This is a genomic window from Mesorhizobium sp. M0898, assembly GCF_040319695.1.
Taxonomy (GTDB): Bacteria; Pseudomonadota; Alphaproteobacteria; order Rhizobiales; family Rhizobiaceae; genus Mesorhizobium.
Genome location: NZ_JAMYOE010000029.1, coordinates 1 through 57,671, shown reverse-complemented (window position 1 = coordinate 57,671; position 57,671 = coordinate 1). Strand labels below are relative to the sequence as shown.

Annotated in this window: 43 protein-coding genes and 1 tRNA gene (1 of these 44 running past the window's edge); 27 read left to right on the top strand and 17 right to left on the bottom strand. The window is 62.7% G+C overall.

The genetic code is table 11. The features are described from left to right. On the bottom strand, nucleotides 1–280 hold the 5' portion of the coding sequence (locus NKH90_RS24610) for an RbsD/FucU family protein (protein ID WP_352470949.1). Its footprint begins 167 nt before the window's first position; 280 of the gene's 447 nt are visible here — the first part of the coding sequence; it begins with the start codon at nucleotides 278–280; the stop codon falls past the left edge of the window. Between the two features lie 2 nt (nucleotides 281–282). Beyond that, on the bottom strand, nucleotides 283–1,512 hold the full coding sequence (locus NKH90_RS24605) for an ROK family transcriptional regulator (RefSeq protein WP_352470950.1): 1,230 nt from the start codon (nucleotides 1,510–1,512) through the stop codon (nucleotides 283–285). Nucleotides 1,513–1,779: 267 nt separating this feature from the next. On the opposite strand from NKH90_RS24605, the gene NKH90_RS24600 reads away from it, so the two are divergent. The 10 genes from NKH90_RS24600 (at nucleotide 1,780) to bglA (ending at nucleotide 17,795) form a co-directional block, all read left to right on the top strand. Then, nucleotides 1,780–2,757 carry a sugar ABC transporter substrate-binding protein gene (locus NKH90_RS24600; protein ID WP_502893787.1) on the top strand — a complete coding sequence of 326 codons (978 nt, stop codon included), beginning with the start codon at nucleotides 1,780–1,782 and terminating at the stop codon, nucleotides 2,755–2,757. Between the two features lie 154 nt (nucleotides 2,758–2,911). After that, on the top strand, nucleotides 2,912–3,973 hold the full coding sequence (locus NKH90_RS24595; protein WP_352503463.1) for an ABC transporter permease: 1,062 nt from the start codon (nucleotides 2,912–2,914) through the stop codon (nucleotides 3,971–3,973). A 2-nt stretch (nucleotides 3,974–3,975) separates the two neighbouring features. Continuing rightward, entirely contained in the window at nucleotides 3,976–4,758 is a 783-nt protein-coding gene (locus NKH90_RS24590; protein WP_352470952.1) for an ATP-binding cassette domain-containing protein, read from the top strand. Nucleotides 4,759–4,933: 175 nt separating this feature from the next. Then, nucleotides 4,934–7,402 (top strand): glycogen/starch/alpha-glucan phosphorylase, encoded by a 2,469-nt coding sequence (locus tag NKH90_RS24585; protein ID WP_352821499.1) that lies wholly within the window; start codon nucleotides 4,934–4,936, stop codon nucleotides 7,400–7,402. A gap of 146 nt (nucleotides 7,403–7,548) precedes the next feature. Beyond that, nucleotides 7,549–9,762, top strand: coding sequence for a 1,4-alpha-glucan branching protein GlgB (gene glgB, locus NKH90_RS24580; protein WP_352821497.1), 2,214 nt, complete (start codon nucleotides 7,549–7,551; stop codon nucleotides 9,760–9,762). A gap of 35 nt (nucleotides 9,763–9,797) precedes the next feature. Then, nucleotides 9,798–11,063 (top strand): glucose-1-phosphate adenylyltransferase, encoded by a 1,266-nt coding sequence (gene glgC, locus NKH90_RS24575; protein WP_352490794.1) that lies wholly within the window; start codon nucleotides 9,798–9,800, stop codon nucleotides 11,061–11,063. Nucleotides 11,064–11,066: 3 nt separating this feature from the next. Then, the gene (gene glgA / locus NKH90_RS24570) at nucleotides 11,067–12,512 is read left to right on the top strand and encodes a glycogen synthase GlgA (protein ID WP_352470956.1); all 1,446 of its coding nucleotides are present in this window, start codon (nucleotides 11,067–11,069) and stop codon (nucleotides 12,510–12,512) included. A 3-nt stretch (nucleotides 12,513–12,515) separates the two neighbouring features. Beyond that, the gene (locus NKH90_RS24565; RefSeq protein WP_352821493.1) at nucleotides 12,516–14,144 is read left to right on the top strand and encodes an alpha-D-glucose phosphate-specific phosphoglucomutase; all 1,629 of its coding nucleotides are present in this window, start codon (nucleotides 12,516–12,518) and stop codon (nucleotides 14,142–14,144) included. Then, complete coding sequence (glgX, locus tag NKH90_RS24560; RefSeq protein WP_352821491.1) at nucleotides 14,144–16,177, top strand: glycogen debranching protein GlgX; 2,034 nt, start codon at nucleotides 14,144–14,146, stop codon at nucleotides 16,175–16,177. Before NKH90_RS24565 ends, glgX begins: the two co-directional genes overlap by 1 nt. After that, nucleotides 16,167–17,795: a beta-galactosidase BglA gene (bglA, locus tag NKH90_RS24555; RefSeq protein WP_352770563.1), complete on the top strand. Its 1,629-nt coding sequence runs from the start codon at nucleotides 16,167–16,169 to the stop codon at nucleotides 17,793–17,795. The genes glgX and bglA overlap by 11 nt, the downstream gene beginning before the upstream one ends. 15 nt (nucleotides 17,796–17,810) lie before the next feature. Here bglA and NKH90_RS24550 read toward each other — a convergent pair whose 3' ends face one another. Together NKH90_RS24550 and NKH90_RS24545 are read right to left on the bottom strand one after the other, a co-directional pair. Next, a complete protein-coding gene (locus NKH90_RS24550; protein WP_352770566.1) occupies nucleotides 17,811–19,595 on the bottom strand; it encodes a pilus assembly protein TadG-related protein in 1,785 nt (594 codons plus the stop codon). A 1-nt stretch (nucleotide 19,596) separates the two neighbouring features. After that, entirely contained in the window at nucleotides 19,597–20,076 is a 480-nt protein-coding gene (locus tag NKH90_RS24545) for a TadE family protein (RefSeq protein ID WP_084641571.1), read from the bottom strand. A gap of 381 nt (nucleotides 20,077–20,457) precedes the next feature. On the opposite strand from NKH90_RS24545, the gene NKH90_RS24540 reads away from it, so the two are divergent. The 4 genes from NKH90_RS24540 to NKH90_RS24525 all read left to right on the top strand — a co-directional run bounded on the left by NKH90_RS24540 (nucleotide 20,458) and on the right by NKH90_RS24525 (nucleotide 25,872). Beyond that, a complete protein-coding gene (locus NKH90_RS24540; RefSeq protein ID WP_352821488.1) occupies nucleotides 20,458–22,050 on the top strand; it encodes a peptide ABC transporter substrate-binding protein in 1,593 nt (530 codons plus the stop codon). A gap of 166 nt (nucleotides 22,051–22,216) precedes the next feature. Beyond that, a complete protein-coding gene (locus NKH90_RS24535) occupies nucleotides 22,217–23,140 on the top strand; it encodes an ABC transporter permease subunit (protein WP_352821485.1) in 924 nt (307 codons plus the stop codon). Next, nucleotides 23,133–24,251, top strand: a complete 1,119-nt coding sequence (locus NKH90_RS24530) for an ABC transporter permease (protein ID WP_352614908.1) — start codon at nucleotides 23,133–23,135, stop codon at nucleotides 24,249–24,251. The genes NKH90_RS24535 and NKH90_RS24530 overlap by 8 nt, the downstream gene beginning before the upstream one ends. Nucleotide 24,252: 1 nt before the next feature. Further along, complete coding sequence (locus NKH90_RS24525; protein WP_352821482.1) at nucleotides 24,253–25,872, top strand: ABC transporter ATP-binding protein; 1,620 nt, start codon at nucleotides 24,253–24,255, stop codon at nucleotides 25,870–25,872. Here NKH90_RS24525 and NKH90_RS24520 read toward each other — a convergent pair. Both NKH90_RS24520 and NKH90_RS24515 read right to left on the bottom strand, forming a co-directional pair. After that, the gene (locus tag NKH90_RS24520) at nucleotides 25,847–26,872 is read right to left on the bottom strand and encodes a site-specific integrase (RefSeq protein WP_352821479.1); all 1,026 of its coding nucleotides are present in this window, start codon (nucleotides 26,870–26,872) and stop codon (nucleotides 25,847–25,849) included. The genes NKH90_RS24525 and NKH90_RS24520 overlap by 26 nt on opposite strands. Nucleotides 26,873–27,373: 501 nt before the next feature. After that, a tRNA-Pro gene (locus NKH90_RS24515) sits at nucleotides 27,374–27,450 on the bottom strand. 205 nt (nucleotides 27,451–27,655) lie between these two features. Here NKH90_RS24515 and NKH90_RS24510 point away from each other — a divergent pair. Further along, nucleotides 27,656–29,170, top strand: coding sequence for a phosphomannomutase/phosphoglucomutase (locus NKH90_RS24510; protein ID WP_502898874.1), 1,515 nt, complete (start codon nucleotides 27,656–27,658; stop codon nucleotides 29,168–29,170). 17 nt (nucleotides 29,171–29,187) lie between these two features. Continuing rightward, complete coding sequence (locus tag NKH90_RS24505; RefSeq protein WP_352821473.1) at nucleotides 29,188–31,458, top strand: AGE family epimerase/isomerase; 2,271 nt, start codon at nucleotides 29,188–29,190, stop codon at nucleotides 31,456–31,458. Here the strand turns inward: NKH90_RS24505 and betB are convergent. From betB to betI, 5 genes are read right to left on the bottom strand one after another with little or no spacing between them, the layout of a single operon-like run. Next, nucleotides 31,422–32,885: a betaine-aldehyde dehydrogenase gene (betB, locus tag NKH90_RS24500; RefSeq protein ID WP_352821470.1), complete on the bottom strand. Its 1,464-nt coding sequence runs from the start codon at nucleotides 32,883–32,885 to the stop codon at nucleotides 31,422–31,424. The genes NKH90_RS24505 and betB overlap by 37 nt on opposite strands. Nucleotides 32,886–32,944: 59 nt before the next feature. Further along, nucleotides 32,945–34,597, bottom strand: a complete 1,653-nt coding sequence (gene betA, locus NKH90_RS24495; RefSeq protein WP_352821467.1) for a choline dehydrogenase — start codon at nucleotides 34,595–34,597, stop codon at nucleotides 32,945–32,947. A 3-nt stretch (nucleotides 34,598–34,600) separates the two neighbouring features. Further along, complete coding sequence (locus NKH90_RS24490; RefSeq protein ID WP_502898873.1) at nucleotides 34,601–35,608, bottom strand: pyridoxal-phosphate dependent enzyme; 1,008 nt, start codon at nucleotides 35,606–35,608, stop codon at nucleotides 34,601–34,603. Continuing rightward, nucleotides 35,608–37,137, bottom strand: coding sequence for a choline-sulfatase (gene betC, locus NKH90_RS24485; RefSeq protein WP_352821463.1), 1,530 nt, complete (start codon nucleotides 37,135–37,137; stop codon nucleotides 35,608–35,610). The genes NKH90_RS24490 and betC overlap by 1 nt, the downstream gene beginning before the upstream one ends. Next, complete coding sequence (gene betI / locus NKH90_RS24480) at nucleotides 37,134–37,724, bottom strand: choline-binding transcriptional repressor BetI (protein WP_352770589.1); 591 nt, start codon at nucleotides 37,722–37,724, stop codon at nucleotides 37,134–37,136. The genes betC and betI overlap by 4 nt, the downstream gene beginning before the upstream one ends. A 224-nt stretch (nucleotides 37,725–37,948) precedes the next feature. Between betI and NKH90_RS24475 the strand changes: the two genes are divergently transcribed. Then, nucleotides 37,949–39,115 carry an acetyl-CoA acetyltransferase gene (locus tag NKH90_RS24475; protein ID WP_352821461.1) on the top strand — a complete coding sequence of 389 codons (1,167 nt, stop codon included), beginning with the start codon at nucleotides 37,949–37,951 and terminating at the stop codon, nucleotides 39,113–39,115. Between the two features lie 26 nt (nucleotides 39,116–39,141). Continuing rightward, nucleotides 39,142–40,146, top strand: a complete 1,005-nt coding sequence (locus NKH90_RS24470; RefSeq protein WP_352821459.1) for an asparaginase — start codon at nucleotides 39,142–39,144, stop codon at nucleotides 40,144–40,146. On the opposite strand, the gene NKH90_RS24465 is transcribed toward NKH90_RS24470, so the two are convergent. Then, nucleotides 40,139–41,515 (bottom strand): TIGR03808 family TAT-translocated repetitive protein, encoded by a 1,377-nt coding sequence (locus tag NKH90_RS24465; RefSeq protein WP_352821456.1) that lies wholly within the window; start codon nucleotides 41,513–41,515, stop codon nucleotides 40,139–40,141. The two genes, NKH90_RS24470 and NKH90_RS24465, sit on opposite strands and share 8 nt — an antisense overlap. Before the next feature lie 131 nt (nucleotides 41,516–41,646). Between NKH90_RS24465 and NKH90_RS24460 the strand changes: the two genes are divergently transcribed. Next, nucleotides 41,647–42,120: a GreA/GreB family elongation factor gene (locus tag NKH90_RS24460; RefSeq protein WP_352501759.1), complete on the top strand. Its 474-nt coding sequence runs from the start codon at nucleotides 41,647–41,649 to the stop codon at nucleotides 42,118–42,120. On the opposite strand, the gene NKH90_RS24455 is transcribed toward NKH90_RS24460, so the two are convergent. The 4 genes from NKH90_RS24455 to NKH90_RS24440 form a co-directional block, all read right to left on the bottom strand. Next, nucleotides 42,117–42,503, bottom strand: coding sequence for a type II toxin-antitoxin system death-on-curing family toxin (locus tag NKH90_RS24455; RefSeq protein ID WP_352501760.1), 387 nt, complete (start codon nucleotides 42,501–42,503; stop codon nucleotides 42,117–42,119). The genes NKH90_RS24460 and NKH90_RS24455 overlap by 4 nt on opposite strands. Beyond that, a complete protein-coding gene (locus NKH90_RS24450; RefSeq protein ID WP_352770601.1) occupies nucleotides 42,500–42,730 on the bottom strand; it encodes an AbrB/MazE/SpoVT family DNA-binding domain-containing protein in 231 nt (76 codons plus the stop codon). The genes NKH90_RS24455 and NKH90_RS24450 overlap by 4 nt, the downstream gene beginning before the upstream one ends. Before the next feature lie 70 nt (nucleotides 42,731–42,800). Next, nucleotides 42,801–44,921, bottom strand: a complete 2,121-nt coding sequence (gene scpA / locus NKH90_RS24445) for a methylmalonyl-CoA mutase (RefSeq protein WP_352821453.1) — start codon at nucleotides 44,919–44,921, stop codon at nucleotides 42,801–42,803. Further along, nucleotides 44,918–46,360, bottom strand: a complete 1,443-nt coding sequence (locus NKH90_RS24440; RefSeq protein WP_352501763.1) for a methylmalonyl-CoA mutase subunit beta — start codon at nucleotides 46,358–46,360, stop codon at nucleotides 44,918–44,920. The genes scpA and NKH90_RS24440 overlap by 4 nt, the downstream gene beginning before the upstream one ends. Before the next feature lie 275 nt (nucleotides 46,361–46,635). Between NKH90_RS24440 and NKH90_RS24435 the strand changes: the two genes are divergently transcribed. After that, nucleotides 46,636–48,174 (top strand): helicase HerA-like C-terminal domain-containing protein, encoded by a 1,539-nt coding sequence (locus tag NKH90_RS24435; RefSeq protein ID WP_352821451.1) that lies wholly within the window; start codon nucleotides 46,636–46,638, stop codon nucleotides 48,172–48,174. Nucleotides 48,175–48,327: 153 nt separating this feature from the next. Here the strand turns inward: NKH90_RS24435 and NKH90_RS24430 are convergent, their stop codons facing one another. Further along, entirely contained in the window at nucleotides 48,328–51,189 is a 2,862-nt protein-coding gene (locus NKH90_RS24430) for an ATP-binding protein (RefSeq protein ID WP_352821448.1), read from the bottom strand. A 206-nt stretch (nucleotides 51,190–51,395) separates the two neighbouring features. Here NKH90_RS24430 and NKH90_RS24425 point away from each other — a divergent pair, with 206 nt between their 5' ends. From NKH90_RS24425 to NKH90_RS24395, 7 genes are all read left to right on the top strand, one after another. Further along, a complete protein-coding gene (locus NKH90_RS24425) occupies nucleotides 51,396–52,715 on the top strand; it encodes an epoxide hydrolase family protein (RefSeq protein ID WP_502898872.1) in 1,320 nt (439 codons plus the stop codon). 131 nt (nucleotides 52,716–52,846) lie between these two features. Beyond that, nucleotides 52,847–53,383 (top strand): hypothetical protein, encoded by a 537-nt coding sequence (locus NKH90_RS24420; RefSeq protein WP_352821530.1) that lies wholly within the window; start codon nucleotides 52,847–52,849, stop codon nucleotides 53,381–53,383. Between the two features lie 47 nt (nucleotides 53,384–53,430). After that, the gene (locus NKH90_RS24415; protein ID WP_352821443.1) at nucleotides 53,431–54,078 is read left to right on the top strand and encodes a cysteine hydrolase family protein; all 648 of its coding nucleotides are present in this window, start codon (nucleotides 53,431–53,433) and stop codon (nucleotides 54,076–54,078) included. Nucleotides 54,079–54,299: 221 nt separating this feature from the next. Next, nucleotides 54,300–54,956, top strand: a complete 657-nt coding sequence (locus tag NKH90_RS24410) for a VOC family protein (RefSeq protein ID WP_502896488.1) — start codon at nucleotides 54,300–54,302, stop codon at nucleotides 54,954–54,956. Between the two features lie 91 nt (nucleotides 54,957–55,047). After that, nucleotides 55,048–55,800, top strand: coding sequence for an SDR family oxidoreductase (locus tag NKH90_RS24405; RefSeq protein WP_352821440.1), 753 nt, complete (start codon nucleotides 55,048–55,050; stop codon nucleotides 55,798–55,800). 46 nt (nucleotides 55,801–55,846) lie between these two features. Continuing rightward, nucleotides 55,847–56,908, top strand: coding sequence for an alpha/beta fold hydrolase (locus tag NKH90_RS24400; RefSeq protein WP_352470986.1), 1,062 nt, complete (start codon nucleotides 55,847–55,849; stop codon nucleotides 56,906–56,908). A 55-nt stretch (nucleotides 56,909–56,963) separates the two neighbouring features. After that, on the top strand, nucleotides 56,964–57,383 hold the full coding sequence (locus tag NKH90_RS24395; protein WP_352743187.1) for an Ohr family peroxiredoxin: 420 nt from the start codon (nucleotides 56,964–56,966) through the stop codon (nucleotides 57,381–57,383). Nucleotides 57,384–57,671 lie beyond the last annotated feature (288 nt).

Below are 57,671 nucleotides of genomic sequence, written 5' to 3'. Positions count from 1 at the left end.
AGATCGCTTCCATCTCATAGTGAACCGGATCGGCGAGCAGGGGATCGCCTTTGGCCGAGGCGCGAAACAGCGCCTGCGGCACGGCGTCGTCGACCGGCAATACGCTCAATACCGCATCGAGCACGGGGACGAGATGATGACCGTCGGCGCGGACCAGCCGCTGTGCCTGCTGCTCGGCCGGGTAGTTGCCGTCGACCAAGGCGATCTCGTCGCCATGGCCCATGGCGCGCAATATCGCCAGAAGCTCGGGGCCGAGCAGCGCCGGGATGCCGATCAGCATGCTCAGAAGCTCCGGGAAATCGTGGTCGAGCCGATGAGGAAGCGCTCCGACAGCGGCAGGCTGGCGCCACCCAGCGCCCGCGCATGGATGCCGACGGTTCCCTCGCGAACGGCCGGCAGCCTCAGGCCTTCGCCGTCGATCCGGCCGATGGCCTGGATAACGGCATCGACAAGCCGCCTGCGCACGGCAAGCGGCATCCATCCGTCGATCACCGCGGCATCGAAGTCAATGACGGAGGAGGCCGAAACGATGGCATAGGCAAGCGCCTGCGAGGCGCTGGCGATCCAGTCGTCAAGCTCGGCGCCGATCTCGCCCCAGTCCCCCGGTGATGTCCACAGATGCGAGGCCTCGATGCCGCGCGCGTTGAGCGCCTTTTCCAGCATGGCGATCGACGCCACGTCGATCAACTGCGTCGGCTTGCCGTCCGGCCCTGGCACCGGCATCGAGCCCAGCGCGCCGGCATTGCCGGTTGGGCCACCAAACAACCGGCCGTTCAGCACGATGCCGCCGCCGGCAAAGGCACCGATATAGAAATAGACGAAATCGCGTGCCGCACCCGCCGCGTGGCCGAACACGAGCTCGGCGCCGCAGGCCGAGGTGGCGTCGTTCTGCAGATAGACTGGAAATTCGCATTGCGCCTGGATATCGGCGCGGATGTCGCGATGGCGCCATTCGTCCATGATTTCACGCGGCGCGCCGGCGGTGTCGGCCCAGTTCCACAATTCGAACGGCATGGCGATGCCAAGCCCGGCAATGCGTTTATCCTGCGCCGGGGTGAGTTCGCCGCGCATCTTCTTCATGCCGCTTGTGACGAATTCCACCGTTTCGCGCGGCGCCGGATAGCGGTAGGAATGCTGCAGCATCGAGCGCACACTGCCGAGGAAATCGATCAGCACCAATTCGGCGCTGCGGCGGCCGATCTTCAGGCCGATGAAATAGGCGCCGTCGGGATTGAGCGCCATGGGTATCGAGGGCTGGCCGATCTTGCCGCGCAACGGCGCCTGGCGGACGAGCAGGTCGTCCTCCTCCAGCTCGCGCATGATGACCGACACTGTCTGCGCCGAAAGGCCGGTCATACGTGCGATGTCGGATTTGGCCAGGCTGCCGTGCTGGCGCACCAGCGACAGCACCAGCCGCTCATTGTGGTCCCGCATGCCGCTTTGATTGGTGCCGCGGTGCAGGCGGCTTTCGGCCGCATCGGGCGAGCCGTGCCTCGTAATGCCGGTCTCCACCCTGTTCCTCCCGTCGTTTCCCCTCAATGCTTTTGGTCTAGAGTGAGTGAACAATCCTGCGTTGTCAATAATAAATAAGAGTGATTTAATTATTGACAGTGCTGCCGGACTGGTGTCTCTTGAGGTCGGCGCCGACACTGGGAGATTTCGTCGGACGCGCTGCAGATGCCGGTTGGCCGGCATCCTAAATGGTTCCATGGGAGGAAAATCGTGACCACGTCAAAACTGTTGAAATCCACCGTGTTTGCCGCGGCCGGACTGAGCCTGATGGCCTTTGCGTCGACGGCATCGGCCGCCGGGGTCGGCGCCTGCTTGATCACCAAGACCGACACCAATCCCTTCTTCGTCAAGATGAAGGAAGGTGCGGCGGCCAAGGCCAAGGAGCTTGGCGTCGATCTCAAGACTTACGCCGGCAAGATCGACGGCGACAGCGAGAGCCAGGTGGCTGCAATCGAGAGCTGTATCGCCGACGGGGCCAAGGGTATCCTCATCACCGCGTCCGACACCAAGGGTATCGTGCCGACCGTGAAGAAAGCGCGGGACGCCGGGCTGTTGGTGATCGCGCTCGACACCCCGCTTGATCCGATCGATGCGGCTGACGCGACCTTCGCGACCGACAATCTGGAAGCCGGCAAGCTGATCGGCGCATGGGCCGCCGCGACGCTTGGCGATAAGGCCAAGGATGCCAAGATCGGCTTCCTCGACCTGACGCCGTCGCAGCCCACGGTGGATGTGCTGCGCGACCAGGGTTTCATGATGGGCTACGGCATAGACGTGAAGGACCCCAACAAGATCGGCGACGAGGACGATCCGCGCATCGTTGGCCACGACGTGACGAACGGCAATGAAGAGGGTGGTCGCAAGGCGATGGAGAACCTTCTGCAGAAGGATAACACCATCAACGTCATCCACACCATCAACGAGCCCGCAGCTGTCGGCGCCTACCAGGCGCTGAAGGCCGTCGGTCTCGAAAGCCAGGTGCTGATCGTCTCGGTCGACGGTGGCTGCCCCGGCGTGAAATCGGTGACCGAAGGCGTGATCGGCGCTACCTCGCAGCAATATCCGCTGCAAATGGCGGCGCTCGGCATCGAGGCGATCGCCACTTTCGCCAAGGACGGGACGAAGCCGAAGCCGACCGAAGGCAAGAACTTCTTCGATACCGGCGTCAATCTTGTCACCGACAAGCCCGCCAACGGTGTGAAGTCCATCGACACCAAGGAAGGCCTCGCCAAGTGCTGGGGTTGAGCCTGGCCTGACCGGCAACAGATCGCGATCGGCCGGGGCTTGATCCCCGGCCGCTCCGGGTGGACGATGTGCCGATCTAAACGCAAATAGTGCCGGCGGCAGACCGGAAGGCGTGGATGGCGTCGGCGGTTGGCCGAAGCCCAGGGGAGGAAACATGGCTCAAGCACAAGAATTCGAAAAAGTTCTATCGAGCAGCGACACAAGCGTCGCCGCGTTCGACGACCATAAATCGGCCGTCAAGCGTGCCCAGCATTTCCTGCATTCCACGCCGGCAGCAGTGCCGCTTATCGTGTTGGTTCTGGCTATCATTATTTTTGGTATCACCATCGGCGGGCGTTTTTTTTCATCCTATACGCTGACGCTGATCCTTCAGCAGATCGCCATTGTCGGCATTCTGGGCGCCGCACAGACGCTGGTGATCCTGACTGCCGGCATCGACCTGTCGATTGGCGTGATCATGGTGATTTCGGCTGTGATCATGGGCAATTGCGCGGTCAGCTACGGTATGCCGGCCGTGCTCGCGGTGGCGATCGGGCTTCTCGCCGGTGGCGCGTGCGGCCTGCTCAACGGTGTGCTGGTCGCCTACATGAAGCTGCCCCCCTTCATCGTGACGCTCGGCACCTGGAACATTGTCATGGCCACCAACTTCATCTATTCGGCCAATGAGACGATCCGCGACACCGACGTCGACGTCCAGGCGCCTCTGCTGCACCTGTTTGCCCTGAGCTTTAAGGTCGGCACGGCCGTGCTGACGCTTGGCGTCATTGCCATGGTCGTTCTCGTGTTGGTCCTCTGGTACGTGCTCAACCACACCGCATGGGGCCGCCATGTCTACGCGGTCGGCGACGATCAGGAGGCTGCGAAACTGTCGGGCATCCAGACGAAGAAGGTGCTGATGACCGTCTATGCCCTTGCCGGGCTGATCGCCGCCTTCGCAGCTTGGGTCTCCATCGGCCGCAATGGCTCGATCTCTCCTTCCGCCGCTGTCACCGACTACAATCTTCAGGCCATCACCGCGACGGTGATCGGCGGTATTTCTCTGTTCGGCGGGCGCGGCTCGATCCTCGGCACGCTGTTCGGCGCCATGATCGTCGGCGTCGTCTCGATGGGCCTCAACATGCTGGGCGCCGATCCGCAGTGGAAGGTGCTGCTCACCGGCGTGCTGATCATCGGCGCCGTGGCCATCGATCAATGGATCAGAAAGGTTTCGGCATAGCCATGACCCAGGAACCCATCCTCATCGCGCGCGGTCTGGTCAAGCGCTATGGCCGCGTCACCGCCCTCGACAACGCCGATTTCGACCTCTATCCGGGCGAAATCCTTGCCGTCATTGGCGACAACGGCGCCGGCAAGTCGTCGCTTATCAAGGCGATTTCCGGCGCGGTCGTGCCCGACGAAGGTGAGATACGACTTGAAGGCAAGCCCGTTGCGTTCAAGTCGCCGATGGAGGCACGGGAGGCCGGCATCGAAACAGTCTATCAGAACCTGGCTCTGTCGCCGGCGCTGTCCATCGCCGACAACATGTTCCTCGGCCGGGAGATCCGCAAGCCGGGGTTCCTCGGCGAATGGCTGCGCATGCTCGACCGCCCGGCGATGGAAAAGCGCGCCCGCGACAAGCTCACGGAGCTTGGCCTGATGACCATCCAGAACATCAGCCAGGCCGTGGAAACGCTTTCCGGCGGCCAGCGTCAGGGCGTGGCGGTGGCGCGCGCCGCCGCCTTTGGCAGCCGGGTGGTGATCATGGATGAGCCGACGGCGGCGCTTGGCGTCAAAGAGAGCCGCCGCGTCCTCGAACTGATCCTCGACGTGAAGAAGCGAGGCCTGCCGATCGTGCTGATTTCACACAACATGCCGCATGTCTTCGAGGTGGCGGACCGCATCCACATTCACCGGCTCGGCCGTCGCCTGTGCGTCATCGATCCGAAGCAGTATACGATGTCCGACGCGGTCGCCTTCATGACGGGCGCCAAGGTGCCGCCGGAAGCGGCGCTGGCGGCTTGAGCAAGAACTTGAGGCCCATCGCCAAGGGTCCCAAACGCGCTGTTTCCAAATGCCAAATTGCCGCAGGGCAACCCGGCTTGCGATCACCTGAATCGATTGAACATCCGGTGGGATGCACTAGCATTGGCAGAGATGGTGAAAGCCGCATGATCCTGGCAACGTCACGAGAGGCAGCATGACGCGCGCGATGACAACCGAAGCTCCTCTGCCCACGCTCAAAAACCCGGATCCCAAGACGCTCGCCGAGGAAGTCTTGCAAGCCCTCAAATACAGGCTCGGCAAGGGCACCAACGTTGCAACCCAGTACGATTGGCTCACCGCCTCGATCAAGGTTGTACGCGACCGCATAGTCGATCACTGGATGCAGGCGACCCAAGAGGCCTACGCCCAGCAGGAAAAGCGCGTCTATTACCTGTCGCTGGAATTCCTCATCGGCCGCCTGATGCGCGATGCCTTCTCCAATCTCGGCCTGATGGACAATATGCGCGAGGCGCTGTCGTCGCTTGGCGTCGACCTCGACATCATTGCAGCGCTCGAACCGGACGCTGCCCTTGGCAATGGCGGTCTTGGCCGGCTCGCCGCCTGCTTCATGGAAAGCATGGCGACCGTCAATATCCCCACGCATGGCTACGGCATCCGCTACGCCAACGGCATGTTTCGGCAGGAGATCCATGACGGCTGGCAGGTGGAGCTGCCCGAGACGTGGCTCGATCACGGCAATCCCTGGGAGTTCGAGCGCCGCGAACGCTCCTTCGAGGTCGGTTTCGGCGGCTCGGTGGAATCGATCACCTCGAAGGACGGCAGGCTCGAGCGGCACGTCTGGAAGCCGACCGAACATGTTCTGGCCGTTGCCTACGATACGCCGGTGGTTGGCTGGCGGGCCAACCGCGTCAACACGCTGCGTCTGTGGTCCGGCATGCCGGTCGACCCGATCCTGCTCGACAAGTTCAATGCCGGCGATCACATCGGTGCGCTCGCCGAAAGCAACAAGGCCGATGCGTTGTCGCGCGTCCTTTACCCGGCCGATTCCCACAAGGCCGGCCAGGAGTTGCGGCTCAGGCAGGAGTATTTCTTCTCCACCGCCTCGCTGCAGGACATCGTCCAGCGTCATCTCAGCCAGTATGGCGACCTGCAATCGCTGCCCGACAAGGCGGCGATCCATCTTAACGACACCCATCCGGCCATCGCCGTCCCCGAGTTGATGCGCCTGTTGATGGATGTCCATGGCATGGATTTCGACCAGGCCTGGAGCATCACCAAGCGCACTTTCGGCTACACCAACCACACGCTCCTTCCCGAAGCGCTGGAAAGCTGGCCCGTGCCGCTGTTCGAGCGGCTGTTGCCGCGCCACATGCAGATCGTCTACGCCATCAACGCCGAGGTGCTGCTCGAGGCGCGCGCCTCCGACCAGTTCTCGGACGAGCAGATCAGCCGCATCTCGCTGATCCAGGAAAATGGCGATCGGCGCGTGCGTATGGGCAATCTGGCCTTTGTCGGCTCGCACTCCATCAACGGCGTCTCGGCACTGCATACGGAATTGATGAAGGAGACGGTGTTTGCCGACCTCCACAGGCTCTACCCGGATCGCATCAACAACAAGACCAACGGGATCACACCACGGCGCTGGCTGATACAGTGCAATCCCGGCCTCACTGCACTCACCCGAGAGGCGATTGGCGACGGCTTCCTCGACGACATCGACGAGATAAAGCGGCTTGATCCTTTCGCTGAGGACGCAGCCTTCCGCGACAAGTTCGCCGCCGTCAAACGGGCGAACAAGATGAGGCTTGCCAAGCTCGTTGCCGACCGGCTCGGCATCAAGGTCGACCCATCGGCGCTGTTCGACATCCAGGTCAAGCGCATCCACGAATACAAGCGCCAGCTCTTGAACATTCTCGAGGCGGTCGCGCTTTACGACCAGATCCGCTCGCATCCGGAGCGCGACTGGATGCCTCGCGTCAAATTCTTCGGCGGCAAGGCGGCGCCCAGCTATCACAACGCCAAGCTGATCATCAAACTTGCCAATGACGTCGCCCGGGTCATCAACCGCGACCCGGCGGTGCGCGGCTTGCTGAAAGTGGTATTCGTGCCGAACTACAATGTCAGCCTGGCCGAGATCATGATGCCGGCCGCCGATCTTTCGGAGCAGATATCGACCGCCGGCATGGAAGCGTCCGGCACCGGCAACATGAAGTTCGCGCTGAACGGCGCGCTGACCATCGGCACGCTCGACGGCGCCAATGTCGAGATCAAGGAATGCGTGGGCGACGATAATATCTTCATCTTCGGCCTGACCACCGATGAGGTCGCCGAGCGGCGCAACAATGGTTACGATCCGCGCGCTGTGATCGAGGGATCGCCTGAATTGGCGCAGGCGCTGGCCGCGGTTTCATCCGGAGTCTTTTCACCTGACGATCCGGACCGTTATCGCGACCTGATCAACGGTCTTTACCAGAGCGACTGGTTCATGGTCGCCGCGGATTTCGATGCCTACGCCGCCACCCAGCGCGACGTCGATGCCGTCTGGCGCAACAGCCCGGACTGGTACGCCAGAGCCATCCGCAATGTCGCGCGCGTCGGCTGGTTCTCGTCCGACCGCACGATCCGCCAATATGCGAAAGACATCTGGCACGTGCCCGCCTGATGTGATTGCATGAGACTACGAACAATGTGGCCCTAGTGGAGTGATTTGACCCTCGCATCCCTTGGAGGGTAAGGCGGCATGGCGAATGTCGAATTCAAAACTCCACTAGAAACATACACTTGGTGCCCGGGGAGGGTCACTGCCTGATGAGCAAGCCGCGCGCGACCGTTGCGACAAACGGGCCGGACGGACTGGCGCCAGCCGGCGATGTCGCGGCGATTGTCGCCGGCACCCACGGCGATCCGTTTGCCGTGCTTGGCGTGCATGAGGCGGGAAAGGGCTTTGTCGCCCGCTGCTTCGTCCCTTATGCCGAGTTCGTCACCGCCTATACGCTGACCGGCAAGAAGGCCGGCGAGCTGTCGAGACGCGACGACAGCGGTTTCTTCCAAGGCAAACTGTCGCTGCGCAAACGCCAGCCGCTGCGCTATCACGCCAGGAATTCCGGCGGTGACTGGTGGCTGACCGATCCATATTCCTTCGGTCCCGTGCTCGGCCCGCTGGACGATTATTACATCGCCGAAGGGTCGCATCTCAGGCTGTTCGACAAGCTCGGCGCCCATCTCATCGACCATGAAGGTGCATCGGGTGTGCATTTTGCGGTGTGGGCGCCCAATGCAAGGCGCGTCTCGGTGGTCGGCGACTTCAACGAGTGGGATGGCCGCAGGCATACCATGCGCGTCCGCCGCGATACCGGCATCTGGGAGCTGTTCATTCCCGACATTGGCGCTGGCCGCCCATATAAGTATGAAATCATCGGGCCGGATGGCGTGAGATTGCCGCTCAAAGCCGATCCGTTCGCCTTCAAGTCCGAACTGCGCCCGGCCACCGCCTCGGTGACGGCGCTGCCGCCGGCGCACGAATGGGGCGACGAGGCGCACCGGAACTACTGGCGCAATGCCGACCACAGGCGCGAAGCCGTATCGATCTACGAGGTCCATGCCGGGTCATGGCGGCTTCACGACGACGGCAGCTTCTTGTCGTGGGACGAGCTCGCCGACAGGCTGATCCCTTACGTGGTCGAGACCGGTTTTACCCACATCGAATTCATGCCGATCTCCGAACACCCTTATGACCCGTCCTGGGGCTACCAGACGACGGGTCTTTATGCGCCGACTGCCCGCTTTGGCGATCCGGACGGTTTTGCCCGCTTCGTCGACGGCGCCCACCGCGCCGGGATCGGCGTCATCCTCGACTGGGTGCCGGCGCATTTCCCGGTTGACGAACACGGTCTGGCAAAGTTCGACGGTACCGCGCTCTACGAACATGCCGATCCGCGCAAGGGCTTCCATCCCGACTGGAACACAGCGATCTACAATTTCGGCCGTCGCGAAGTGATTTCGTTCCTGGTCAACAATGCGCTGTTCTGGGCCGAGAAATATCACGTCGACGGACTGCGCGTCGATGCGGTCGCCTCGATGCTTTATCTCGATTATTCGCGCAAGGCCGGTGAATGGATTCCCAACGAGAAGGGCGGGCGAGAGAACCTCGAAGCGGTCAGCTTCCTGCAGCGGATGAACAAGGAGGTCTACGGCCACCATCCAGGTGTGATGACCATCGCCGAGGAATCGACCTCGTGGCCGAAAGTCTCGCAGCCGGTGCATGAAGGCGGACTGGGCTTCGGTTTCAAGTGGAACATGGGTTTCATGCATGACACTTTGGAGTATTTCTCCAAGGAGCCGATCTTCCGCAAGCATCACCACAACGACATCACCTTCGGCCTGGTCTACGCTTTCAGCGAGAATTTTGTGCTGCCGCTGTCCCATGACGAGGTGGTGCACGGCAAAGGCACGCTGCTCAACAAGATGGCCGGCGACGACTGGCAGAAATTCGCGACGCTGCGGGCCTACTACGCCTTCATGTGGGGTTATCCTGGCAAGAAGCTGTTGTTCATGGGCCAGGAGTTCGCACAGCGCCGCGAGTGGAGCGAGGCGCGCGCGCTCGACTGGAACCTGCTCGATTTCCGGTTCCACCGTGGCGTCTGGCAGACGGTGCGCGATCTCAACTATCTCTACCGCTCGCGCCCCGCGCTGCATGCCCGCGACTGCGAGCCGGAGGGCTTTTCCTGGCTGATCGTCGACGACAGCGCGAACTCGGTCTTTGCCTGGCTGCGCAGCGCGCCTGGCGGCAACCCGGTCGCCGTCATTTCCAACTTCACGCCGGTGCCGCGCGACAATTACCGCGTGCCGTTGCCGCAGGCCGGAACATGGCGCGAGATCATCAACACCGATGCCACGGATTATGGCGGTTCCGGCAAGGGCAATAGCGGCGTCGTCGAGGCTCGGGCGGAAGGGGGAGGGATTTCGGCGACGATGCTTTTGCCGCCGCTGTCGACGATCATGCTCGAATTCGTCCCGGACTGAGCTATGTCTGGAGCATCTAACCTGGGAGGATAGGAATGGCTGAAATAAAACGAACACAGCCGCTGGCACGCGACGCCATGGCTTATGTGCTGGCAGGCGGCCGTGGTAGCCGGCTCAAGGAACTGACCGACCGCCGCGCCAAGCCGGCGGTCTATTTTGGCGGCAAGACCCGCATCATCGATTTCGCGCTCTCCAATGCGCTCAATTCCGGTATCCGCCGCCTCGGCGTCGCCACCCAGTACAAGGCGCATTCGCTGATCCGCCATCTGCAGCGCGGCTGGAACTTCCTGCGGCCCGAGCGCAACGAGAGTTTCGACATCCTGCCTGCCAGCCAGCGTGTATCGGAAACGCAATGGTATGAGGGCACGGCCGACGCCGTTTACCAGAACATCGACATCATCGAGGCCTACGGGCCGGAATACATGGTCATCCTGGCCGGCGACCACATCTACAAGATGGACTACGAAATGATGCTGCGCCAGCATGTCGAGGCCGGCGCCGACGTCACCGTCGGCTGCCTCGAAGTGCCACGCATGGAAGCCACCGGCTTCGGCGTCATGCATGTCGATCCCAAGGACACCATCATCTCCTTCATCGAAAAGCCCGCCGATCCGCCGGGCATTCCCGACAAACCGGATTTCGCGCTGGCCTCGATGGGCATCTATGTGTTCAAGACCAAATTCCTGATGGAGCAATTGCGTCGCGATGCGGCGGAGCCCGGCTCGAGCCGGGACTTCGGCAAGGACATCATCCCCTACATCGTCGAGCACGGAAAGGCGATCGCCCATCGTTTTGCCAAATCCTGCGTGCGCTCGACCGCCGAGAACGAGGCCTATTGGCGCGACGTCGGCACGGTCGACGCCTATTGGGAGGCCAATATCGACCTGACCGACATCACGCCGGAACTCGACCTTTACGACCGCGATTGGCCGATCTGGACCTATGCCGAGTTGAAGCCGCCGGCAAAATTCGTGCATGACGAGGATGGCCGCCGCGGGTCGGCCGTGTCGTCTCTCGTGTCGGGCGATTGCATCGTTTCGGGCGCTTCGCTGAAGCGAAGCCTGATCTTCACCGGCGCGCGCATCAATTCCTATTCGACGCTGGAGGAGGTCGTCATGCTGCCGGACGTCCATGTCGGCCGCAACGCCAGGTTGAAGCGCGTGGTCATCGATCACGGCGTCAGGATCCCGGAGGGTCTGGTGGTCGGCGAGGATCCCGTCCTCGACGCCAAGCGTTTCCGCGTTTCGGAAAAAGGCATCTGCCTCGTCACGCAGGACATGATCAACAGGCTGGGATCGTAGTGCATGCAGGTTCTGTCGGTGGCGCCCGAGATCTTTCCGCTGGTCAAGACGGGCGGGCTCGCCGACGTGACCGGCGCCTTGCCCGTGGCATTGGCCGGCAAGGGCGTCACCATGCGCACGCTCGTCCCCGGCTATCCTCAGGTGATGGGCGCCTTCAGGAAAAAGAAGCCGGTTCAGCAATATCCATTGCTGCAGGGCGGCAAGGCTTCGGTGTATGCCGCCCAGATCGCCGGGCTCGACCTGTTCGTGCTTGACGCGCCGCATCTTTTCGACCGTCCCGGCGGCCCATACGGCAACGCGACAGGCGCCGACTGGCCGGACAATTGGCGGCGGTTCGCGGCCTTGAGCCAGGTAGGCGGTGATATTGCCGGCGGCGCGATCTCGGGCTACCTGCCCGATATCGTCCATGCCCATGACTGGCAGTCGGCAATGACGCTTGCCTACATGCGCTACGGCAAGGCGGTCGGCACGCCGTCGATGATCACCGTGCACAACCTAGCCTTCCAAGGCCAGTTCGGCGCCGGCATTTTTGGCGAGCTTGGCCTGCCGGCGGCGGCGATGGCGCTCGACGGCGTCGAATATTACGGCGGCGTCGGCTTCCTCAAGGCCGGCCTGCAGGCGGCGTGGGCGATCACCACGGTCAGCCCGACCTATGCGCAGGAAATCCGCTTGCCCGAATTCGGCATGGGCCTCGACGGCCTGATCAACATGCGCTCCGTCGATCTCCATGGCATCGTCAACGGCATCGATACCGAGATCTGGAACCCGGAAACCGACAAGCATCTGGTCTCCAACTACACCGCAAAGACGCTCAAGGCGCGAATGCCCAACAAGGCCGCGGTCGAGGACCGTTTCAGCCTCGATCGCGATGATAGCCCGATCGTCTGCGTCGTCAGCCGGCTGACCTGGCAAAAGGGCATGGACATACTGGCTGCGGCCATCGACGGCATCGTTGCAAGAGGTGCACGGCTGGCGATCCTCGGCTCCGGCGACGCTGGGCTGGAAGGCGCGTTGCTTGCCGCCGCAGCCCGCCATCGCGGCCGCATCGGCGTCGTCGTCGGCTATGACGAGGGACTCTCCCACACCATGCAGGGCGGCTGCGACGCAATCATTATCCCATCGCGCTTCGAACCTTGCGGGCTGACACAGCTTTACGGCCTGCGCTATGGCTGCGTGCCGGTCGTCGCGCGCACCGGCGGCCTTGCCGACACGATCATCGATGCCAACGAAGCCGCCATCTCTGCCGGCGTGGCGACCGGTTTCCAGTTTGCGCCCGCCAATGCCGGCGCCTTGCTGCACGCCGTCCGCCGCCTTGTCGAGGCGCATGCCAATCCCGCAGTGTGGACGTCGATGCAGCGGCAAGGCATGAAGGCCGACGTTTCGTGGGACAAAAGCGCCGAAAAATATGTCCAACACTATCGCTTGCTGCTTTCGAAAAGGGCTGCCTGACTGATGATCCGCACCGTCGCCACCAAACCCTATCCCGACCAGAAGCCCGGCACGTCCGGGCTGCGTAAAAAGGTCCCCGTGTTCCAGCAGGAGCACTATGCCGAGAACTTCATCCAGTCGATCTTCGACGCGCTGGACGGGTTCGAGGGCAAAACCCTGGTGATCGGCGGCGACGGCCGCTTCTATAACCGCGAGGTCATCCAGAAGGCCATCGCCATGGCCGCGGCAAACGGCTTCGGCAAGGTGATGGTCGGGCAGGGCGGCATCTTGTCGACGCCGGCCGCTTCGCATGTCATCCGCAAATACAAGACCTTTGGCGGCATCATCCTGTCGGCCAGCCACAATCCGGGTGGCCCGCATGAGGATTTCGGCATCAAGTACAATGCCGGCAATGGCGGCCCGGCGCCGGAAAAGCTGACCGATGCGATCTTCGAAAAAACCAAGGCGATTTCAAGCTTCAAGATCGCCGATATCGGGCAGGTCGACATCGACACGATCGGCACGGTCAAGACGGGGGACATGACCGTCGAAATCATCGATCCTGTCGCCGACTATGCCGAACTGATGGAAAGCCTGTTCGATTTCGACGCATTGCGGGCGCTGTTCAGGTCGGGCTTCCGCATGCGCTTCGACGCCATGCATGCGGTGACCGGCCCCTACGCCAAGGAGATCCTCGAAAACCGGCTCGGCGCGCCCAACGGCACCGCCCGCAATTTCATTCCGCTGCCGGATTTCGGCGGCCATCATCCCGATCCCAATCTGGTGCACGCAAAACACCTATACGACGAGATGATGGGGCCGGATGCGCCAGACTTTGGCGCCGCCTCGGATGGCGACGGCGACCGCAACCTGATTATCGGCAAGGGAATTTTCATCACCCCGTCGGATTCGGTGGCGATGCTCGCCGCCAACGCCCATCTGGCGCCGGGCTACAAGGCGGGGCTGAAAGGCATCGCCCGCTCGATGCCGACCAGCGGTGCTGCCGATCGGGTCGCCGAAAAGCTCGGCATCGGCATCTACGAGACGCCGACCGGCTGGAAATTTTTCGGCAATCTGCTCGATGCCGGCATGGCAACGATCTGTGGCGAGGAGAGTGCGGGGACCGGCTCCAACCATGTCCGCGAAAAGGACGGCCTGTGGGCTGTGCTTTTATGGCTCAACATCCTTGCCGTTCGCGGCGAAAGCGCCAAGCAGATCGTCACCCAGCATTGGGCGGCCTATGGCCGTAACTATTATTCGCGCCACGACTACGAGGAGGTCGAGACCGATCGTGCCAACGCGCTTGTCGGCGAGTTGCGCGCCAAGCTCGGCTCGCTGCCTGGCACTAGCGTGCGCGGCATGACGATCGCCAGCGCCGATGATTTCGCCTATCACGATCCGGTCGACGGCTCGGTCAGCGAGAACCAGGGCATCAGGGTGCTGTTCGAAGGCGGCTCACGCGTCGTCTTCCGCCTGTCCGGCACCGGCACCTCGGGCGCGACGCTGCGGCTTTATGTCGAGCGCTACGAGCCGGACAAGAACCGCCACGATCTCGACACCCAGGAGGCGCTTGCCGATCTGATCGCGGCGGCCGACGACATTGCCGGGATTCGCAGCCATACCGGCCGCGCCAAGCCGAGCGTCATCACCTGATGTCGTCGGGACTATCCGCCGGCTATCGTCCGCGATTTGGCGGGCTTGCCGGGGAGGGCGGTATCCGCTTCGCCGCATGGTCCTCGTCGGCTCGGCGCATCTGGGTCTCGATTTTCGACGAACACGGCAACCGCGAAGTCGACCGGCTGGAACTCCAGTCGGAAGACGAGGGCGTCCATGCACTTTTTGTTACCGGTCTCGCCGCCGGGACCCGATACGGGTTCCGCGCCGATGGCGACTACGCGCCGGAACACGGTCTCTGGTTCGATCCCGACAAGCTGCTGGCCGATCCCTATGCCGTCGAGATCGACAGGCCCTATGCCTATGACGGCCGGCTCGCCGCGCGCCGGGGCGAGGGGGCCGACACGGCGCCGCTGATGCCGAAAGCCATCGCCGGCGCCTTGCCGGAATCCTTGCCCGCCTTGCCGCCGCTGTTTCGGCCCGGCGGCCTTATCTACGAAGTGCCGGTACGCGCCTTCACAAAGCTGCATCCCGACATTCCCGAGAAGCAACGCGGCACCATTGCAGCGCTCGCTCACCCCCTCGTTGTCGAGCATCTGCAAAAACTCGGCGTGGCAGCCATTGAGTTGATGCCGGTGACTGCATCGATCGACGAACGGCATTTACCGCCGCTCGGTCTGCGCAACGCCTGGGGTTATAATCCCGTGACCTTCATGGCGCTCGATCCGCGACTGGCGCCCGGCGGTCTGGCCGAGTTGCGCGGAACGGTCGCCGCGCTGCGCGAGGCCGGCATCGGCACCATTCTCGACCTGGTGTTCAACCACACCGGCGAAAGCGACCGGCTCGGCCCGACATTGTCGCTGCGCGGGCTCGACAGTCGCGCCTACTACCGGCACGAGGCCGACGGCGCTCTGGTCAATGACACCGGAACCGGCAATACGCTCGCCTGCGAGCATCCGGTCGTCCGGGAAATGGTCCTCCACACGCTTCGCCACTTTGTCCAGCGCGCCGGTGTCGACGGATTCCGCTTCGACCTGGCGCCGATCCTCGGCCGCGTCGACGGCGTCTTCGACTCCGATGCGCCGCTGCTGAACGCCATTCGCAACGACCCTGTTCTTGGCGACCGGGTGCTGATCGCCGAGCCTTGGGATATCGGACCGGATGGCTATCAGCTCGGCAATTTTCCGCCGCCCTTCCTCGAATGGAACGACAAATACCGCGACGATATCCGCCGCTTCTGGCGCGGCGACGGCGGCATGATCGGTGCCCTGGCGACGCGGCTTGCCGGTTCGTCCGACGTCTTTGCCAAAGCAGGCCAGACAACGAGCCGCAGCATCAACTTCATCGCCGCGCATGACGGCATGACGCTGGCCGATATCGTCGCCTATGGGCACAAGCACAACGAGGCCAATGGCGAACAGAACCGCGATGGTCACGACGACAACCTGTCCTGGAACGATGGCGTCGAGGGCGAGACCAGCGACCAGTCAATCGTTACGGCCCGTTTCGATGACCAGCGCGCGCTGCTGGCGACGCTCTTTGCCTCGCGCGGCACGATCATGCTGACGGCCGGCGACGAGTTCGGCCGCACGCAGCGCGGCAACAACAACGCCTACGCGCAGGACAATGACATCACCTGGCTCGACTGGGCCGGGCGCGACCTGGCGCTCGAACACCATACGGCTCTGCTCGCCAGGATGCGTCGTGTCGTGCCGGCGCTCTTGGACACAATGTTCCTGACCGGAGAACCGCCTGCGGGCTCGGAAATCCCAGACGTAGCCTGGCTGACGGAAACCGGCGTGCCGTTCGACGAGGCAGCCTGGGACGATGCCAGGCGGCACCGGCTGGTCATGGTTCTCGGTAGCGGTGAGAACAGTCGCCTTGCGGTGGTCATCAATGGCGACCGCCGGGCCTGCATGTTCACGCTGCCGGAACGGGCGGGTTTTCATTGGCGCCCAGCTATCGAACCGGATAGTAGCGATATCTCGCGGCCGGTGCCTGGGCGAACAGTCCTGTTCATGATCGAAAGCAGGACAGCGCGTGCGGGCGCAGGGGAGAGCCATGATGGCTGACAATGCCGAATGGTGGCGCGGCTGCGTCATCTACCAGATCTACCCGCGCTCCTTCCAGGACACGACAGGCGACGGCAGCGGCGATCTCAGCGGCATCACCTCGAGGCTGGCCCATGTCGCATCGCTCGGTGCCGACGCCGTTTGGCTGTCGCCTTTTTTCAAGTCGCCAATGGCCGATATGGGTTACGACGTTTCGGATTACTGCGCCGTCGATCCGATGTTCGGCACATTAGAGGATTTCGACGCACTGATTGCGGAGGCGCACCGGCTCGGCCTGAAGGTGATCATCGATCAGGTCTTGTCGCATTCGTCGGATCGGCACGAATGGTTCGTCGAAAGCCGCACGAGCCACGACAACCCCAAGGCCGACTGGTACGTCTGGGCCGATGCGAAGCCCGACGGCACCGCCCCCAACAACTGGCTGTCGCTTTTCGGCGGCCCGGCCTGGGAATGGGACGCAACGCGTAGGCAATATTACCTGCACAATTTCCTCGCCTTGCAGCCGGACCTGAATTTCCACAACCCACAGGTGCAGGACGCCTTGCTGGAAACGGTGCGGTTCTGGCTCGAGCGCGGCGTCGACGGTTTCCGGCTGGATACGGTCAACTATTACGTCCACGACCGCTGGCTGCGCAGCAACCCGCCTTTGGCGGAAAGCGTCGCCGGCACCAATACGGCAACCAGCCCCTATCTCTATCAGGAGCATCTGTTCGACAAGAGCCAGCCGGAAAACCTTGCTTTCCTCAGGCGCTTCCGGGCCTTGCTTGACGAATATGAAGGCCGCGCCGCTGTCGGCGAGATTGGCGACGAAACGCGTTCCTTGCAGACACTCGCCGCCTATACCGGCGGTGGCGACAAGCTCCAAATGTCCTACACGTTCGACCTGCTCGGCCCGCAATTCTCGGCGTCGCATGTGCGTGGCTGTGTCGAGGCCTTCGAGAGTAAGGTATTCGACGGCTGGGTTTGCTGGGCGTTCTCCAACCACGATGTCGTGCGCCATGTCAGTCGATGGAAAAGGCCGGGCGGCGATCCGGACAGGGTGGCGAAATTCTCGATCGTGCTGCTTTCCTGCCTGCGCGGATCGATCTGCCTCTACCAGGGCGAAGAACTCGGGCTGGAGGAGGCCGAACTGGCGTTCGAGGATTTGCGCGATCCTTTCGGCATCCGCTTCTGGCCGGGGATCAAGGGGCGGGATGGGTGCCGAACGCCGATGGTCTGGGAGACTGGCGCCGACAATGCCGGCTTTTCGACGGGCAAGCCGTGGCTTCCGGTCCCGGCAAGCCATCGCGACCGGGCGGTCGACGTCCAGGACGGCGAGCAAACCTCCGTCCTGGCGAGCTACCGGGCGATGCTGGCCTTGCGCAAGCAGCATCCGGCGCTGGTTCGAGGCTCGATCCGGTTCCTCGATGCCGAAGGCGACGTCCTTGCCTTCATTCGCGAAGGCGGTGACGAAAAGCTGCTCAGTGTCTTCAATTTCGCCGACGAGCCGGCCGGCTGGCAATTGCCACCGGATCTGGAAGCGATAGAGCCGAGAGATCTTGGCGGTGCTGCCGGCGTCTTGCAGGAAAGAACTCTGTCGCTGCCGCCGCTGGGCTGCTTCCTCGGCCGGATTGGCTGAGCTCTATTCATCATCTCATTGAACAAGCACGGAGCGCCCGCAAGTCGCGCCGACAACCCGCACATCGGCCTCGCCGACATGCACGCCGACAGCTGCAAGCACGTTATAGACCAGTTCGTCGACCGGCGCCGTCACGCCGTTCAGAACCGTTACCACCGCCGGCTTAACCGTTCCGAGCAGGGCCGTCACGTCCAGCCCGAGGCCCAGTGCATTGACCGAGAGCGAGAGGCCGCTGACCAGCGATGTCGTGAGTGATTGCGTCAGGTTTTTTGTGGCAACAGTTTTTATCGTCTTGTTGGCGATATCGGTGCTGTCGAACGTCAATGTGGTCGGATCGTTGTTGGTGATGGCAAGTGATGAAGAACCCTTCACATCGAGCAGATTGAGGGTAAGCAGCAGAAGCTTCACGCTCACCTGGGCAATCGTGGCATCGGAGAACGATTGCGGATTGCTGAAATCGGCGAAGGCCGATGGGTTGTTGTCGGCGTCGCTGGTGGCAAGGTGCAGCGAGGCCACGCCAGGCTGCGCGGCGATCGAAACCTTGATGCTATCCGGCCGGCCCGTCGGGCAGCTGATGTCGGTTAGCTTGGCTTCCGCATAGGCGACTTCGACATGCAGAGGCAGGTTGACGGACAGCAGGCTGATGCCGCCGCCGAGATTGGAATTGCCGATGCCCACTGTGGTGACCAGCTTGATGCGCGTCTGCGCGGTGCGCACCACGGTGCCTTTTTCCCCGACGGCCAGCCAGGGTGAGTATTGCATCGGTTCACCGATGGCGATGGCGAGCGTGGTGGAGGTAAGTCCCGGAATAGTGGCGCCGAGATCGACCTGGACCTGGTTTGAGCCATTGGCCAGCGAGGCGGCGGCACCCAGCATGCCCATCGCGCTTGCGTCGACGGAAAAGCCGGGAGACTTTTGTCCGAGGCCGAGCCTGCCGATCGAGCCAAGATCGATAAGATGACTGAGGGGTATCTTGACCGTGTTGGTGGCCCTCGACGCGATCGTCTGCAGCACAAGTTTGCTGGCGCTACCCGATCCGGACGCATTGGCCATGGCGGTCGCGATCTGGCCTACCGTCGCTTTTGACGCCAGAACGTCGGAATAGCTGACACCTGTCAGTTGCAACTGTACGGCAAGGGCATCGACGAACGAAAGCACGTTGACATCGGCCGAGATCAGCGCGTTGTAGTCCATGACGCTGAGCGAAATGTTGGCGCCCAGCAACTTGCTGAGAAGCGCGTTGAGGATGCCGCCATTGACGCTGAGGAGCCTGGACCCGACCGAGAACATCGCTTGCGGGGTCACGCTGGCAATGGCTTCGGTGCCGACAACCGGAGTAGGGATGAGCGAACTGGCGAAATACCGGGCGGGGATTTTTCGCAGAGTGACGCGAACGGCGTTGTAAGGCGTTTTGCCGGCTTCGAAGCGCTTGTCGACACCAACGGAGGACGCCGCTGAGTATCGGCCGCCGGTGACCGACACGACGGTTTTGCCAACCGTGGGAACGATTGTCTGACCTGCCTTTTGAACAATGATGCCGGGCATTCGGTTGTCACTGAGCGTGGTTACCGCCGCGGCTTCCATATTGTTGATGTTCGACGCCGCGGTGATCGCCGCCAGATCGGTCATCGCCTGGGCTTCCCTGCGCTCCGTGTAGATCGAACCTTCGTCGACAGCGAAGGCAGCCAGCCCCAGCGCGAATGGCGCTGTCAGCGCCGTCATGACGGCAAAGTTCGCCTTCTTGTCGCCAACCATCGAGCGAGCGATCCGCCCGATGCTCCTCAGCAAGAACTGCGACATTTCAAATGCCTCCAATCCTGATGGTAGATCTGCGCGACATCGTGGTTTGCGGCATCGCAAGGCTTGGTAATAGGTTCCAGATCGGCAGGTTGCTGGCATCGTACTGGATCGACACGACGAACTGATTTCCGTCGGCCGTGCTGTCCGTCGCCTGATAGGTCAGCTTGCCGGAATCGACAAACGGGTATCCACTGGCATTGTTTTTGACGAAACTCGCCACCAGCGCCTGGCGCTCGGTTTGATTCAATCCGGCAATTGCGGTGCGGGCGGCATCGGCGGCGATTTGCTGCAAGGAGTTGCTTGCACCAAAATAGATACCATATGCAACCATTCCGAGCAAAAGAAGGATAAAGATTGGGGAAAGCAGGGCGAACTCGACCGCGGAAGTTCCGGACTCTTCTCCAATTTTGCGTAGATTCGTCCGTATGTGGCGCAATATTTTACGCTTCAATGCGACAGTATTACTGTCTATCTTGTTCATTGCCCTTGCCCGTTGGAACCCAAGGTCGATGTGCCGATTCCATCGAAATTTGTAACCCTTGGTTGCCTAAGAACCAATTAATACATTCCGGTAAACTGAAAAGATCGGCCAGATTATTTCCCAGATCGGCGTTCTGGCCAGGAAACCCAGTCAAACTCATGGTTTCGACCATTGATTGGCCGCCCGCAAAACGACTGCCCCGGCCCCCTTACTTTGGGTGACCCCGAGAGTCTGTTGAAATAAAAAATCTCCACGTTACTGTTTGGCCACCAGCTGCCGGAAAGGGAACCGGCTGCGCGCTCGAAAGGAACCAGCCAATCGGTTTCGGGGCGTCAACACTTAGAGACGTGGCCGAAGGGCGACGTCGTTAGGGAGAACTCCATGCTGAAACATGTGCTGAAGGCGACGGTACTCGCCACGACCATGGTCTTGGCTGCCGGTACGTTCTACACGCCGGCTTTCGCCGAGACCGTCTACAACCGCGGAGCCGCCGCCGAAGCGGAGACGCTCGATCCGCACAAGACCTCGACGGTCTACGAAGCCGATATCATACGCGACCTGTTCCAGGGCCTCGTGATGCATGACCAGAAGACGAATCTCATTCCGGGCGCCGCTGAAAGCTGGACGGTGTCCGACGACGGCACTGTCTACACCTTCAAGCTGCGCAAGGACGGCCTCTGGTCGGATGGCAGCCCGGTGACGGCGGACGACTTCGTTTATTCGTTCCGTCGGCTGGAAGATCCGGCCACCGCTGCGGAATACGCTTCCATGCTCTATCCAGTGAAGGGTGCCGAGGAAGTCAACACCAAGAAGGGCAAGCCGGAGGATATGGGCGTCAAGGCGATTGACGCAAATACCCTCGAAGTCACGCTCAAGGCGCCAACGCCTTACTTCCTGGAGATGCTGACCCATCAGGCGACCTATCCAGTTAACAAGGCGTCTATCGAAAAGCTTGGCGCCGACTGGATCAAGGCAGGCAAGCTGGTCTCGAACGGGGCCTTTACAGCGGCAGAGTGGATTCCCAACGACCATCTGAAGCTGGTCAAGAATCCGAAATTCTGGGATGCCGCGAGCGTCAAGTTCGACGTGGTCAACTACATCCCGACCGAGGATCGCTCGTCCGCGATGAAGCGCTTCGAGGCCGGCGAATTCGACAGTTACGGTGACCTGCCGACCGAACAGCTCGCCGATCTCAAGACCAAATTCGGCGACCAGGTCCGTGTCGGGCCATATCTCGGCATCTACTATTACGCGATCAAGACCGACAAGGCGCCTTGGGACAACGTCGAACTGCGCAACGCTATCTCGATGGCGATCGATCGCGACTTCCTCGCTGAAAAAGTCTGGCAGAATTCGATGCTGCCCGGCTATTCGATGGTCCCTCCGGGTATCCAGGGCTACACGCCGGCACTGGCCAAATACGCCGACATGCCGCAGATCGACCGCGAGGACGCTGCCAAGAAGATCCTCGAGAAACTCGGCTATACACCCGAGCATCCGTTGAAGATGCAGATCCGCTACAACACCTCGGAAAACCACAAGAACACCGCTGTAGCCATCCAGGAACAGTTGAAGCCGCTTGGCGTCGAGGTCACGCTGCTCAACACCGACACCAAGACCCACTACTCCTTCCTCGAGCAGAAGGGCGACTACGATGTGGCGCGTGCCGCCTGGATCGCCGATTACAAGGACCCGGAAACCTTCCTCGGCATATCTCGCAAGGCCAGCGGCAACAATTATTCGAGCTATAACAGCCCGAAATTCGAGGCGGCCATGGACAAGGCCGCCGCCGCCGGCGGCAAGCCCGAACAGCGCATGAAGGAACTCGCCGAGGCCGAGCGCATCCTCGTCGACGACGTCGGCGAGATCCCGCTTCTCTACTACAGCTACCACGACATCGTTTCCTCGAAGCTGCACGGCTTCGACGACAATGTGATGGACATCCATCCGTCCCGCTTCATCAGCAAGGACTGATCCCTTAGCCAGGCCGCCGCGCGACTCAATGCGCGGCGGCGCCGGTTTGCCATCGCATCGGCCCGGGAACCGGATTCGATTTTCGACAATGTCGGTGCGAAAATTTGAAGGCTAGAGCGCAATCGTCCAGCCGGACGCGCGCTGCTCTGGATCAAGCGGGGCATCGATGCTGCGATTCGTTTTCCGGCGGCTCCTGACCGCCATCCCGACGCTGTTCGTCATCGTGACTATAGCGTTCTTCCTGATACGCGTCGCGCCGGGCGGCCCGTTCAACCAGGAGCGGGGCCTGAGCCCCGAGATCAGGGCCAATCTCGAAGCCCAGTTCGGGCTCAACGACCCGCTCTGGCTGCAGTACCTCCATTATTTAGGCAATCTTCTGCGCGGCAATTTCGGCCCCAGCTACAACATGCCGGATTTCACCGTCGGCGAGCTGTTCAGGGAAGGCCTGCCGATCTCGATCCAACTCGGCGCTTCGGCGCTCGTTCTGGCGCTGCTCCTCGGCAGCGTGCTCGGCACTGTTGCCGCGCTCAACCAGAACAAGCTTGCCGACTATTCGGTGATCGCGCTGGCGACCGCCGGCAGCACCATACCGACCTTTGTCATCGCCCCGGTAATCCAGCTTGTATTCGGATTGACCTGGAAGCTGCTGCCGATCGGTGGCTGGGGCGACGGAGCCCTCATCAACAAGATCGGCCCGGTGCTGACGCTCGCTCTGCCGCAGATTGCCATTGTTGCCCGCCTGATGCGCGGCTCGATGATCGAATCGCTGCACTCGCATCACATCCGCACCGCGCGCGCTCTCGGCCTGTCCGACTGGTCAGTCGTCGTCAAGCATGCACTGCGCGGCGCCATCCTGCCGATCGTCTCCTTCACCGGTCCGGCAGCTGCAGCCCTTCTCACCGGCTCGATCATCGTCGAGACCATCTTCTCTATCCCTGGCATCGGCCGCCATTTTGTCGTTGCCGCGCTCAACCGCGACTACACATTGGTGATGGGGACGGTGGTGGTCATCGCGCTCTTCACCATTGTCTTCAACCTGATCGTCGACGTCCTCTATGGGGTCGTCGATCCGAGGGTGCGCTATGACTGATATCGCAGTTGCCGCACCGGTCGTCGGCCGGTCCCTGTGGGGTGACGCCTGGGCGCGCCTCAAGGCCAATCGCGCGGCCATGTTCAGCCTCTATTATCTTGCCTTCATCGCCGTCATCAGCGTGTTTGGGCCCTCTTTCGTGCCGCACCAATACACCACCATCTATGCCGACTATGTCCGTACGCCGCCGAGCTTCTCCGCCTATCCGAAGGCCGACATGATCGAAGGCGCTCTCGATGAGGCGATCAGGCGTATGCGCGTCGACATCAAGGAGTGGCGGCAGGAGGGCAGCCGTGTGTTCGTTACCGTCAAATCGTCCAAGCCGATCGACGACCGCAACATTCGCTACCTTGATCGTTCCGATACCTTTGATGACACAAAGATCGAGAGCAAATCGCCGGACGGTCTCGAAATGGTGATGAGTGCCTCAATCAAGCAGCAATATTTCCTGTTCGGCACCGACAATACCGGCCGCGATCTCCTGTCCAGAACGTTGATGGCCGGGCGCATATCGCTAGCCATCGGCCTGCTTGCCGGCATTGTGGCCGTGGTTATCGGCGTGCTCTACGGCGCCACCGCCGGCCTTGCCGGTGGCAGGGTCGATGAGGTGATGATGCGTGTCGTCGATGTGCTTTATTCTTTGCCGTTCATCTTCTTCGTCATCATGCTGGTGGTGTTTTTCGGCAGGAATTTCGTGCTGATGTTCCTGGCGGTCGGCGCGGTGCTGTGGCTCGACATGGCGCGCATCGTGCGCGGACAAGCGCTGTCGATCCGCCGGCAGGAATATGTCCAGGCGGCGGAGGCGATGGGCGTCGGCCAGCGCGGCATTCTGCTGCGCCATGTGATCCCCAATTTGCTCGGGCCGGTGGTGATCTACATGACGCTGCTGGTGCCGCAGGTCATTATCCTGGAGAGTTTTTTGTCGTTCCTCGGGCTCGGCGTCCAGGAGCCGATGACCAGCTGGGGCGTGCTGATCTCGGTTGGCGCCCAGAACATCGGCTCGGCCAACTGGCTGCTTCTGTTCCCGGCCTTCTTTCTCGTCTCCACGCTGTTCGCGCTGAATTTCGTCGGCGATGGGCTGCGCGACGCGCTCGACCCGAAGGATCGTTGAGATGGCTGCTTCCGATACCATCCTCAGCGTCAAGGACCTTCGCGTCCGCTTCCGCACCCTCGACGGTGTGGTGGAGGCGGTGAAGGGCATCAATATCCACGTCAAATCAGGCGAAACCGTCGCCGTCGTCGGCGAATCCGGTTCCGGCAAGAGCCAGACGATGATGGCGGCGATGAGCCTGCTCGCCTCGAACGGCGAAGCCAGCGGCACAGTCGATTATCGCGGCCGCAATCTTTTGACCTTGAGCAAACCCGAGCTCAACAAGATCCGCGGCCGCAAGATCAGCATGATCTTCCAGGAGCCGATGACGTCGCTAGACCCGCTCTATTCGATCGGCAACCAGCTGATCGAGCCGATCCGCAAGCATCGCGGACTTGGCGCCGCCGCCGCGCGCGAGGAGGCGCTCAAGCTGCTGCGGCTGGTCCATATTCCCGATCCGGAGCGGCGGATGAAATCCTATCCGCACGAGTTGTCGGGCGGTCAGCGCCAGCGCGTCATGATCGCCATGGCGCTGGCCAACGACCCCGACATACTGATCGCCGACGAGCCGACGACCGCGCTCGACGTCACCATCCAGGCGCAGATCCTCATGCTGCTCGCCGAATTGCAGCGCAAGCTCGGCATGGCGATCGTCTTCATCACCCACGATCTCGGCATCGTCCGGCGCTTTGCCGATCGGGTCTATGTGATGCGCTATGGCGAGGTGGTCGAGGAGGGCGAGGCGGAAGCGATCTTCGCCAACCCGCAGCACGGCTACACCAAGATGCTACTTGCCGCCGAGCCGACCGGCACCAAGGCGCCGCCGCCTCCGAATGCCCCTGTCCTGCTTGAAGGCAGGAACGTCGAGGTGACCTTCAAGATCGGCGGCGGATTTCTTGGCGGCGAGCCGCTGCTGCTGCGCGCCGTCGATCACATTTCGATACGGCTGAAGCGCAACCAGACGATCGGCATCGTCGGCGAATCCGGCTCGGGAAAATCGACGCTCGGCCGTGCCTTGCTGCGGCTCCTGCCCAGCGACGGTATCATCCGGCTTGGTGACCGCGACATTTCCCACGCCGACCGCCAGGCGATGCGGCCGCTGCGGCGCGAATTGCAGCTGGTTTTCCAGGATCCGTTCGGCTCGCTGTCGCCACGCATGACCGTCGGCCAGATCATCACCGAGGGGCTCCTGGTCCACGAGCCCAATCTGTCGGGCAGGCAGCGCGATCTCCGCGCGGTCGATGCCTTGCTCGAAGTCGGGCTCGACCCGAACACGCGCAACCGCTATCCGCATGAATTCTCCGGCGGTCAGCGGCAGCGCATCGCCATTGCGCGCGCCATGATACTCAAGCCTAAAGTGGTGGTGCTGGACGAGCCGACCTCGGCGCTGGACCGCTCCGTGCAGAAGCAGATCGTCGAATTGTTACGCAAGCTGCAGGCCGACCACGAACTGTCCTATCTGTTCATCAGCCACGATCTCGCCGTTGTGCGCGCCATGGCCGACTACATCATCGTCATGAAACAGGGCAAGATCGTCGAGGAGGGGCCGGCCGAGGCGATCTTCAGCAATCCGCAGGCAACCTACACACAGACACTGATGGCCGCGGCCATCGATGTCACGCGATTTCGCCTGAGCGCATAGCCTTGCTGGCGATGCGCCACATGTCGACGTCGCACAGCACAGGCCACATGGCGCGGGTATAGCGAAGCACATTCGGGGTGACATCGTCGCCGAGCCCGGCTTCCACGCGGCAGGTGCGGAACGCCTTCTCGATGCGCTTTGTCGGTTCGCCCAGGCTGTCATGGACGACCGGCCCGCAGTCGCAATCGATACGCTTCCAGCGGCGCATATGGGCGATCAGCCGTGACGGCAGTCGCGTCGGCGGACGCCATTTCTTGCTTTTTTTCGCGTGCTGATCTTTGCAGTAGAGCACGCCGCGGCCTAGGTCCGGCCAAGCTTCTGCGGCCTCGCCATCCCAATTGAGTTGCAGGATTGAACGATGTCGGCAGCCAGTGTAGAGCCCCACAATGATAAAGCGGCAGAGATGAGCGTACTGACCGTGCTTCCGGCGCAGCCGCAATGCCGCGCGCAGCAGTCCCGCTGCTTCCTCGCGCGTCAGCCAGCGCTCGCGCGCTGCTGGTTTGTCTGGCAAGGTGACGGACGGCTTCGGATCGAGACCGTATTCCTTGGCCCAAAAGTTGATCGCCGAGCGGAGGTCCTCAAGATCGCGACGCGGGCCTGATGTAAAGTCCTTGTCTCGCCACGCCGGGAGTAACGCACGGCGGGTCTCCATCGCCGCAGCGTTGAGCTTGGCGATTCGCTCACGCTCTACCCGATTGCGCTCGCGCGAACGGTGCTCGACATAGGCGCGGCAGCGATCTCCATTGATGTTGGCGACCGGCTCGGTGCCGAAGAATTCGTTCAGAAAACGCATCCTGGCGAGAAATTCCTTGCGACCGGCAATCTTGGCCTGGCGTGCTTCGGTATAGGCGGCGAGGATGTCACCGACAGTCAGGCGGCGGGCATCGGCCCTGGAGATCGGGCGCTGATATTTGCCTGCGGCGGCAGGCCCGAGTTGAGGGCGCAGCATACCTGAAGCGCTAGACACCGCTCCCGTGCGGGCATGATGATGGGTCGTCACAATGGTCCCCTTTTTTGCTCCGAAGTTGTTCGTCCTGCGGACGGGGATCACTAGAAGAGGCGACAAGACCGGCTTTGCAACAAGCAAAATGGGCGATAGTGCCGTGAGATGCAAAGACTTGCGAAAGGCGGCGCAGAATCGCGCCGGCTTGGCTTTCCCGCCGGACGACGAGTCTTGGTGCATTCCCGGAGGGTAGCTGACAGCCGCATCAAAATGGTGGCTCGGGCTATCCCATGTTCCGGTTGCAACTGAGGTGTAAATCTCACGCCGGCCTTCACGGGACGATTTGGCGTTTCGAAGCGGGGGAGGTTTCCGGTGCCTTGGAAATCTCGCTTTTTTCGGTGACGAACATGCGTTAGCAATAGCCGCGATCCGATGCCACTGCGGGCACCGCGTAGCCTCTCCTCGGCCAAACCTCTTTTTGTCGAATGTACAGGCGCAACTTGGAAGAGCCCCTACGAGCCCTGAGCCATTGCCTCCCGGGTTGGACAATGTTTTTTCTGGTCGGAGTGGCAGGATTTGAACCTGCGACCCCATCGTCCCGAACGATGTGCGCTACCAGGCTGCGCTACACTCCGTGACCAGACCGCGGGCTTATAGCCGCCGAGTTTGGTTACTGCAAGCGCCAATGGCAGCGCTTCTGTCGCATTTCTTTCGCTTTCGCCGCCACGTCATACAGGTTTCAGTTTCCTGTCGCACAAACACGGCTTAAAGGGCATCTGGGTAACCGTCCACTTGCCTCGAAGCACCTGATTCAGCCGCCTGGAGTTTGCAGCCTTGTCGATGAAGATCGTTAGCGATGCCAGACCAAACACATTCGAGTTCGAAACCTCGGCGCTCGTCATGCCGTCCGGGTTTCGCGAATATGATGCGCGCTGGTGGTTCGGCCATCCCGGCTCGAACGAAACGCCGGAACTCAATCTAATCGGTGTCCAGGCGCTCGGCATGGGGCTCGGCACGCTGATCCGTCGCCTGGGTGCCGGACCCGACATCGTCACCGGTCACGATTTCCGCTCCTATTCGCTTGCCATCAAGCTGGCGCTGGTTTCCGGGCTGATGGCGGCCGGCGCACGGGTCAAGGATGTCGGGCTTGCCCTGTCGCCGATGGCCTATTTCGCCCAGTTCGCGCTCGACACGCCGTCCGTCGCCATGGTCACTGCCTCACACAACGAGAATGGCTGGACCGGCGTCAAGATGGGCGCGGCGCGTCCGCTGACCTTCGGTCCGGAGGAGATGAGCGCGCTGAAGGCGATCGTGCTGTCAGGCGATTTCGACCTTGTCGGTGGTGGCTCCTACGCCTTCGTTGCGGATTTCCGCAAAACCTACCTTGACGATCTGACCGCGGGAAAGCGTATCTCCAGGAAGCTCAAGGTGGTGGCCGCCTGCGGCAACGGCACCGCCGGGGCTTTCGCTCCCGAGGCACTGGAAAGTATCGGCTGCGAGGTCATCCCGCTCGACGTCGAGCTCGATCATACGTTTCCCAATTACAATCCCAACCCCGAAGACATGCAGATGCTGCACGCCATTCGCGACAAGGTGCTGGAAACGGGCGCCGATGTCGGGCTAGGCTTCGACGGCGACGGCGATCGCTGCGGCGTGGTCGACAATGAAGGCAACGAGATCTTCGCCGACAAGGTCGGCGTCATGCTGGCGCGCGACATTTCGCACCTCTATCCCGGCTCGACTTTCGTCGTCGACGTCAAGTCGACCGGATTGTTCATGACTGACAAGGTGCTGCAGGAGAATGGCGCGGTCACCGACTATTGGAAGACCGGTCACTCCTATATCAAGCGGCGGGTGGCCGAACTCGGCGCCGTTGCTGGTTTTGAGAAATCGGGCCACTTCTTCTTCAATCCTCCGATCGGCCGCGGCTATGACGATGGCCTGGTCACGGCCATCGGCATATGCCAGATGCTGGATCGCAGCCCGCAAAGCAGCATGGCTGACCTCTATCGCGATCTGCCGCTGACCTTTGGCACGCCGACCATGTCGCCACACTGCGCCGACGAGCTCAAATACGGCGTCGTCGAGCGCGTCGTAGGCGACTTTCGCAAGATGAAGGACGAGGGCACGGTCTTCGCCGGCCAGAAGATCGGCGAACTGATCACCGTCAACGGCGTCAGGGTCGTGGCGGAGGATGGTACATGGGGGTTGGTGCGGGCATCATCGAACAAGCCGGAGCTTGTGGTGGTGGTGGAGAGCCCGGTATCGTCCGAGCGGCGCCGGCAGATGTTCGAAGCCGTCGATGCGGTGCTGCGCCGCAGCCCCGAAGTCGGCGCCTACAATCAGACTTTTTGAACGCGGGGCTTGTTTTCATGACCGAACGGATCGTCAGTTTTGTGATGAGCGGCGGCGTCGGCTCGCGGCTGTGGCCGTTGTCGCGCGAGGACAATCCCAAGCAGTTCCATGATTTCTCCGGCGACGGCTCGATGCTGGCCAAGACGCTGCGCCGGCTGACCGCGCGGCTGGAAGGCGAAACGCCGGTTTTTCTGATTGCCTCGGAAAGGCATGCCGACCGCGTTCATGCCGACATTGCCGGTCACGAGCTTTCCGGCGGCGGCCCGCTGTTCGAGCCGACCGGACGCAACACCGCCGCGGCCGTCGCCTTGGCAAGCCTGCGCACGCTGTCGGAATTCGGCGACAGCCTGGTGCTGGTGGTGCCGTCCGATCATGAGATCGCGACGCCACAGCAATTCTGGCGGAGCATCGAGGCCGGCACGGCGGCCGCGCGCCAAGGCAGGCTGGTTGTGTTCGGCATCAAGCCCGCCCAACCCGAGACCGGTTACGGCTACATCGAGGTGGCCGGCGAGCGCGATGGCATCTGCGATGTCTCGCGTTTCGTCGAAAAACCCGATCTCGCCACGGCGCAGAGCTATCTCAAGGCTGGCAATTTCTACTGGAACACCGGCATCTTCCTGTTTCGCGCAAGTGCCATGCGCGACGCGTTCATGGCCTTCCAGCCCGACATCTGGAGCGCCACAGAGGCTGCCTACCAGGCTGCGACATCGGATCTTTCCGGCCTCTACATGCCTCTGGATCTCTATGCCGCCATCCCATCGACATCGATCGACTATGCGATCATGGAGCGCGCCAGCGGCATCGCGATGGTGCCGGCCGGCTTTCGCTGGAACGATCTCGGCTCCTGGCAATCGCTGCTCGACGTCGGCCCCTCCGACACGCAGGGCAATGTCATCGTCGGCGATGTCGTCGCCATCGATTGCGAGAACTCTTATATCCGCAGCGACGGCCGCCTGCTGTCGGCCATAGGCCTGAAGGACGTCGCCATCGTGTCGACCGCCGACGCCACTTTCGTCGCCCCGGTCAGCCACAGCCAGAACGTCAAGAAGATCGTCGAGCAGCTCGAAAAAAGCGGCCGCCTTGAGACCAGGTTCACGCCCGCCGACGACCGCGTCATCGAAAGCGGCGCCTGGCAGCGCCGCGTGCACCATTGGCTGTTCGAGGAGACGGTGCCGTTGTGGTCGACGGTCGGCGTCGATGAGCGCCACGGCGGGTTCCACGAGGCGCTCGGCTTCGATGCCGCCCCGCTGATGAAACCCAAGCGCATGCGCACGCAGGCCAGGCAGATCTACGCCTTCGCCGTCGCCAAGGCGCGCGGCTGGAACGGCCCGGCCGATCGGCTGATCAGCCACGGCCTCGAATTCATGGCCAGGCACGGACGTACCGACAATGGCGGCTGGGTACGCACGCTCAACGTCGACGGCACCGTCGCCGACGCCGCCGAGGATGCCTATGACCATTCCTGCGTGCTCCTGGCGCTGGCGCATGCCCATATGTGCGGCAATCCCGATGCGTTGCGGCTTGGCCAGGAGACGTTTGCGTTCATCGACGCGCATCTCGAGGACGAACGCCTGACCGGCTTCCGCGAGACCTCGAGCGGCGAGGGCGAGCGCCGCTCCAACCCGCACATGCATCTGCTCGAGGCATTCCTGGCCTGGCATCAGGCGACCGGCGAGCGCGCCCATCTTCGTCGCGCCGCGCGCATCGTCGATCTGTTTCGCAGCCATTTCTTCGACCCGGAAAGCTGGACGCTGGGTGAGTATTTCGACCATGAATGGCGGCCGACCCCTGGTGAGAAGGGCACGTGGACCGAACCCGGCCATCATTTCGAATGGGCCTCGCTGCTGGTCGACTTCGCCGGCCGCAGCGGCCAGAGCGGCTTGACCGGCCTTGCCCGGAAGCTCTACGCGTCGGCGATCGCCAATGGCCTGAACCGCGCCACGGGCCTCGCCTACGGCGCCGTCTCGCGGCAAGGACTGCCGCTCGACCGCGTCTCGCGCAGCTGGCCGCAGGCCGAAGCGATCAAGGCGGCGATCGCGCTGGACGGTTCGGGCGGTCCCGACCTGAAGCCGGAGATCGAGGCACGGGTCGGCCGGCTGTTCCGCTGGCACATCAATCCGGCACCGCTCGGCCTGTGGATCGACCGCATCGACGAGCGTGGCCGCTCCTTGGCGAGCGAGGTGCCGGCCAGCATCTTCTATCATCTCGTCTGCGCGCTGACGCAGTATCTGGACGGCACGGCGCCCAAGGATCAGTACGGGCTGGCGACATCCCCGGTCTCGACATAGACCGACTTCAGCTGCGAATAGAGCGCCAGTGCCGCGAGCGAATTCTCGCGGCCGATGCCGGATTGCTTGAAGCCGCCGAAGGGGATTTCGACCGGCGTCAGATTGTAGGCGTTGATCCAGCAGGTGCCGGCCTGCAGTTCGGCGATGACACGATGGGCGCGCGCCAGGTCTCGCGTGAACACGCCTGCGGCGAGGCCGAATTCGGTGTCGTTGGCGCGATCGATCACCTCGTCCTCGCTGTCGAATTTCAGCACGCTCATGACCGGCCCGAAAATCTCCTCGCGGGCGATGCGCATCGTGTCGACGACACCGGTGAACACGGTCGGCTCGACGAAGAAGCCGCCCTGAAAACCCTGCAGCGAAGGCACATTGCCGCCGCAGGCGAGCACCGCGCCATCCTGCTTGCCGGCCTCGATGTAAGAGACCACCTTGTCGTGCTGCGCCTTCGAGACCAGCGGCCCCATCTGCGTGTCCGGATCGAGCGGATCGCCGATGCGGATTTTCTTCGTCCGTTCGGTCAGCCTCTCGACGAAACGGTCATGGATGCCGCTCTGCACGAAGACCCGCGTGCCGTTGGAGCAGATCTGGCCGGTCGAATAGAAATTGCCGAGCATCGCGCCGCCGATGGCATTTTCGAGGTCGGCGTCTTCGAAGACGATCAGCGGCGACTTGCCGCCGAGCTCCATCGTTGCGTGCTTCATCTTTGAGCCGGCGAGCGACAGCACTTTGCGGCCGGTTGGCACCGAGCCGGTCACCGAGACCTTGGCGACGACATCGTGGCCGACAAGGCCGGCGCCGACATCGCCAAAACCCTGGACCACGTTGAACAGCCCGTCGGGCAGCCCGGCCTCGGTGTAGATTTCGGCGAGCGCCAGCGCTGATAGCGGCGTGTTTTCCGATGGTTTGAAAACCATCGCATTGCCCATGGCGAGGGCGGGTGCGGATTTCCAGCCGGCGATCTGGATCGGATAGTTCCAGGCGCCGATGCCGACGCAAACGCCGAGCGCCTCGCGCCTGGTATAGGCAAAGGGTCCGCCGAGATCCACGGCCTCGCCATTAAAGGCGGCGACCGCGCCGCCGAAATATTCCAGGCAGTCGGCCGCCGACGGGGCGTCCGCAACCAGCGTCTCCTGGATAGGCTTACCGGTATCCAGCGTCTCGATGCGCGCCAGATCGGCATTGCGCGCGCGCAAAATGTCGGCGGCGCGGCGCAGGATGCGGCCGCGTTCGACCGCCTTCAGCCGCGCCCAGGCCGGTTGTGCTGCCCGCGCCGCCTCGATCGCGAGCTCCAGCACGTTCGGCGTCGCCAAGCGCAGCATGGCGATGGTCTCGCCGGTTGCCGGATAGATAACCGGCAGCGCTGCGCCGCGCTCGTCGTCGATATAGCGGCCGTTGACATAATGCGATGCCGTTGGCTGGGCGCGCATGACTGTTCTCCAAATCGTCTTGTCGCGGCATGCGGAATATGCGTCTGCCGGATCATGGCTTATCTGTCCGACACCTGCCAGCGCGGATTGATCCATGGTTCCTGGTTGGAAGGTGGCAGCGGCGTACGCCCGAGAATGTGGTCGGCGGCCTTCTCGCCGGTCATGATCGACGGTGCGTTGAGATTGCCATTGGTGACGCGCGGGAAGATCGACGAATCGGCGACCCGAAGCCCTTCGACGCCAATGACGCGGCATTCTGGATCGACGACGCTCATCGCATCATCGGCACGGCCCATCCTGCAGGTGCCGCAAGGGTGGTAGGCGCTTTCGGCGTGGTCGCGGATGAAGGCGTCGAGCTCCTCATCCGATTGCACATGTGAGCCCGGCGACAGTTCCTTGCCGCGGTACGGATCGAAGGCCGCTTGCCCGAAGATCTCGCGGGTCAGCCGGATGCAGTGGCGGAACTCCGTCCAGTCGTCCGGATGCGACATGTAGTTGAAGCGGATCACCGGCTTCGATTTGGGATCGGGCGAGCGCAGCGTGACCGAACCGCGCGACTTCGACCGCATCGGCCCGACATGCGCCTGGAAACCATGCGCCTTGGCCGCCGCCTTGCCGTCATAGCGGACCGCGGCCGGGATGAAGTGATACTGGATATCGGGATAGTCGACGCCGGCGCGCGAGCGCACGAAGGCGGCCGCCTCGAAATGATTGGTGGCACCGAGGCCGGATTTGAAGAACAGCCATTGTGCCCCGATCAGCGCCTTCGAGAACGGGTTCAAGACGGAGTTCAGCGTGATCGGCTTTGTCGATTCCTGCTGGATGTAAAGTTCCATATGGTCCTGCAGATTGCGGCCGACTCCGGGCCGGTCGGCGATCACCGGGATGCCGTTCTCCCTAAGGTGCTGGCCGGGGCCGATGCCGGACAGCATCAGGATCTTGGGTGAGTTGATCGAGGACGCGGCAACGATCACCTCGCGCCGCGCTCTGACCACCTGAATCCGTTTGCGCACTTCGATCTCGACGCCGGTGGCGCGTTGATTCTCGATGATTACCCGCCGGGCGAAACCCTTGACCAGGCTGACATTTTTCCGCCTCAGCGCCGGCCTCAGATAGGCGCTCGCGGCCGACCAGCGACGGCCGCCGCGGATGGTCTGCTCCATCGGCCCAAAGCCTTCCTGCTTCGCGCCGTTATAGTCGTCGGTCAGCTCGAAACCGGCCTGACGGCCTGCCTCGACGAAGGCGCCGTAGAGTGGGTTCGTCCTCGAGCCGCGCTGCACAGTCAGCGGGCCGCCGTGGCCGCGCCAGCCATTCTCGCCGCCATTGCTGTCCTCCATGCGCTTGAAGTACGGGAGCACATCGGCAAAGCCCCAGCCGGTCGCGCCCTGTTCGGCCCAATGGTCGAAGTCGCGGGCATGGCCGCGCACATAGACCATGCCGTTGATCGACGACGAGCCGCCGATGACCTTGCCGCGCGGCGTCGCCAGTACGCGGCCGCCGAGGTGCGGCTCCGGCTCGCTGGCAAAGCCCCAGTCGTAGAGGCTCATATTGAGCGGGATCGACAGTGCCGACGGCATCTGGATCAGCGGGCCGATATCGCTGCCGCCATATTCGATGACGATCACCGAATGCTTGCCGTCCTCCGACAGCCGGTAGGCCATGGCCGAACCGGCCGAGCCGGAGCCGATGATGACGAAATCCGCTTCAAGCATGGTTCATGCGCGCCCGTGGTTCATATGCGCAATGAAATCGGCCAGCGAGACGTTGCCGCCGGTTGCCATTACTAGAACGGTCTTGCCGGTGACGTCGACCTTGCCGCCGAGCAACGCCGCCAGCGAAGCAGCGCCGGATGGCTCGAGCACCAGCTTCAGCCGCTCGAAGGCGAGGCGCATGGCGCGCCGCACCGACGCATCATCGACAGTGACGCCGCGAACACCGGCGGTCGTCACCGCTGCGAACGGCGCGTCGCCGGGCCGCCGCGACATCAGCCCGTCGCAGATCGATCTCGGTCCGATCGGCATGGTTTCGATGGCGCCATGCGCGAGCGACGAGCCCATGCCGTCAAAACCTTCCGGCTCGACGCCGATGATCTCCGTGGCGGGCGACAGATAGTGGAAGGCCAGCGAAACGCCACCTATCAGCCCGCCACCGCCGACCGAACAGAACAAGAGATCGGCCTCCACTTGCCTGGCGGCGAGCTGGTCGAGTGCCTCCAGTCCGGCGCCGGCCTGGCCGGCGACGATCTCCGGATCGTCGAACGGGTGCAGCAGCGCCAAGCCATCGCTCGCGGCGATCTCACGCGCTCTGGCGGCGGCGACTTCCTCACGCGCTCGCTCGCCATGGTCGGTTAGCACGACACGCGCGCCGTACCCCGACGTGGCATCGCGTTTGGCGGCCGGCGCGTCGATCGGCATGACGATGGTGACGGGAATGCCAAGCGCTTGGCCAGCCGCCGCTAGCCCCTGCGCAAAATTGCCGGAGGAGTAGGCGACGACGCCCTTTTTGGTTTCGTCAGGCGAGAGCTTCTTCAGCCGCCAGTAGGCGCCGCGCACCTTGAACGATCCTGCCCATTGCAGCGATTCGGCCTTGACGAAGATGCGGGCGGCGCCGGTCTCGCGGGCAAGTGCCGCCGATTCCAGGAGCGGCGTGATCTGCGTCGCCTTGGAGGTGACGGCATAGGCCTGCCTGAGATGGTCGAGCGAGGGGACGAGATGGTCTGCCATCATTTGCCTCGCGGAAAGCGCTTCTGCTCTTCGAGCAGGTCGAGGTTCATATGGTTTCTCATGTAGCGCTCCGATGCCTTCTGCAGCGGCTGGAATTCCCAGGGATAATGGGTGCCGTTGCGCAGCGCCGGGTAGACCACCCAGCGGCGTGCCTGGCTGGCACGCACCGCTGCATCGAACGCCGCCATGTCCCAGCGCGCCCGCACCTTGTCGGAGAAAGCGGTCACCAAAGCCGCATTGGCCGGATCGGCGGCGAGGTTGGTCGATTCCAGCGGATCCGATTCAAGATCAAACAGTTGCGGCGGATCGATCTCGCAATGGATGAATTTGTAACGGCCCTCGCGCAGCGCCACCATCGGCGCGTTCGAGCCTTCGGCAGCATATTCCATCAGCACCGGCGCGGAGCGCTTCTTTCCATTCAGCAGCGGCAGCAGCGACTGGCCGTCGGTCCACGGCGCAATCGCGCTGATGTCGATGCCGGCGAGGTCGCAAAGCGTCGGCGTCACGTCGAGGTTGGAGACCGGCGTGTCGATCAACCCGGCGGCGATGCCTTTGCCGGCGATCATCAGCGGCACCCGCGCCGAACCTTCGAAGAAGCACATCTTGAACCACAGGCCGCGCTCGCCGAGCATGTCGCCGTGATCCGAGCAGAACAGGATCATCGTGTCGTCGAGCATGCGCGTGCGCTCGAGCACCGACAGCAGCTCGCCGAGCTTGTCGTCGAGATATGAGATGTTGGCGAAATAGCCACGGCGCGCGCGGCGGATCTGCTCCGCGGTGATGTCAAAGCTGTCATAGTCGTTGGCGCGGTAGAGCCGCCGCGAATGCGGATCCTGCCTTTCGTAAGGAATAAAGCCGACCTCGGGCTCGAGCGCCGGGCAGTCCTCGTAGAGGTCCCAGTATTGCCGCCGTGCGACGTAAGGATCGTGCGGATGGGTGAAGGAGACCGTCAAGCACCAGGGCCGATGTGCGGCATCGTCGGAGATGCGGGCAAAATCATAAAGCTTCTGCACCGCATGGAAGGCGACCTCGTCGTCATATTCCAGCTGGTTGGTGATCTCGGCAGTACCGGCGCCGCTGACGGAGCCGAGATTGTGATACCACCAGTCGATGCGCTCGCCGGGTTTGCGATAGTCGGGTGTCCAGCCGAAATCGGCCGGATAGATGTCGGTGGTCAGCCGCTCCTCGAAACCGTGCAACTGGTCCGGCCCGACGAAATGCATCTTGCCGGAGAGGCAGGTGTGATAACCTGCGGCACGCAGATGATGGGCGAAGGTCGGGATCGAAGACGCGAATTCGGCGGCGTTGTCGTAGACCCCGGTGCGTGACGGCAACTGGCCGCTCATGAATGCGGCGCGGCCCGGCGCGCAGAGCGGCGAGGCCGTGTAATTGTTGCAAAAACGCGCCGAACGCGCGGCGAGCGCCTTCAGATGCTGCGCGTGCAGGAAGTCCGCCGGCCCATCCGGAAACAGCGTTCCGTTGAGCTGATCGACCATGACGATCAGGATGTTGGGTCGCTTGGATGTCACTGCTTCTGCCGTCCGCTGAGCTTCGTTTCGAGATAGTCCTCGACCAGTGCAATCGCGGTCGCGGCATCGGGAACACCGTCCTTCAGCGCGCGCCTGATATAGAGCCCGTCGATCAGCGCCGCCGTCGCTTCGGCGACCCGATCGGCCTCGCTTCTCGGCAGGATGCCGGTCAGCCCGCTGAGCAGATTGGAATGCAGCCGCCGCGCATAGACTTTGAGCAGCCGTCGAAGTGCTGCCGATTTCTGCGCCTCGACATAGAAGGCGAGCCAGGCGGCGATCGTTTCGGGCTGGAACTGGATGTCGGAAAAATTGACCGCGACCACCGCCGAGACGCGCTGGCGCGCCGTGCCGGCCGCGCGAAGTGCACGGCGCGTATCGGCGGTGAGCTCGCTCAGGATGTGCCGCATCGTCGCCAACAGCAATTCGTCCTTGACGCCGAAATAATGGTGGGCAAGCGCCGAGGACACGCCGGCGCGGCCGGCGATTTCCGACATCGTCACATCAAGCGAACCGCGCTCGCCGATCGCCGAGATCGTTGCATCGATTAGCGCCCTGCGGCGCAACGGCTCCATTCCGAGTTTCGGCATTCTTGTTCCGGCCTTTTGGGGCAAGATTATTTTTTATTGACGCATCAATCAACAAAAATCCACCCTGATTTGCTGGCAAAAGCCAGGCACCATGACCAGATGATCAAGGTCAAGCGATTGTGCGGTTCTGGCCCCTTCGCGAGGCCGGCGGAACGGTTCATGCTTGAACAATGCTGATGCGCGCGCAGTATCGCGTAGCCCGGGTCCACAGGATGGAGATCGCCATGACAGCATGCATCGTCGGTTGGGCGCATTCGCGCTTCGGCAAGCTCGAAGGCGAGACGCTGGAGGGCCTGATCACCAAGGTGGCAGTCGAGGCGCTCGATCATGCCGGCATCGGTCCGGATGACGTCGACGAGATCGTGCTCGGCCACTTCAACGCCGGGTTTTCCGCCCAGGATTTCACCGCGAGCCTGGTCCTCCAGGCCGATGACCGGCTGCGCTTCAAGCCGGCGACCCGCGTCGAGAACGCCTGCGCCACCGGCTCGGCGGCGGTCAGGCAAGGCATCCGCGCCATCGACGCCAATGCCGCCCGTATCGTGCTGGTGGTCGGCGCCGAGCAGATGACGACGACGCCCGGTCCCGAGATCGGCAAGAACCTGCTCAAGGCCTCGTATCTGCCGGAGGACGGTGACACGCCGGCAGGTTTCGCCGGCGTCTTCGGCAAGATCGCCCAAGCCTATTTCCAGCGCTACGGCGACCAGTCGGATGCGCTGGCGATGATCGCCGCCAAAAACCACAAGAACGGCGTCGACAATCCCTACGCGCAGATGCGCAAGGATTTCGGCTACGAGTTCTGCCGGCAGGAAAGCGAAAAAAACCCCTTCGTCGCCGGTCCGCTGAAGCGCACAGACTGCTCGCTGGTGTCGGACGGTGCCGCCGCGCTTGTCCTTGCCGACACGGCCACGGCGCTGAAGATGCGCCGCGCCGTCGCCTTCCGCGCCAACGAGCATGTGCAGGATTTCCTGCCGATGTCGAAGCGCGACATTCTCGCCTTCGAAGGCTGCGAGCAGGCCTGGAACCAGGCGCTGAAGCAGGCGGGCGTGACGCTCGGCGACCTGTCCTTCGTCGAGACGCATGACTGTTTCACCATCGCCGAACTGATCGAGTATGAGGCGATGGGCCTGGCAAAGCCGGGCGAGGGCGCCAAGCTGGCCCTGGATGGCGAGACGGCGAAAAATGGAAGGCTGCCGGTCAATCCGTCCGGTGGACTGAAGTCCAAGGGCCACCCGATCGGTGCCACCGGCGTATCGATGCATGTGCTGAGCGCCATGCAGCTTGTCGGCGAGGCGGGCGGCATCCAGGTGCCGGGAGCAAAACTCGGCGGCATCTTCAACATGGGCGGTGCCGCGGTCGCCAACTACGTTTCCATTCTCGACCGGATCAGATAAACCCGCCCGCATTTGCGGGAGGTGACATGGCAAATCCGGTTCTGGTCGAAGTCTTGCGCGGCGCAATCGTCGAGAGTGCCCATCGCGGCGCTGTTGCCGTCTTCGACGCCGACGGCAAGCCTGTCTGGGAGATCGGCGACACGGCACAACCGGTGTTCCCGCGTTCGGCGGTCAAGGCGATCCAGGCGCTGCCGCTGGTCGAGAGCGGCGCTGCCGATGCCTACGGCTTCGATGATCGGGAGCTGGCGCTGGCCTGCGCCTCGCATTCCGGCGAGCCGCCACATGTCGAGCTGGCGCGCGCCATGCTGGCGAAGGCCGGCCTGGACGAGACGGCACTCGAATGCGGCGCGCATTGGCCGTCGAGCCATGGAGCGACGCTGGCACTTGCCCGCGCCGGCAGCGTGCCGAACGCGCTGCACAACAATTGTTCCGGCAAGCACTCGGGTTTTCTCTGCACCTGCGTTCACAGCGGCATCGCCCATCGTGGTTACGTCAAGGCTGGCCATGCCTCGCAGGAGATGGTGCGCGAAGCGATGCAGGCGGTGACCGGTGCTGCCCATGACGCCGATCACCGCGGCACCGACGGCTGCTCGATTCCGACCTATGCCGTGCCGCTGCGCAGCTTTGCCCTTGGCTTTGCCCGCATGGCGACAGGTGCCGGGTTCGAGCCGATGCGCGCCCGGGCGGCGAAGCGGCTGCTTTCCGCCTGCATGGCCGAGCCGTTTTTCGTCGCCGGCACGGGCAGGTCCGATGTCGCGATGATGGACGCCGCACCGGGCCGGATTTTCGTCAAGGGAGGCGCCGAAGGTGTTTTTTGTGCAACCCTTCCGGAGCTTGGCCTTGGCATCGCGCTGAAGTGCGACGATGGCGCCGGCCGCGCCGCTGAAGTGATGGTCGCGGCCGTGCTGGCTAAGCTGCTGCACGCCGACCAGGCGCTCGCTGCGAAACTGACCGAACAGGCAAATCCGCCTATCGAGAGCCGGATCGGTGCCAAAGTCGGCGCGCTCCGGCCGACGGCCACCCTCAACTGACGTGGTTGCGCTCGACGGTCAGATGCGCGTAGCCGGCATTGCCTGATGCGGCGAGATCACCGGTCACTCGCTCGGCCCAGCGTTGGCCGACGATCGCGCCGTTCTGGACTCCGTCGATGACATTGTCGGAGATGATTGCCGTTCCGGCACCTTCGACCACGGTGACGGCGATGCCGGTTCCGGCCTTGCGGACGATGTTTCCCGTGGCGACCACATTGCGCATGAACGGTCCCCAGCCGATCTGCATGCCGTAGAGCGGCGCATTCTCGATGACGTTGCCGGAAACGGTGGTGTCGGCCTCGACGCTGATGCCGACGCCGAAGCCGGGCGCGTCGGCAGGGTAGGGGCCGCTGGTCGACAGATTGCGGACGATGTTGCCGGAGCACACGCCCATGCGGCCGCCCTCATTGAAATTGACGATCGAAATACCGTTCGCGGCGCCATCGACGATGTTGTTGCCGATGACGGCGCCTTCGAACGAGAATTCGGAATACACGGCCGTCTCGCCCGAACGCGAGCAGGTGTTGCCGGTGATCTGCAAATTGCTGGAACTGTTGGCGCGGATCGCCGAGAACGCGCAGTCCGAGACAATATTGCCGGAGATGATGACGTTGCCGGCGCGGAACGCATTGATGCCGTTGCCGTTCTGGCCGGCTCCGCCGCTGCGCGCCTGGATGCGCTCGATCCGGTTGCCGCTGACGATGGTGCCGTCTTCAGCCGCCTGCCAGCGGTGCACGAGAATGCCGCCATTGGCGCAGTCGGAGACGCTATTGCCTGATATTTCCAGGCCATCGGCCTCGACCGAATAGATGCCGGCATCGGCCGCACCGGATATCTCCGAGCGCTGGATTCGGCCCGAGGCGTGCTCGAGCGCCAGACCGTTCTTGCCGCTGCCGGTAAGCTGGCAATTGTCGACGACCAGATGGGCGATGCGGCGCAGATCGAGCAGGCCTTGCGTGTAGTCGCCCATCCAGCGGTTGCAGCCATCGAACACCAGCCCGCTGAGTTCGATATGCTCGGCCTGGTCGGCCATGATGAGATGGCCATTGCCGCCATAGACGATCCGCGATGCGCCCGGCACGCCGGACAGGCGCACCCGGCCGGGCAGCGACAGGTTGGAAACGATATAGATCCCCGGCGGCAGGAACACCGGCATGTCGCGGTCGTGCGCGTCGCGCAGCAGCTTGGTGAAAGCCTTGCTCTGATCGTCAAGCGCACCGGGCCGGACGCCGAGCTCGGTCGCGTTGATCGCGCCACGCATCGCGGCTTTCTCGATGCCGGGAAGGTTTTTCGCCGCTGCCTTGCCGAGCGAAAGCCCCATGACGGCAAAGCCGGCGGTCTGCGCAAGCAGCGTTCGTCTGTTCAACATCGGCACAGATTCCTTGCGTTCAACGGTCGCGCCGCAGGATTCGTGCCAGACAGGATCGGCCCGGATCGGCTCCGACGTCGGTTCGCCGGCTACGGCTTGTGGAGTCGTCGCGTCAGGCATAAGTTCGATAAATGAGCAGGGCTTTCACCCGCGAGGAAGACAGCGAAAACGCCATCGCCGGCATCGGCGAGCGGCCGATCAGTCATCACCGCAATCTGGTGACGGAACGCGGCCTGACGCTGATCGATGCGGAGGTGGCCGCTCTGCGCGACGAACTGGGCAGAGCCGAAAAGAGGGCCGACCGCGAGCGCATCGCGCTGGTGTCGCGTGATCTCCGCTACTGGACGGCGCGGCGCGAAAGCGCCGAGCTTTCGGTGCCGGAACCGGGCAGCGACATGGTCCGCTTCGGCATGGGCGTCACGCTGGAAAGCCACGACGGCAAGAAGGTGCACTGGAAGATCGTCGGCGAGGACGAAGCCAATCCCGCTAAGGGGACAATTTCTCATATGTCGCCGATGGCGATGGCCTTGTTCGGCAAGAAGGTCGGCGAAGTTGCCGTGGTCAATGGCAAGGAATGGGAGATCGTCAAGCTCTCCGACAGTTAGTCTTCGAGCTTGACGACATGATCGCGGAAGAACGCTGAGGCGCCGGCCTCGTCGATTTCGCCGGCGGCGACCATCATGACCAGTTGAATAATGTCCGCCTGCTCGGCTTCGATGCTCAGCCCGTTGAAATAAAGGAACAGATCGGCCGCCGCAAAAGCCGTGCGCTTGTTGCCGTCGACGAATGGATGGTTCTTGGCAATGCCGAAAAGATAGGCGGCTGCGAGTTCACAGAGATCGGGCTCGCCATAGATTTCTCTTTGCTGCGGCCTGTAAAGCGCCGACTCCAGCATTCCTTGATCGCGGATTCCCGCTGCTCCTCCGTGAAGGCGCAACTGCTCGGCGTGAAGCGCCTCCACGAACTCCCTCGAATGATGCTCGGTCATTTTGCGAGCGCGCGGTAGGCAACCTCGTACTTCTTCATCCGTTCACGCGCTATCTTCATCTTGCTTTCGAATTTCTCGGGATCGCTTTCAAGCCGACGAAGCCGAAGTTCGCCTGCGTTCTCGGCGGCCACAAGCGTATCTCCTGCCCGAACATTTAGCCGATCAAGCACTTCCCGAGGCAAGATCACACCTTCGGAATTGCCGATTTTACGCACGGTAATGTTCATTGAAAACTCCTTCAGTCTCCCTTAGCACTGTTCTAACAACAATTATAACGGAAAACTTCTACCTGTCAAGTCAGTCTGTCAGCAGCCGGTCCATCAGCCGGTCCGCCGCTTCCGGTATGACCGTGCCGGGCGGGAAGATCTCAGTGGCGCCTGCCTGCCGGACTGCGTCGTAATCCTGCGGTGGAATGACGCCGCCGGCGACGATCAGCATGTCGTCGCGGCCGAGCTTCTTCAGTGCAAGCTTAAGTTCGGGAATAAGCGTCAAATGGCCCGCTGCCAGCGACGAGGCGCCGACGATGTGCACGTCATGCTCGACGGCCAGCCTGGCGATCTCGTCCGGCGTCTGGAACATCGGCCCGACGGTGACGTCGAAGCCTAGGTCGGCAAAGGCGGTGGCGATCACTTTCTGGCCGCGATCATGGCCGTCTTGCCCCATCTTGGCGACCAGAATGCGCGGCTTGCCGCCGGACTTCTCCTCGAACGCGACGATCTTGTCCTGCAGCCGGTCGACCACCGGATTGTCGCCGAGCGCGTTGCGATAGACGCCGGAGATCGTCTGCACCGAGGCGACATGGCGGCCGAAAACTTTTTCCAGCGCCAGCGAAATCTCGCCGACCGTGGCGTTGGCGCGTGCGGCCCGGATGGCGAATTCCAGCAGGTTTCCGTTACTCCCGGCAGCACGGGTAAGCGCATCGAGCGCGCTCTCGACGGCGGCGACATCACGCGTGCCTTTCAGCCGCTGCAGCTTCGACAATTGCCGCGCCCTGACTTCGGCATTGTCGATCTTCAGCACGTCGACTTCGATGTCCGTGCCGGGACGGTGAGCATTGACACCGACCACGATCTGTTCGCCGGAATCGATGCGCGCCTGGGTGCGCGCGGCAGCCTCTTCGATGCGCAGCTTCGGTAGACCCTTTTCGATCGCCGCGGCCATGCCGCTGAGCCTCTCGACCTCCTCGATATGCGCAAGCGCACGCGCCGCCAGATCATGTGTCAGCCGTTCGACATAGGCGGAGCCGCCCCACGGGTCAATAATGCGCGTCGTGCCGGATTCCTTCTGCAGGATGAGCTGTGTGTTGCGGGCGATGCGGGCCGAATGGTCGGTCGGCAGCGCCATTGCCTCGTCGAAGGAATTGGTGTGCAGCGACTGCGTATGCCCTTGAGTGGCGGCCATCGCCTCGATCATGGTGCGGATGATGTTGTTGTAGGGATCCTGCGCCGTCAGCGACCAGCCCGAAGTCTGGCAATGGGTTCGCAGCGACAGCGAGCGCTCGTCCTTCGGCGAAAAGTTCTTCAGCATCAGGCTGGCCCACAAAAGGCGCGCTGCTCTCAGCTTGGCGACTTCCATGAAGAAATTCATGCCGATCGCCCAGAAGAAGGAAAGGCGCGGCGCGAAACGGTCGATGTCGAGGCCGGCCGCGACGCCGGCGCGGGCATATTCGATACCGTCTGCAATCGTGTAGGCGAGCTCGAGGTCCGCCGTCGCTCCCGCCTCCTGCATGTGGTAGCCGGAGATCGAGATCGAATTGAACTTCGGCATGTGCTTCGACGTGTAGGAAAAAATGTCCGACACGATCCGCATCGAAGGTTTTGGCGGATAGATGTAGGTGTTGCGCACCATGAACTCTTTCAGGATGTCGTTCTGAATGGTCCCGGTGAGGTCCTTCTGCGCAACGCCCTGTTCCTCCGCCGCCACAATATAGAGCGCCATGATCGGCAGCACCGCGCCGTTCATCGTCATCGATACCGTCATCTCGTCAAGCGGTATGCCGTCGAACAGCTGGCGCATGTCGAGAATGGAATCGATGGCGACGCCGGCCATGCCGACATCGCCGGCGACGCGCGGATGGTCGCTGTCATAGCCGCGGTGCGTGGCGAGATCGAAGGCGACCGACAGGCCCTTCTGGCCGGCGGCAAGGTTGCGACGGTAGAAGGCGTTGGACTCTTCGGCAGTCGAGAAGCCGGCATATTGCCGGATCGTCCAGGGTTGCTGGACATACATCGTCGGATAGGGGCCGCGCACGAAAGGCGGCAGGCCCGGATAGGTATCGAGATGTGGCAAGCCCTTGAGATCGCCCTGGTTGTAGAGATGCTTGACGGCAATGCCTTCCGGCGTCATCCGCTGGCCTTTGATCTCGACCGGCGCCCGCCGGGGCGGCGACCAGGCGATCTGGCTGAAATCCGGGATCATGGTACGGCTCCGATCGACTGATCGATGCGGATCGGAAATAGCGGCTCGCATACCGCAACGCCTTCGGTGAAGGCAGGCCGCCGCTCAGCCGCCAGCGTCTCGACCGGACGCTCGGTCTTCGACGGGTGCAGCGTCGTGCCGACGATCGCCCGTTCGCCGGCCTGGTAGGCTGTGTTGCGGCGGGCGGAAGCTGCCTGGACGCGCCTCTGGATGTGCCCTTGCTCAAGGCTGGTCAGCACGCCGCCTTCCGCCTCGATCTGCTGGAATTCCTGCCAGGCCGCCGCGCAGAGCTCCGCAGTCAGCGCTTCGACGGCGCCCGAACCGCAAACCGGATCGGCCACGTGGTCGATATGGCTTTCATTGGCCATGATCAGTTGCGCGTTGCGGGCAACGCGGCGAGCAAAACCCGCGGGTAGGCCGTGCGCGATCGTGTGCGGCAGGATGGCGATCGAATCCGCGCCGCCGGCGGCAGCCGCGAAAGCGGCGATGGTGGTGCGCAGGATGTTGGTTTCCGGGTCGGCCGCCGTCATCATCCGGAAGGAGGTTTCGGCATGGATGCTGGCGGTGGAGGGCGGTATCGAGCAGGCCTCCTGGACACGCGCCCACAGCCTGCGCAACGCCCTGACCTTGGCCGTCGAAACGAACTGGTCCTGGTCGACGCTGAGCGCAAAACCGATATGCGGCGCCGCGTAGACGAGCGGCTGGCGCGCTTTCTCGAACAGCCTCAAATAGGAGACGGCCGAGGCGAGCATGGTGCCAAGCTCCTGCGCCTCGGTGGCGCCGGCATTGTGGAATACCCGCCCGTCGGCCTCCAGCAGCACGCCGGGCACACCCATCGAAAAGAAATGCGCCAGCGACTGCGGCATCGAAGCCTGCAAAGCCTCGATCGACATGCGCAGCCTGCCGGTCCCGGCAAAGATCGCCGCCGGATCGATGCCGAAGGAGAGGTTGAGCTTTGCCGGGTCGGAGCGGCGCTTGGTCAAAAACGCCACCAGCCAGTCGGCCACGGCACGGCTCCAGGGATGGGCGTCGATGCGGATCTGGATGCGGTTGAGCGGCACGCCGTCGAGCACGCCCTCCAGCGCCTCCGCCGTCCTCGGCAAGCCATAGCCGAAGGCGTTCGGCGCACCCTCGAAGACAAGCGACAGTCCGGTGGCACCCTGCGCGACGTCTTCCAGCGCCTGCGCACTGGCGCGGCCTACGTCCGGATCGTCGATGCGCTGGCTGACGATCCACGGTGATCCCGGGTTGGCGCGCACGACAGGCTCGGCGGTTACCGAACGCTCATAGAGCGGCTCGATGCGGATGGCGTCGTCCGTATGCGAGACGAGCTTTTCCTCGAAGGACCCGCCGGCCAGCGCCTTCTCCGCCAGCGCCAGCCATCGTTGCCGGTCGGCGTTCGGAAGTTCGGCATCCTGGGTCAAGGCACCGGCGCCCATCGGTTCTCCTCGTTCTAGCGGCCGCAGCGGCCGACTATGTCAGTCTACGGTCCCCGGCCCGATATCACAATGCAGCACACATGCCGTGCAACACGCCTTCCGTGATTGTGACCGTCAACCGATTGCCAAACATGGGCAGGCTCCGCAAGCTCCAAAAGCCATTTTCGACAACGCCCATTGTCGCTGCGCAACGGCCTCACTATACCTGCGGCGGGGTTCCCTTTTCTTCAAGGGATCAGGGCATTCAACCCTATAGGTTTGCGGAGACCGCACACATGGCCGACGATACCAGCATCTTCATAGGGGCCAGCCGCAAGCCGGACGACAGCTATCAGCGGCCCGAACAGCTTTTGCTGCAATATGGCAATCGTCACGGCCTGGTCACCGGCGCGACCGGCACCGGCAAGACGGTGACCCTGCAGATTTTGGCCGAGGGTTTCTCCAATGCCGGCGTGCCGGTATTCTGCGCCGACATCAAGGGCGACCTGTCGGGTATCGCCATGATGGGCACAACGCAGGATTTCCTGGTCAAGCGGGCCGAGCAGGTCAAGCTCGATCCCTATGAGTTCCAGGAATTCCCGGTCATCTTCTGGGATCTGTTCGGCGAGCAGGGCCACCCGATCCGTGCCACCATCTCGGAGATGGGGCCGCTGCTTCTGTCGCGCTTGATGAACCTTTCCGAGGCGCAGGAAGGCATTGTGAACATCGCCTTCCGCATCGCCGACGAGGAAGGCCTTCTGTTGCTCGATTTGAAGGACCTGCAGTCACTGCTGGCCAACATCGCCGACCGCGCCGAAGAGGTCGGCGCCCGCTACGGCAATGTGACGAAACCTTCGGTCGGCGCCATCCAGCGCACGCTGCTGGTCCTGGAGCAGCAGGGCGCTGCCAATTTCTTCGGCGAGCCGGCATTGCGGATATCCGACATCATGCGCACCACGCGCGATGGACGCGGCGCCATTAGCGTGCTCGCCGCCGACAAGCTGATGATGAATCCGCGGCTCTATGCGACGTTCCTTCTGTGGCTGATGTCGGAACTGTTCGAGGAACTGCCGGAAGTCGGCGACCCGGACAAGCCGAAGCTGGTCTTCTTCTTCGACGAGGCGCATCTTTTGTTCGACGACGCCCCGAAGGTGTTGGTCGACCGCGTCGAGCAGGTGGTCCGGCTGATCCGTTCGAAGGGCGTCGGCGTTTATTTCGTCACGCAAAATCCGCTGGATATCCCTGAAACGGTGCTGGCCCAGTTGGGCAACCGCGTACAGCACGCACTTCGTGCCTATACGCCGCGCGAACAGAAGGCCGTCAAGACGGCGGCCGAGACGTTCAGGCCCAATCCCGATTTCGACTGCGCAACCGTGATCACGCAGCTCGGCACCGGCGAGGCGCTTGTCTCGACGCTGGAAGCCAAGGGCGTGCCGTCCATGGTGCAGCGGACGCTGATCCGCCCGCCATCGTCGCGCCTTGGCCCGATCACGCCCGACGAGCGCCGCAAGCTGATCAATGAGAGCCCGGTTGCCGGACAATACGAGCAGACCGTCGACCGCGAATCGGCTTTCGAGATGCTGCAGAAGAAGGCCAAGGACGCCCAGGAGGCGCAGGCGCAGCAACAGGACAGCGGCCGTTCGCGCTGGACCATTCCCGGTTTCGGCAATGACGAGCCCGCTCCTCAGCCCGGCGGTGGCCGGCGGGCGCCGCGCCCCTCCAACCGGCAGACGGTGGCGGAGGCGGCGATCAAATCCGTGGTGCGCTCGATCGGTTCGTCGGTCGGACGGGCGATCGTCCGCGGGATTTTGGGGAGCTTGTCCAGGGGCAGGTGAGGGGCATCGGACCCGAAGGCGGGCATCGGTGTTGGCAATTCTGTCTTGCATCAAGCGCCAGTAGCAGATCTGGAGGACAGCAGACGGCGGCTATGCGCCGCCCATAGCTGCCGTCGGACCGTCTGCAAAAGTGTAAACGCGTATCGGCGGTAGCTAGCTCAGCGTCGCCAACAGGCGCGCGGCAGCCTTCAAATCTTCCGTACTCGCGCCTTCTACGAAATGCTCCGCAACCGATTGCAAGAGCTCGCGAGCGCCGTCGATCTCGCCTCGCGCGGCCATCAACGTTGTCAAGTCAATTGCGGTTCGCAGCTCCCATGCCCGCGCGCCCTGACTCCGGCTCAACTCCAGTGCCTGCATTAGGTATGCGCCGACCTCGTCGCGATTGCGTCCCGACAGTTGTTGGAGAAGAAGGCCTCCCTTCATCCGCAGCAACTCCGGAAGGTACAATTGGTCACCGTTCTTTTCGACTTGACCAACTGAATGAGCGATCAGCGCGGCTGCTTCGTCGACGTGACCGATCGCGGATAGTCCTCTAACCAGCGAGAGGTTGAGCTCGGTCGTGAGCAATTCGTAAGGTGCTGCGTGGAGCTTTTGGAGAGAACTCTGGAGGCCCCCGACCCCACCTGTCGCATCCCCGTGCCGGATTGCGACTTCGCTTTTGAATCCCCGACCGACCAGCAGATAAGGGGCCATGGAATGGGACTCGGCGCGGGAAATCAGCATGTCGATGTGTGCCTCCGCGCTCTCCAGTTCCCCGGCCCACAGGAACACCGATATTCCCCAGATCAGGGCGATCGCCAGAGTCAGCGAGTGGTCCATGGCGGCGGCCTCTTCGACGGCCTGTCGAGCACGTTCCATGGCTTGGTCCGGATGGCCTTGCAGCCAAAGGTTCCTCGCCAGGATAGCCTTGGCCAGGATTTTGCCCTCGAAACCGAGATAGACCGTTGTGGTTCGCTGAGAGCGTGGCCCACGATCCAGCGCTGCCTCAAGCTCCGCGCGGGCTTCGGCCAGGTCACCACGAAGGTGAAGCGATATCCCCAGAATGGTATGCGCCAACGCAATCGCGACCGGATCCTCCAGGGTCGCGGCTATGGCTGAACAGCGTTTTGCAAACTGGAGGGCGGTCACGAAGTTGCCTGTCCGCAGGTGGAACATGTTGAGCGGACCCAGCAGGCGCACTTGATCCAACGTATCACCGCGTTCTTCGGCGATCGCCAGGCTTTTCTCCAGGGCGACGCGCGCCGCATCACGCCCTCCGCGCATGAACATCAGGGACACACCCAAGGCTGCCTGGAGATGCATCTCGTCAAGTCCGCCAAGAGCGGCATCGTCGAGAGCGAATATCGCGCGTTCTGACCAGCGATGACACTCCGGCAACAAGGACATCGCCAGGAAAACAGGCGCGGCAGCAGTGGCAAGTCCGATGCCGATATCGGCGTTTCCGCCCTCGCCGAAGCACCATTCCAGAGCGGCCCGCACATTGTTGATGGCGGCGAAGTGAGGAGCCCGCTCCTCGCCGGTCGCCAGACCTGGCCACTCGATACCTGTTTGCTCAAGCCATCTTCGATAGTAGGCGGCGTGGCGCACCGCCAGATCGGCGGCCTCGGCGTCATCTATGCTGATATCGAGGACGTAGGCGCGCGTGGTATCCAGGAGCCGATAGCGCATCATCGCTCCGAGCGGGCGCGTCGCTATGATCGACTTGGCAACAAGACTATCCATGGCATTAAGAACCGTCGATCTGTCGAGGGCAGCGCTTGTGACGACTTCCAAGACCGCATCGAGCGTGAAATGGCCAAGGAATACAGCGAGCCTGCGAAGCACTGCGCGCTCCAGGTCGGTAAGTAGCCCAAAGCTCCAATCCAGCGTGGCCTGCAGGGTCTTTTGACGCGGTGGCGCGGTCCGCGATCCCAGCCACAGCAAAGTCAGACGTTGATCGAGAAGCGCGGCGGTTTGTTGCAATCCATAAGACTCGACCCGCCGGGCCGCCAACTCGATTGCAAGCGCCACACCGTCAAGCTTTCGACAGATGCTTGCGACGATCAGGGCCTCCGCATCGCTGACATCCAAGCGCGCGCCACTTGCCACCGCGCGCTCCACGAACAGTTGAATGGCCGGGAACGTCTGGACAACCGCCGCCGTAAGCCTTGGGTCGTCCGGCGGACAGGCAAGGGCATCCAATCGGTAGATATGCTCGCCTTCGACCCGAAGCGCTTCGCGACTTGTTGCAAGAATGTGGACCTGCGACGCCGCGTCGATGATGCTTGCGGCCAGAGGCGCCACCGCATCGACGAGATGCTCGCAGGTATCGAGGATCAAAAGCATCCGCTTGTTGCGCAGGTAGGCGATCAGATTGGGCGTCGCGTCACTCGATTGAACCGACAGCCCAAGCATGGAGGCAACGGCTGTCGTCACCAGGTCGGGATCGCCGAGCATTCCCAGGTCGACGAACAGCACAGCGCCCGCGAAGGCGTCAATGAGGTGATGTCCGACCGCGATCGCGACGGTGGTTTTGCCGACGCCGCCCGCGCCAACGATTGTGACGAAGCGCGACGCATTCAGTCGAGCCGACAGCTGGAGAACGTCGTCGTCCCGGCCAACCATTCGGCCCAAGCGGCTCGGAAGATTCGCGTGCGGAAAACTGGCGGCAGCTGCAGGCTCTTCATCGCGCGGACCGCCGATCTGCGAGACGGGCGCGATGAAGCAATAACCCCGCCCTGGTAGTGTCGCGATGTATCGTGCGCCGTCCTTTCCGTCACCCAGCGCCTTGCGGAGCCTGGTCATGTGAAACCGCAGGCTGCCTTCCTCGACTACGACATCGGGCCAAACCCGCGACATCAGATCCTTTTTGCCGACGATTTCATTCGGCGTGGAGATCAGGGCAATGAGAATGTCCAGTGCGCGCGAGCCCAGCGCCAAGGGAGCGCCGTCTTTTGTGACGAGCCTTTCGCTCGCAACCAGATGGAAAGGACCGAACGACAGTCCGTCCTTGGCCTGACCTGCCACTATCGTCATGGCGCTTCTCTCGGAGCCGCCCGCCACCAAGCCGATAGTCTAAGTCAAGTACAACACCTGCACCATAGCGAACGGTGGCAGGACCCCGCTGCCCGGAGCCACCAGCGCTGACAGCCACTAACAGGGGGCTCACAACACATAACGGGCGATTCTCATCCTGCGGGCGTAAGTTTTCGGCAGCACCGAGCACCCCCCAGGAGAGACCCATGAATACGACCAAGACTCCCGAACTAATCGATCAGGACCGCCGCCTGGTTTTGAGCACGGCCGCAATGGGCATTGCCGCCGTAGGTACTGCCAGCCTGCTCCCATCGGTCGCCGCAGCCGCGGGCGATGCGATCCGGCCCTTCAAGGTCAGCTTTCCTCAGGAGGAAATCGACGAGCTTAGCCGACGCGTCGCCGCGACCCGCTGGCCGGACCAGGAGAATGTGGCTGACGACACCCAGGGCGTGCAGCTCGCCACAATGCAGAAGCTCGCGAAGTACTGGGCGACGGATTACGACTGGCGCAAGATGGAGACCCGGCTCCATGCCCTGCCGCAGTTCATCACCGAGATCGACGGGCTGGACATCCACTTCATCCATGTCCGCTCCAGGCATGAGAATGCATTGCCGGTAATTATCACGCATGGCTGGCCTGGCTCGATCATCGAGCAGTTGAAGGTCATCGAGCCGCTCACCAATCCAACCGCCAACGGCGGGAGCGAAGCGGACGCATTTCATGTGGTGATCCCCTCGCTGCCTGGTTACGGCTTCTCAGGCAAGCCGACCGCACCGGGATGGACACCTGTCCGCATCGCCAAAGCGTGGGCGATGCTGATGCAACGCCTCGGTTACACGAGATACGTCGCGCAGGGCGGCGACTGGGGCAACGCCGTGTCGGAGACGATGGCGCTGCAAGAGCCTCCGGGCTTGCTTGGCATCCACACCAACATGGCTGCCACCGTGCCCGCCGACATCTCGAAGGCGCTTGCCGCCGGCGGCCGGGCGCCCGCCGGCCTCTCGCCCGACGAGAAGCGCGCCTGGGACCAGCTCGACGACTTCTACAAGAACGGGCTGGGCTACGCGATCGAGATGAACAATCGCCCGCAGACGCTCTACGGCATCGTCGACTCGCCGGTTGGTCTCGCAGCCTGGATGCTCGACCACGACATCCGCAGCTACGAGCTGATCGCACGCGTCTTCGACGGGCAGGCGGAAGGGCTGACGAAGGACGATATCCTGGACAATGTCACGATGTACTGGCTGACCAACACGGCGATCTCCTCGGCGCGTCTTTACTGGGACAACGCGCACCACCCGACGGGAGGCTTCTTCGACCCCAGGGGCATCAAGATCCCGGTCGCTGTGAGCGCCTTCCCGGACGAGATCTACCAGGCGCCGGAGACCTGGGCTGAAAAGGCGTATCCGAAGCTTATCCATTACAACCGGCTCCCCAAGGGCGGCCATTTCGCAGCCTGGGAGCAGCCCGCGGCCTTCACCGCCGAACTCCGGACGGCATTTCGTCCGCTGCGCCAGCAAATCTGAACCCCTCACAGGGTTCCGCTTGCAGTCACACCTGCTCGACTGTCCAAGGCAACCCGATTGAACCCGGGATAAAGGAGAACGCCATGTCAGCAATCGCGCAATCTTCCGCATCGCACGAACCCATCACGAAGATGGCAGCCCCCGTCGAGGACCATGAAATCGTCGATTCAAGCTTTACGGCTATCATCAACGCGCCGATCGAGAAGATTGACGTTCCCAACTGGTGCTTCGCGCTGTCCGAACATGAATATCAGGGGTGTTCGCCTGCCCACATAGCGGCGGGTTTCACGACGGCGCCGGATGGCAAGCGCATGTCGATCAATGTCGAGATCATCGGCGGCAGCCTGATGGTGCAACACTATGTCGAGACGCTTGGCCGCAAGGATCACCTCATCCTGGAGTCGGTTTCAGACCTCTTCACGCCTACGGGCCGCACCACGATCCATGTGCATTGGGAGCTGAGCGTCAAGGCTATCGACAGTCGCCGATGTGAGTTTACCAACCACGTCCGGTCCTGGGCCACGAAGGAATTCATGGCCTTCTTCGAGCGCCAGGGCATCCCGTTCGAGGTGCTTCGGTCACAGCGCCAGCCCATGTCGATCGCTCACAACAAGGGCGAGACGCCGCTTTTTGCGGCCAGCATCGAACGAGCCGCGCTCAGGAACTGAGCGGCAGCATCTTTCTTGTGATGTAGCCGCTCCATGGAGGAGGCACAATGACGAGGCACGCACATGACCGGGAGGTCACCGCACTTCTGGTGATCGATCCGTACAACGACTTCATTTCCGATGGGGGCAAGATATGGCCCCGCATCCGGGCTGTCGCAGAGGCGAACGGCTGCGTGCCTCACATGCTGCAAGTCCTGAATGCCGCGCGTCAAGCTAAGCTTCGCGTCTTCTATGCAATGCATCATCGATACCGTCCGGGCGACTATGAGACATGGACTTACGTCGCGCCCGTCCAGAAGAGAGCATGGAAGAGCAAGAGCTTTGAATACGGCACCTGGGGCGGCGAGATTCGGTCCGAGTTCGAGCCCAAGCCAGGCGAAACTGTCGCCACCGAACATTGGTGTTCCAGTGGGTTCGCCAATACGGATCTGGATCTGCAGCTGAAAAGGCGCGGAATCCAGAAACTCATTGTCATCGGACTGATCGCACACACCTGCGTCGAAGCGACCGTTCGCTTCGCCGCCGAGCTCGGCTACGACGTAACCATGGTGAGGGACGCGACGGCAGACTACTCGGATGAGGAGATGCACGCGGCTCTCGACATCAACATGCCGAACTACGCCAGCGCGATTGTCACGACAGACCAAATCATCGACTCGATTTCTGCCGTCCAGACCTCGGCCGCCGAGGCGTAGTGATGATCGATCTCACACGCGAGGGAATGGCCAACCGTGCGCATCTCACTCTGCACACCGGCGGACCGTTTCCGTGCGCTCGACGCGTCAAAATACGTCGAAGAGAACTTGGCTCTGGCCGACATGCAGCAGAGAGATCCAGAACAGGCTCGGTCATTACGTGGCAACGATCGGGCAGGACCAGGTCCCACCCAACTGGAAAGAAAACGACCATGTCAGACATCGCAACGGCCCGTCAGGGCGAAAAGACCTCCGACACCGCAAGCGCACGTCCCGTCGACCTGAAGTTCGAGGTTGTCGTTATTCCGGTCGCAGACGTCGACCGCTCCAAGCAGTTCTACGAGGGCCTCGGCTGGCGGCTCGATGCCGACTTCGCGGTCGGCGACATGTTCCGGGTTGTGCAGTTCACGCCTCCGGGCTCGCCTGGCTCGATCCACTTCGGCAAGGCTGTCACCTCGGCCGCGCCGGGGTCGACACAGGGTCTCTATCTCATCGTGTCCGACATCGTAGCGGCGCGCGCCGAGCTCATCGCTCACGGTGCAGATGTGAGCGAAGTGTTCCACCGTGCCGGTCCGGGACAGCCTGCTGTCAATGGTCGGGACCCGGAGGGACGCAGCTACGTCTCCTTTGCAACGTTCAGCGATCCCGACGGGAACGGCTGGCTGCTCCAGGAGATCACCACCCGGTTTCCGGGCCGGATCGACTCGAAGGCGACGAGCTTCGCCTCCGAGGGCGACCTGGCCGCCGCAATGCGGCGCGCGTCGGTCGCCCACGGAGAGCACGAGAAGCGGACCGGCGGCCAGCGTGACGAGAACTGGCCGGACTGGTACGCCGAATACATAGTGGCCGAGCAGTCTGGCGAGGAACTGCCGCAGTAGGAAGAGCTTCCAGACGGCGGCACACTGGCGCCGTATTCGTTCGCGGCCTGCGGAGATCGTGGCGACCTGACGGCCTTTATCGGAGGAAATCATGAGTACCGCAGCCATCCCCACTCAGCGCGAACCTGAACTTCTTGGCCAGACCGTCGTCGTCATCGGCGGTAGCGCCGGCATCGGTCTGGAGACCGCCCGGCGTGCCCGCGCCGAAGGCGCCCGCGTCATCCTCACCGGACGCAATCGCGACCGCCTCGATCAAGCAGCGTGCGAGATTAGCGCTGAGGGCACCGCCGCCTTCGACGCCAATGATGCGACCCAGCTGAAGTCGTTCTTTCAAGATCTGCCGGACTTGATCGACCATGTGATGGTTACTGCCGGCGCTCCCCATTATCGCTCTCCCCTCGAAATTCCTCCCGAGGAGGCACGACACGATCTCACGGACCACCTATTGCTCGCGCTCAATGTGGCACGCAGCGCCGCTGGCAAGGTCGGGTCGGCCGGCTCACTGATATTCATGGGCGGCACGGGCGCACGCCGCCCAAAACCAGGCCTCGCGATCGTCTCGACGGTTACCGTCGCGTTCCCCGCGCTCATCGCCAATCTCGCGCTCGAGCTCGCGCCGATACGCGTCAACCTGATCGCCGCAGGCTTCGTCGACACGCCACTGTCGGCGTCGCTGCTCGGCGACAACCTCGACAAGCGGCGCGATGAACTGCGCGCGACGCTGCCAATCCGACGTGTCGTCGGACCGGCTGATGTCGCCGCGCTCGCCGTTCACATCATGAGCAACACGGCGCTGACGGGCGCGACATACGACGTCGACGGCGGCCAGCAGCTCGTCTCGTGACTACGCAGGAACAAAGCACATTGCCGCATCACAAAGAGACATCACTATGAACACGATCAGTGTTTGCGACAAAATCGATGAGCGCCGCCGTCGCCTGATCGGTGCAGCCGCAATGGGGATGACGCTTGCCGAACTCGGCATGACCGCGACAGCGAAGGCGGCGCCCATTGGAGTCGACCAGACGACGGCGTCTGCGATGCACACGGCAAAGAACTCGTTCGGCGAACCCAGGCAGATCGATGCCGGTGTCCTTAATGTCGGCTATGCAGAGGCCGGCCCTGCCGACGGTCCGCCCGTTATCCTTCTCCATGGCTGGCCTTACGACATCCACACATATGTCGACGTTGCGCCCATTCTGGCGGCGAAAGGCCGCCGCGTGATCGTGCCCTACCTGCGCGGATACGGCACGACGCGGTTCCTGTCGGACGAGACGATGCGCAATGGTCAGCAGTCGGCCATCGCTGCCGACATCGTCGCGCTGATGGATGCGCTGGGTATCGAGAAGGCGACGATTGCCGGCTGCGACTGGGGCGCTCGGACGGCGAACATCATCGCCGTCCTGTGGCCGGAACGCTGCAAGGCGATGGTCTCGGTGAGCGGCTATCTCATCGGCAACCAGCAAGCCGGCAAACTGCCGCTGCCGCCGAAGGCCGAGCTGCAATGGTGGTACCAATATTACTTCGCCACCGATCGCGGCCGTGTCGGCTACGAGAAATATACGCGCGATTTCGCCAGGCTGATTTGGCAGCTCGCCTCGCCGCAATGGAATTTCGATGAGCCCACGTTCGAGCGGAGTGCTGCGGCCTTCGACAATCCGGATCACGTCGCGATCGTCATCCACAATTATCGCTGGCGGCTCGGCCTGGCAGAAGGCGAGGTGCAATATGATCCACTGGAGCAGCGGCTTGCTCAGGCACCCGTCATCTCCGTGCCCACGATGACGCTCGAGGGCGACGCCAATGGCGCGCCGCATCCGGACGCCAGCGCTTACGCCAAGATGTTTTCAGGCAGATATAGCCACCGGGTAGTCATGGGCGGCATTGGACACAACCTACCTCAGGAAGCACCACAGGCCTTTGCCGACGCCGTTGTCGAGGTCGACGCGTGATCGAGTTCGCGGCGCCGCCCCTCCGGCAGGTACGACAACCACCAAAAGAATGCCTATGAACCCGATCGCAAGGGTTGTTTACACGGCCAGGACCGCAACCACAGGTGGCCGCGAGAATGGCGCCTCGCGCAGCTCTGATGGCCTTCTGGACATCAGGCTTTCCATACCCGGATCGGCGCGCATTGGCACCAACCCGGAGCAACTGCTTGCGGCCGGCTGGTCGGCCAGCTTCGCAAGCGCGGTTGCGTCTGTGGCTCACGAACAAAAAATTACGCTGCCGGCCGGAGTGAGAATCGATGCCGAGGTTGATCTGAATCTCGGGGACGACGGCTACTCTCTCAGCACTCGGCTCAACGTCAGCCTGCCTGGCGTGGAGTACAATACCGCACGAGCCCTGATCGACGAGGCGCACGACATTTGTCCGTACTCGAAAGCGACGCGCGGCAACGTGCAAATTGCGATCAACCTGCTCTGAGTGGATTGCATCGATCGTTGAAGCAATTGGCATGGCCAGGGTTACATTTTGGATCATTCCTTCTCGCCAAGGTCTACCAAAACCTGCCACGGCATCGCACCTGTCAGAGCGCATCCAGCACAAATACGGTCAGGATGACAGGAGGGGTATCCCTCCGATCACCGTGATAATCCCTTCTGAGCGCGAAATGTCCGCTCTGGGTGGATAGTGTTGAAGAAGTCGGCGATGAAGCCGTGGATCCACTCGCACCGAAGCGTCTTGATTAAGGTCGACGCGACCTCCTCGCCT

Excerpts from the sequence above, each read along its gene's own strand:
- NKH90_RS24470 (WP_352821459.1), top strand. The coding sequence starts at position 39,142 with ATGGCAAATCCGGTTCTGGTCGAAGTCTTGCGCGGCGCAATCGTCGAG.
- NKH90_RS24440 (WP_352501763.1), bottom strand. The coding sequence starts at position 46,360 with ATGGGCGCCGGTGCCTTGACCCAGGATGCCGAACTTCCGAACGCCGAC.
- NKH90_RS24600 (WP_502893787.1), top strand. The coding sequence starts at position 1,780 with ATGGCCTTTGCGTCGACGGCATCGGCCGCCGGGGTCGGCGCCTGCTTG.
- NKH90_RS24545 (WP_084641571.1), bottom strand. The coding sequence starts at position 20,076 with ATGAACAAGATAGACAGTAATACTGTCGCATTGAAGCGTAAAATATTG.
- NKH90_RS24505 (WP_352821473.1), top strand. The coding sequence starts at position 29,188 with ATGACCGAACGGATCGTCAGTTTTGTGATGAGCGGCGGCGTCGGCTCG.
- NKH90_RS24425 (WP_502898872.1), top strand. The coding sequence starts at position 51,396 with ATGAATACGACCAAGACTCCCGAACTAATCGATCAGGACCGCCGCCTG.
- NKH90_RS24550 (WP_352770566.1), bottom strand. The coding sequence starts at position 19,595 with ATGTCGCAGTTCTTGCTGAGGAGCATCGGGCGGATCGCTCGCTCGATG.
- betA (WP_352821467.1), bottom strand. The coding sequence starts at position 34,597 with ATGCTTGAAGCGGATTTCGTCATCATCGGCTCCGGCTCGGCCGGTTCG.
- glgC (WP_352490794.1), top strand. The coding sequence starts at position 9,798 with ATGGCTGAAATAAAACGAACACAGCCGCTGGCACGCGACGCCATGGCT.
- NKH90_RS24450 (WP_352770601.1), bottom strand. The coding sequence starts at position 42,730 with ATGAACATTACCGTGCGTAAAATCGGCAATTCCGAAGGTGTGATCTTG.
- NKH90_RS24565 (WP_352821493.1), top strand. The coding sequence starts at position 12,516 with ATGATCCGCACCGTCGCCACCAAACCCTATCCCGACCAGAAGCCCGGC.
- NKH90_RS24590 (WP_352470952.1), top strand. The coding sequence starts at position 3,976 with ATGACCCAGGAACCCATCCTCATCGCGCGCGGTCTGGTCAAGCGCTAT.
- NKH90_RS24415 (WP_352821443.1), top strand. The coding sequence starts at position 53,431 with ATGACGAGGCACGCACATGACCGGGAGGTCACCGCACTTCTGGTGATC.
- betI (WP_352770589.1), bottom strand. The coding sequence starts at position 37,724 with ATGCCGAAACTCGGAATGGAGCCGTTGCGCCGCAGGGCGCTAATCGAT.
- bglA (WP_352770563.1), top strand. The coding sequence starts at position 16,167 with ATGATGGCTGACAATGCCGAATGGTGGCGCGGCTGCGTCATCTACCAG.
- NKH90_RS24585 (WP_352821499.1), top strand. The coding sequence starts at position 4,934 with ATGACGCGCGCGATGACAACCGAAGCTCCTCTGCCCACGCTCAAAAAC.
- glgB (WP_352821497.1), top strand. The coding sequence starts at position 7,549 with ATGAGCAAGCCGCGCGCGACCGTTGCGACAAACGGGCCGGACGGACTG.
- glgX (WP_352821491.1), top strand. The coding sequence starts at position 14,144 with ATGTCGTCGGGACTATCCGCCGGCTATCGTCCGCGATTTGGCGGGCTT.
- NKH90_RS24420 (WP_352821530.1), top strand. The coding sequence starts at position 52,847 with ATGGCAGCCCCCGTCGAGGACCATGAAATCGTCGATTCAAGCTTTACG.
- NKH90_RS24465 (WP_352821456.1), bottom strand. The coding sequence starts at position 41,515 with ATGTTGAACAGACGAACGCTGCTTGCGCAGACCGCCGGCTTTGCCGTC.
- NKH90_RS24395 (WP_352743187.1), top strand. The coding sequence starts at position 56,964 with ATGAACCCGATCGCAAGGGTTGTTTACACGGCCAGGACCGCAACCACA.
- NKH90_RS24490 (WP_502898873.1), bottom strand. The coding sequence starts at position 35,608 with ATGGCAGACCATCTCGTCCCCTCGCTCGACCATCTCAGGCAGGCCTAT.
- NKH90_RS24430 (WP_352821448.1), bottom strand. The coding sequence starts at position 51,189 with ATGACGATAGTGGCAGGTCAGGCCAAGGACGGACTGTCGTTCGGTCCT.
- NKH90_RS24460 (WP_352501759.1), top strand. The coding sequence starts at position 41,647 with ATGAGCAGGGCTTTCACCCGCGAGGAAGACAGCGAAAACGCCATCGCC.
- NKH90_RS24535 (WP_352821485.1), top strand. The coding sequence starts at position 22,217 with ATGCTGCGATTCGTTTTCCGGCGGCTCCTGACCGCCATCCCGACGCTG.
- NKH90_RS24540 (WP_352821488.1), top strand. The coding sequence starts at position 20,458 with ATGCTGAAACATGTGCTGAAGGCGACGGTACTCGCCACGACCATGGTC.
- NKH90_RS24530 (WP_352614908.1), top strand. The coding sequence starts at position 23,133 with ATGACTGATATCGCAGTTGCCGCACCGGTCGTCGGCCGGTCCCTGTGG.
- NKH90_RS24455 (WP_352501760.1), bottom strand. The coding sequence starts at position 42,503 with ATGACCGAGCATCATTCGAGGGAGTTCGTGGAGGCGCTTCACGCCGAG.
- scpA (WP_352821453.1), bottom strand. The coding sequence starts at position 44,921 with ATGATCCCGGATTTCAGCCAGATCGCCTGGTCGCCGCCCCGGCGGGCG.
- NKH90_RS24405 (WP_352821440.1), top strand. The coding sequence starts at position 55,048 with ATGAGTACCGCAGCCATCCCCACTCAGCGCGAACCTGAACTTCTTGGC.
- NKH90_RS24510 (WP_502898874.1), top strand. The coding sequence starts at position 27,656 with ATGAAGATCGTTAGCGATGCCAGACCAAACACATTCGAGTTCGAAACC.
- glgA (WP_352470956.1), top strand. The coding sequence starts at position 11,067 with ATGCAGGTTCTGTCGGTGGCGCCCGAGATCTTTCCGCTGGTCAAGACG.
- NKH90_RS24475 (WP_352821461.1), top strand. The coding sequence starts at position 37,949 with ATGACAGCATGCATCGTCGGTTGGGCGCATTCGCGCTTCGGCAAGCTC.
- NKH90_RS24525 (WP_352821482.1), top strand. The coding sequence starts at position 24,253 with ATGGCTGCTTCCGATACCATCCTCAGCGTCAAGGACCTTCGCGTCCGC.
- NKH90_RS24595 (WP_352503463.1), top strand. The coding sequence starts at position 2,912 with ATGGCTCAAGCACAAGAATTCGAAAAAGTTCTATCGAGCAGCGACACA.
- NKH90_RS24435 (WP_352821451.1), top strand. The coding sequence starts at position 46,636 with ATGGCCGACGATACCAGCATCTTCATAGGGGCCAGCCGCAAGCCGGAC.
- betB (WP_352821470.1), bottom strand. The coding sequence starts at position 32,885 with ATGCGCGCCCAGCCAACGGCATCGCATTATGTCAACGGCCGCTATATC.
- NKH90_RS24400 (WP_352470986.1), top strand. The coding sequence starts at position 55,847 with ATGAACACGATCAGTGTTTGCGACAAAATCGATGAGCGCCGCCGTCGC.